39 protein-coding genes are annotated in these 46,133 nt (G+C 71.0%); 9 read left to right on the top strand and 30 right to left on the bottom strand.

Annotated elements, in window-relative coordinates; all coding sequences use genetic code 11:
• Positions 1 to 97: 97 nt before the first annotated feature.
• The gene (locus ACWGQ1_RS12120) at positions 98 to 499 is read right to left on the bottom strand and encodes a VOC family protein (protein ID WP_136031025.1); all 402 of its coding nucleotides are present in this window, start codon (positions 497 to 499) and stop codon (positions 98 to 100) included.
• Between the two features lie 75 nt (positions 500 to 574).
• On the opposite strand from ACWGQ1_RS12120, the gene ACWGQ1_RS12115 reads away from it, so the two are divergent.
• A complete protein-coding gene (locus ACWGQ1_RS12115) occupies positions 575 to 1,153 on the top strand; it encodes a TetR family transcriptional regulator (protein WP_452313036.1) in 579 nt (192 codons plus the stop codon).
• Positions 1,154 to 1,280: 127 nt separating this feature from the next.
• On the opposite strand, the gene sucD is transcribed toward ACWGQ1_RS12115, so the two are convergent.
• Positions 1,281 to 2,183, bottom strand: coding sequence for a succinate--CoA ligase subunit alpha (gene sucD, locus ACWGQ1_RS12110; protein WP_136036215.1), 903 nt, complete (start codon positions 2,181 to 2,183; stop codon positions 1,281 to 1,283).
• 18 nt (positions 2,184 to 2,201) lie between these two features.
• On the bottom strand, positions 2,202 to 3,368 hold the full coding sequence (gene sucC, locus ACWGQ1_RS12105) for an ADP-forming succinate--CoA ligase subunit beta (RefSeq protein WP_136031181.1): 1,167 nt from the start codon (positions 3,366 to 3,368) through the stop codon (positions 2,202 to 2,204).
• 157 nt (positions 3,369 to 3,525) lie between these two features.
• On the opposite strand from sucC, the gene ACWGQ1_RS12100 reads away from it, so the two are divergent.
• Positions 3,526 to 4,188, top strand: coding sequence for a TetR/AcrR family transcriptional regulator (locus ACWGQ1_RS12100; protein ID WP_136031183.1), 663 nt, complete (start codon positions 3,526 to 3,528; stop codon positions 4,186 to 4,188).
• Positions 4,189 to 4,261: 73 nt separating this feature from the next.
• Entirely contained in the window at positions 4,262 to 5,497 is a 1,236-nt protein-coding gene (locus tag ACWGQ1_RS12095; RefSeq protein ID WP_136036214.1) for an acyl-CoA dehydrogenase family protein, read from the top strand.
• A gap of 30 nt (positions 5,498 to 5,527) precedes the next feature.
• Here ACWGQ1_RS12095 and ACWGQ1_RS12090 read toward each other — a convergent pair whose 3' ends face one another.
• Positions 5,528 to 6,013: a hypothetical protein gene (locus ACWGQ1_RS12090; RefSeq protein ID WP_136031186.1), complete on the bottom strand. Its 486-nt coding sequence runs from the start codon at positions 6,011 to 6,013 to the stop codon at positions 5,528 to 5,530.
• A 64-nt stretch (positions 6,014 to 6,077) separates the two neighbouring features.
• On the opposite strand from ACWGQ1_RS12090, the gene ACWGQ1_RS12085 reads away from it, so the two are divergent.
• Together ACWGQ1_RS12085 and ACWGQ1_RS12080 are read left to right on the top strand one after the other, a co-directional pair.
• Positions 6,078 to 7,532, top strand: a complete 1,455-nt coding sequence (locus ACWGQ1_RS12085; RefSeq protein ID WP_136036213.1) for a phytoene desaturase family protein — start codon at positions 6,078 to 6,080, stop codon at positions 7,530 to 7,532.
• Positions 7,533 to 7,578: 46 nt separating this feature from the next.
• On the top strand, positions 7,579 to 8,622 hold the full coding sequence (locus ACWGQ1_RS12080; protein ID WP_136036212.1) for an ATP-dependent DNA ligase: 1,044 nt from the start codon (positions 7,579 to 7,581) through the stop codon (positions 8,620 to 8,622).
• A 6-nt stretch (positions 8,623 to 8,628) separates the two neighbouring features.
• Here ACWGQ1_RS12080 and ligD read toward each other — a convergent pair whose 3' ends face one another.
• The 4 genes from ligD to ACWGQ1_RS12060 all read right to left on the bottom strand — a co-directional run bounded on the left by ligD (position 8,629) and on the right by ACWGQ1_RS12060 (position 16,755).
• Positions 8,629 to 9,699 (bottom strand): non-homologous end-joining DNA ligase, encoded by a 1,071-nt coding sequence (gene ligD, locus ACWGQ1_RS12075; protein ID WP_136036211.1) that lies wholly within the window; start codon positions 9,697 to 9,699, stop codon positions 8,629 to 8,631.
• A gap of 64 nt (positions 9,700 to 9,763) precedes the next feature.
• A complete protein-coding gene (locus tag ACWGQ1_RS12070) occupies positions 9,764 to 11,026 on the bottom strand; it encodes an SseB family protein (protein WP_452313035.1) in 1,263 nt (420 codons plus the stop codon).
• Positions 11,027 to 11,071: 45 nt separating this feature from the next.
• On the bottom strand, positions 11,072 to 13,540 hold the full coding sequence (locus ACWGQ1_RS12065; RefSeq protein ID WP_136035931.1) for an ATP-dependent helicase: 2,469 nt from the start codon (positions 13,538 to 13,540) through the stop codon (positions 11,072 to 11,074).
• Between the two features lie 101 nt (positions 13,541 to 13,641).
• Positions 13,642 to 16,755 carry a lamin tail domain-containing protein gene (locus tag ACWGQ1_RS12060; RefSeq protein ID WP_452313034.1) on the bottom strand — a complete coding sequence of 1,038 codons (3,114 nt, stop codon included), beginning with the start codon at positions 16,753 to 16,755 and terminating at the stop codon, positions 13,642 to 13,644.
• Positions 16,756 to 17,335: 580 nt separating this feature from the next.
• On the opposite strand from ACWGQ1_RS12060, the gene ACWGQ1_RS12055 reads away from it, so the two are divergent.
• Complete coding sequence (locus tag ACWGQ1_RS12055) at positions 17,336 to 18,067, top strand: hypothetical protein (protein ID WP_168443104.1); 732 nt, start codon at positions 17,336 to 17,338, stop codon at positions 18,065 to 18,067.
• Positions 18,068 to 18,079: 12 nt separating this feature from the next.
• On the opposite strand, the gene ACWGQ1_RS12050 is transcribed toward ACWGQ1_RS12055, so the two are convergent.
• On the bottom strand, positions 18,080 to 19,099 hold the full coding sequence (locus ACWGQ1_RS12050; protein ID WP_136036396.1) for an ABC transporter permease: 1,020 nt from the start codon (positions 19,097 to 19,099) through the stop codon (positions 18,080 to 18,082).
• Positions 19,096 to 20,112 (bottom strand): ABC transporter ATP-binding protein, encoded by a 1,017-nt coding sequence (locus ACWGQ1_RS12045; RefSeq protein WP_136033545.1) that lies wholly within the window; start codon positions 20,110 to 20,112, stop codon positions 19,096 to 19,098. Before ACWGQ1_RS12045 ends, ACWGQ1_RS12050 begins: the two co-directional genes overlap by 4 nt.
• 89 nt (positions 20,113 to 20,201) lie before the next feature.
• Between ACWGQ1_RS12045 and ACWGQ1_RS12040 the strand changes: the two genes are divergently transcribed.
• Positions 20,202 to 20,600, top strand: a complete 399-nt coding sequence (locus ACWGQ1_RS12040) for a YccF domain-containing protein (RefSeq protein ID WP_136033547.1) — start codon at positions 20,202 to 20,204, stop codon at positions 20,598 to 20,600.
• Between the two features lie 10 nt (positions 20,601 to 20,610).
• Here ACWGQ1_RS12040 and ACWGQ1_RS12035 read toward each other — a convergent pair whose 3' ends face one another.
• Positions 20,611 to 21,597 (bottom strand): glycerophosphodiester phosphodiesterase family protein, encoded by a 987-nt coding sequence (locus ACWGQ1_RS12035; RefSeq protein WP_452313033.1) that lies wholly within the window; start codon positions 21,595 to 21,597, stop codon positions 20,611 to 20,613.
• A gap of 90 nt (positions 21,598 to 21,687) precedes the next feature.
• Between ACWGQ1_RS12035 and ACWGQ1_RS12030 the strand changes: the two genes are divergently transcribed.
• A complete protein-coding gene (locus ACWGQ1_RS12030) occupies positions 21,688 to 22,614 on the top strand; it encodes a Bax inhibitor-1/YccA family protein (RefSeq protein ID WP_136033551.1) in 927 nt (308 codons plus the stop codon).
• Positions 22,615 to 22,773: 159 nt separating this feature from the next.
• The gene (locus ACWGQ1_RS12025) at positions 22,774 to 23,046 is read left to right on the top strand and encodes a GlsB/YeaQ/YmgE family stress response membrane protein (RefSeq protein WP_136033553.1); all 273 of its coding nucleotides are present in this window, start codon (positions 22,774 to 22,776) and stop codon (positions 23,044 to 23,046) included.
• Between the two features lie 134 nt (positions 23,047 to 23,180).
• Here ACWGQ1_RS12025 and ACWGQ1_RS12020 read toward each other — a convergent pair whose 3' ends face one another.
• The 19 genes from ACWGQ1_RS12020 to ACWGQ1_RS11930 form a co-directional block, all read right to left on the bottom strand.
• Entirely contained in the window at positions 23,181 to 24,452 is a 1,272-nt protein-coding gene (locus ACWGQ1_RS12020) for an RNA polymerase sigma factor (RefSeq protein ID WP_378803469.1), read from the bottom strand.
• A 25-nt stretch (positions 24,453 to 24,477) separates the two neighbouring features.
• On the bottom strand, positions 24,478 to 24,906 hold the full coding sequence (locus ACWGQ1_RS12015) for a YciI family protein (protein WP_136033557.1): 429 nt from the start codon (positions 24,904 to 24,906) through the stop codon (positions 24,478 to 24,480).
• Positions 24,907 to 25,024: 118 nt separating this feature from the next.
• A complete protein-coding gene (locus ACWGQ1_RS12010) occupies positions 25,025 to 26,413 on the bottom strand; it encodes a glycosyltransferase (protein ID WP_378822563.1) in 1,389 nt (462 codons plus the stop codon).
• 48 nt (positions 26,414 to 26,461) lie between these two features.
• Positions 26,462 to 28,048 carry a glutamine-hydrolyzing GMP synthase gene (gene guaA / locus ACWGQ1_RS12005; protein WP_136033560.1) on the bottom strand — a complete coding sequence of 529 codons (1,587 nt, stop codon included), beginning with the start codon at positions 28,046 to 28,048 and terminating at the stop codon, positions 26,462 to 26,464.
• A complete protein-coding gene (locus ACWGQ1_RS12000) occupies positions 28,045 to 28,557 on the bottom strand; it encodes a DUF3817 domain-containing protein (protein ID WP_136033563.1) in 513 nt (170 codons plus the stop codon). Before ACWGQ1_RS12000 ends, guaA begins: the two co-directional genes overlap by 4 nt.
• A gap of 73 nt (positions 28,558 to 28,630) precedes the next feature.
• Positions 28,631 to 29,905: a HipA domain-containing protein gene (locus ACWGQ1_RS11995; protein WP_136046021.1), complete on the bottom strand. Its 1,275-nt coding sequence runs from the start codon at positions 29,903 to 29,905 to the stop codon at positions 28,631 to 28,633.
• Positions 29,902 to 30,183 carry a helix-turn-helix domain-containing protein gene (locus tag ACWGQ1_RS11990; protein WP_136046022.1) on the bottom strand — a complete coding sequence of 94 codons (282 nt, stop codon included), beginning with the start codon at positions 30,181 to 30,183 and terminating at the stop codon, positions 29,902 to 29,904. Before ACWGQ1_RS11990 ends, ACWGQ1_RS11995 begins: the two co-directional genes overlap by 4 nt.
• 174 nt (positions 30,184 to 30,357) lie before the next feature.
• On the bottom strand, positions 30,358 to 34,989 hold the full coding sequence (locus tag ACWGQ1_RS11985) for an ExeM/NucH family extracellular endonuclease (RefSeq protein WP_452313032.1): 4,632 nt from the start codon (positions 34,987 to 34,989) through the stop codon (positions 30,358 to 30,360).
• Between the two features lie 240 nt (positions 34,990 to 35,229).
• Complete coding sequence (locus ACWGQ1_RS11980; RefSeq protein ID WP_136036415.1) at positions 35,230 to 35,988, bottom strand: SURF1 family protein; 759 nt, start codon at positions 35,986 to 35,988, stop codon at positions 35,230 to 35,232.
• A 59-nt stretch (positions 35,989 to 36,047) separates the two neighbouring features.
• A complete protein-coding gene (locus tag ACWGQ1_RS11975) occupies positions 36,048 to 37,163 on the bottom strand; it encodes a GuaB3 family IMP dehydrogenase-related protein (RefSeq protein WP_136033579.1) in 1,116 nt (371 codons plus the stop codon).
• Positions 37,164 to 37,212: 49 nt separating this feature from the next.
• Complete coding sequence (locus ACWGQ1_RS11970) at positions 37,213 to 38,901, bottom strand: ABC-F family ATP-binding cassette domain-containing protein (protein ID WP_206251653.1); 1,689 nt, start codon at positions 38,899 to 38,901, stop codon at positions 37,213 to 37,215.
• A gap of 76 nt (positions 38,902 to 38,977) precedes the next feature.
• Complete coding sequence (locus tag ACWGQ1_RS11965) at positions 38,978 to 40,792, bottom strand: sensor histidine kinase (protein WP_136046025.1); 1,815 nt, start codon at positions 40,790 to 40,792, stop codon at positions 38,978 to 38,980.
• On the bottom strand, positions 40,789 to 41,136 hold the full coding sequence (locus ACWGQ1_RS11960; RefSeq protein ID WP_136033572.1) for a response regulator: 348 nt from the start codon (positions 41,134 to 41,136) through the stop codon (positions 40,789 to 40,791). The genes ACWGQ1_RS11965 and ACWGQ1_RS11960 overlap by 4 nt, the downstream gene beginning before the upstream one ends.
• Positions 41,133 to 41,276, bottom strand: coding sequence for a hypothetical protein (locus ACWGQ1_RS11955; RefSeq protein WP_247981335.1), 144 nt, complete (start codon positions 41,274 to 41,276; stop codon positions 41,133 to 41,135). The genes ACWGQ1_RS11960 and ACWGQ1_RS11955 overlap by 4 nt, the downstream gene beginning before the upstream one ends.
• Positions 41,273 to 42,760 carry a glycosyltransferase family 2 protein gene (locus ACWGQ1_RS11950; protein ID WP_136036406.1) on the bottom strand — a complete coding sequence of 496 codons (1,488 nt, stop codon included), beginning with the start codon at positions 42,758 to 42,760 and terminating at the stop codon, positions 41,273 to 41,275. The genes ACWGQ1_RS11955 and ACWGQ1_RS11950 overlap by 4 nt, the downstream gene beginning before the upstream one ends.
• On the bottom strand, positions 42,760 to 43,476 hold the full coding sequence (locus ACWGQ1_RS11945; protein WP_206251656.1) for a PHP domain-containing protein: 717 nt from the start codon (positions 43,474 to 43,476) through the stop codon (positions 42,760 to 42,762). The genes ACWGQ1_RS11950 and ACWGQ1_RS11945 overlap by 1 nt, the downstream gene beginning before the upstream one ends.
• Positions 43,473 to 44,462 (bottom strand): ATP-grasp domain-containing protein, encoded by a 990-nt coding sequence (locus tag ACWGQ1_RS11940; protein ID WP_136036408.1) that lies wholly within the window; start codon positions 44,460 to 44,462, stop codon positions 43,473 to 43,475. Before ACWGQ1_RS11940 ends, ACWGQ1_RS11945 begins: the two co-directional genes overlap by 4 nt.
• Positions 44,463 to 45,509, bottom strand: coding sequence for a response regulator (locus ACWGQ1_RS11935; RefSeq protein ID WP_136036409.1), 1,047 nt, complete (start codon positions 45,507 to 45,509; stop codon positions 44,463 to 44,465).
• 141 nt (positions 45,510 to 45,650) lie between these two features.
• Complete coding sequence (locus tag ACWGQ1_RS11930; RefSeq protein ID WP_136035184.1) at positions 45,651 to 45,965, bottom strand: DUF2277 domain-containing protein; 315 nt, start codon at positions 45,963 to 45,965, stop codon at positions 45,651 to 45,653.
• Positions 45,966 to 46,133: the final 168 nt, after the last annotated feature.

Raw genomic sequence — 46,133 nt, 5'->3', positions numbered from 1 at the left:
GGACCCGGGGGGTGGTTGTTGGGGGGGGGGGTGGGAAGGGGGGCCCAGGGGGGGGGGGGGTCCCCCCCCCCCCCCCCCTCCGTGGTTTCCCTGGGCCTCAGGCGTAGGCGGCGGCGAACTCGGCGGACGGCTCGATCGGCTCGATCACGTCGATCAGCACCCCGCCGGGAGCCTCGACGATGAAGTGCCGCTGACCGAAGTCCTCATCGCGCAGGGCCAGCCGTTCGGTCAGTCCGCGCTCCCCCACCAGCCGGGCGTGCTCGGCGGCGGCGTCTGGCACCTCGACGTTCAGCAGCAGTCCGGTGACCGGTGCGCGGAAGCCCTCCGGGATGGTCTCGTGCGTACGGTCGAGGATCGCGAGCTCTCCCCCGTCGAAGCGCAGGCTCACGTACCAGTCGGCCTCGAACGTCGTGTCGAATCCGAGCTCCTCGCGGTAGAACCGCGCTGCCGCGGACACGTCGTCCACCATCAGCACCGGGTAGAAGCTGGTGATCTCCATCGTCACTCCTTTACATACTGCGTGTTTGTATTCGTCCGGCTAGAATACATACAACACGTACGTAAAGGAACCCGCATGCCCCGCGCCTCCGCCGCCGACGCCGCCGCCACGGCCCGCCGCATCCTCGACACCGCCACCGCGCACTTCGCCGAACACGGATACGCGGCGGCTTCGGTCGACGACATCGCCCGGGCCGCGGGCGTGACACGCGGCGCCGTGTACCACCACTACGACTCGAAGCCCGGACTGTTCGCGGCCGTCGCCGCCGCCGCGCAGGAGCGGGTCGCCGCCGCCATCGCGACCGCCACGCGCGACACCCCCGGCCCCGCCGCGCTCCGCGACGGCAGTCACGCCTTCCTCGACGCCATCACCGCGGGAACCGCCGCGCGCGTGCTGCTCGTCGACGGCCCCGCCGTGCTCGGCTGGGAGCAGTGGCGTCGGCTCGACGCCGAGGGGCCGGAGCAGGAGCTGCGTGCGGGACTGCGCGAGGCCGGGGTCCCGTCCGCACAGGTCGACGCCCTCACCGCCGCGCTGTCCGGCGCCATGAACGAGCTCGCCCTGTGGCTCGCCGCCCGCCCCGACGACACCGCGGCGCGACGGCAGGCACACCGGGCACTCGACCGCCTGCTCGACGCCGTGACGTCGGCGCACTGAGCCCGGACGCGACGAGGACCTGGGCACGACGATGCCCCGGACACGACGAAGGCCTGGGCACGACGATGCCCCGGACACGACGAAGGCCCCGGGGTGGAGCCCGGGGCCTTCGCTACGAGTGTACGCCTTACAGCGCCTCGATGATCTCGCGCATCAGCGCGGCGGTCTCGGACGGCGTCTTGCCGACCTTCACGCCCGCGGCCTCGAGGGCCTCCTTCTTCGCCTGCGCGGTACCGGCAGAGCCGGAGACGATCGCACCGGCGTGACCCATGGTCTTGCCCTCGGGAGCCGTGAAGCCCGCGACGTAGCCGACGACCGGCTTCGTGACGTTCGCCTTGATGTACTCCGCCGCGCGCTCCTCGGCGTCGCCGCCGATCTCGCCGATCATCACGATCGCCTTGGTCTCGGGGTCGGCCTCGAACGCGGCCAGCGCGTCGATGTGCGTGGTGCCGATGACCGGGTCGCCGCCGATGCCGATGGCGGTGGAGAAGCCCAGGTCGCGCAGTTCGAACATCATCTGGTAGGTCAGGGTGCCCGACTTCGACACGAGGCCGATCGGGCCCTTGCCGGTGATGTTCGCGGGCGTGATGCCGACGAGCGCCTCACCGGGGGTGATGATGCCGGGGCAGTTCGGGCCGATGATGCGGGTCTTGTTGCCCTTGCTCTGCGCGTAGGCCCAGGCCTCGGCCGAGTCGCCCACGGGGACGCCCTCGGTGATGACGACGAGCAGCGGGATCTCGGCGTCGATGGCCTCGATCATCGCGTCCTTCGTGAAGGCGCCGGGGACGAAGGCGATCGACACGTCGGCGCCGGTCTCCTTCATGGCCTCGGCGACCGAGCCGAAGACGGGGAGCTCGACGGCGTTGCCGTCCTTGTCCGTGTGCGAGACCGTGGTGCCGGCCTTGCGCGCGTTCACGCCACCGACGACCTGGGTGCCGGCCTTGAGCATGAGCGCGGTGTGCTTGGTGCCCTCGCCGCCGGTGATGCCCTGGACGATGACCTTGGAGTCCTTGTTGAGGTAGATCGACATTTCTCTCGTCCTTCAGTCTCAGGCGTTGGCGAGCTCGGCGGCCTTGTCGGCGCCCTCGTCCATGGTTGCGGCCAGGGTCACGAGCGGGTGCGCGTACTCCGCGAGGATCGCGCGACCCTCCTCGACGCGGTTGCCGTCGAGACGGACGACGAGCGGCTTCGAGGCCGTGTCGCCGAGGGTCTCCAGTGCCCCCTTGATGCCGTTGGCCACGGCGTCGCACGCCGTGATGCCACCGAACACGTTGACGAACACGCTCTTGACCTGCGGGTCGCCGAGGATGACGTCGAGGCCCGCCGCCATGACCTCGGCCGAGGCGCCGCCGCCGATGTCGAGGAAGTTGGCCGGCTTGACGCCGTTGTGGTTCTCACCCGCGTAGGCCACGACGTCGAGCGTGGACATGACCAGACCCGCGCCGTTGCCGATGATGCCGACCTCGCCGTCGAGCTTGACGTAGTTCAGGCCGCTCTGCTTGGCCTTGGCCTCGAGCGGGTCGGCGGCGTCCTTGTCCTCGAGCGCCTCGTGCTCGGGGTGGCGGATCTCCGACGCGTTGTCGTCGAGCGTGACCTTGCCGTCGAGGGCGATGATGTCGCCCTCCTCGGTGCGGACGAGCGGGTTGACCTCGACCAGCGTCGCGTCCTCGCCCTTGTAGACGTCGTAGAGCTTCACGAACACGTCGGCGACCTTCTCGACGAGGTCCTCCGGGAAGTTCGCGGCGCGGGCGATCTCGACCGCCTTGTCCTTGTCGATGCCCGTGAGCGGGTTGACCTCGACGCGGGCGAGGGCCTCGGGGCGCTCGACCGCGAGCTCCTCGATCTCCATGCCGCCCTCGACCGAGCAGAGGCTCAGGTAGGAGCGGTTCGCGCGGTCCAGCAGCACGGAGAAGTAGAACTCCTCGGCGATGCGAGCGCCCTGCGCGACCATGACGCGCTTGACGACGTGGCCCTTGATGTCGAGGCCGAGGATCGCCTTGGCGGCCTCGTACGCCTCATCGGGGGTCTTGGCGACCTTGACACCGCCGGCCTTGCCGCGGCCACCGGTCTTGACCTGGGCCTTGACGACCACCACACCGCCGATCTTCTCGGCGGCCGCCTTCACCTCCTCGGGGGTGTCGGCGACGATGCCGGCGAGGACCGGCACTCCGTACTTCTCGAAAACGTCTCGTGCCTGGTACTCGTACAGATCCACTGTGGTTCCTTCACTGGGCTGCTGTTGGTCTGGTGATTCTCTCGATGTCGAGACATCGACCAGTCCCCCAGCCTACTACCTCGGCCTGACCGCTCCGGAGCGCGGGGCGGGCGGCGATGACCGCGGCGGCCGGTCGACGAGGACCTAGGATTTCGTCATGCGAGACTTCCCCGAATCGCGCGACGCCGTCGTCGCCGCCGCCCTCGAGCTCTTCCGGACCCAGGGCTTCGACCAGACCTCCGTCGAGCAGATCGCGAAGGCCGCGGGGGTGTCCCGCTCGACCTTCTTCCGACAGTTCGGCGGCAAGGAGGATGTGGTCTTCGCCGACCACGAGGTCCTGCTGGATCAGCTCAGGGAGTTCCTCGCCGAGGGGCACGACGACCCGTGGGCGGCGGTATGCGCGGCGTCGGAATCGGTGTTCGCGCACTTCTCCAGCGACCCGGAGATGGCACGTCGCCGCTACCAGATCGTGCGCCAGGTGCCGGTGCTGCGCGAGCGGGAGATCATCACGGTGTTCCGCTACGAGCGACTGTTCGACGAGTACCTGCGCGGCGCCCTCCCCGGCGTCGATCCGCTCGACGCGGTCGGGTTCGCGGCGCTCGTCACCGCGGTGCACAATCACGTGCTGCGACAGCTGCTGCGTGGCCGCAGGAAGGTGCCGCTGTCGACCCTGCAGTCGGCGCTCGCGGATGTGCGGCGGCGCTACGGCGTCGCGGACGGGTCCGCCGCGGATGCCCCGGACGACGTGGTGGTGGCGGTGTTCCCGCGGGCGATGCCGGTCGCCGAGGTCACGCGGCGGCTGCGCTCCCGGCTCGACTGATACCGCGGCGGGCTCGGGGCTCGTGGGACCCAGTATCGAGGAGTACGATACTCAGGTCCACGAAGGAGCACCCATGAGCATCGAAGCCTCCCCGTTCCCCGGCGAGCGCGTCTCGTCGTACGACGTCACCGGCCGGCAGGACAGCGACTACTACGCCGTGTTCACCGACATCCCCGCGGCCGACCGCGAGGCCTGGGACCGCGCCAAGGCGTACGTCGACGAGGTCGCCCCGCAGATGGCCGAGGCCTGGGACCGCGCCGAGTACCCCCTCGACGCCGCCCGCCGCATGGGCGAGCTGGACCTCGTGGTCGACGGCATCGACCACCCGTCGCTCACGCGCCTCTCCCCCCTCGCCGCCGGGCTGGTCAACATGGAGATCTCCCGCGGCGACGGCTCCCTCGGCACGATCCTCGCGGTGCAGGGCGGCCTGGCCCTTCGAACCCTCGCGCTGTTCGGCTCCCCCGCCCAGCAGGAACGGTGGCTCACCGCGCTGGCGGACGGCTCCGTGCTCGGCTCGTTCGCACTGACCGAGCCCGACCACGGGTCCGACTCCGTCTCCCTGGAGACCACCGCGCGCCGCGACGGCGACTCCTGGGTGCTCCGCGGCACCAAGAAGTGGATCGGCAACGGCGCCTCGGGCGGCATCACGTTCGTCTGGGCCAGGGTCGACGACGAGTCGGCCGCGGAGCACGGCGCCGTGCGCTGCTTCCTCGTCGAGCAGGACACCCCGGGCTACACCGGCACCGTGATCCGCGGCAAGGCTTCGCTGCGCGCGATCCACCAGGCCCACATCCGCCTCGACAACGTGCGCGTGCCCCTCGACGCCGTGCTCCCGGGGACGACGAGCTTCAAGGATGCGTCGACCGTGCTGTACGCCACGCGCTCGGGTGTCGCGTGGTCGGCCCTCGGCCACGCGACCGCCTGCTACGAGGCCGCGCTGGCCTACGCGAAGGAGCGCGTGCAGTTCGGCAAGCCGCTCGCCAAGTTCCAGATGGTGCAGGAGCGGCTGACGCACATGCTGGAGGACCTCACGGCGATGCAGCTGTACTGCCGCCGGATGGCCGACCTGGAGCAGGCGGGGCAGCTGCGGCCGACCCAGGCCTCGCTTGCGAAGTTCCACAACACCCGCGCCGCCCGCCGCATCGCCGCGACCGCCCGCGACCTGCTCGGCGGCAACGGCATCCTGCTGGAGAACGGCGTGATGCAGCACCTCGCCGACATCGAGGCCATCCACACCTACGAGGGCACGGAGTCGGTGCAGGCGCTGCTGCTCGGCCGCGACATCACGGGGATGAGTGCCTTCGCCTGACGCTGGGCGCCTGCATCACACGGTCGCGGGTCAGTCGCAGCCGCAGCCGCCCGCGGGCGTCTTCACCATGAAGCACACGTCGCACACGCCGTAGTCGCGCTCGACGGGCTTGGGCGCCGCGGGCGTGCGCGGGGCCGCGGGAGTGCGCGGCGCGGAGGAGCGCTTGGCCCGCACGGCGGTCGGCGGCGCGAACTCGCTCGGGTGCGTGACGTAGAAGTACGGTGCGCGCCCCTCGCTCGGCTGCAGGCGCAGGCGGGTCGAGCCCACCGTGACCACCTCGTCCTCCGTGAATCCGTTGGTGTAGGTGCGGCCGATGTGCAGCGCCGCGCCGTCGCCCCGGCGGATGGCCTCGATGTAGCGACCGCGGTCGATCAGGGAGGTCACCCCGATCTGGTCCACGATCTCGCCGATGAAGGCGTGGTTCACCGGATCGATGCGGTGGGCGCGGAGCGCCTCCGGCAGCGAGCGGTACGGACGGGAGGTGCCGGCGGGGGTCGGGCCCTGGACTTCATTCATCCCTTCCAGGATCGCATGGCGCAACCCCCTCGGCCGACCGTCTGCCGCGTGCGAGACTGGCGCCATGCCCCTCGCGACGATCATCGGCTCCGGACCGAACGGCCTCTCGGCGGGCGTCGCGCTGGCCAGAGCCGGATACCGGGTACGCGTGCTCGAAGCGGCGGACACCGCGGGCGGTGGCCTGCGCACGACCGAGGGGACCACGCTCCCGGGGTTCCGGCACGATGTGTGCTCCGCCGTGCACCCCGCCGCCCTCGCCTCGCCGTTCTTCCGGGCCTTCGGCCTCGACGAGCGCGTCACGTGGATCCGGCCCGACATCTCCTTCGCCCACCCGCTCGACGACGGGCGAGCGGCCATCGCGTGGCGCGACCTCGAACGCACCGCGGCCGACCTCGGGCCCGACCGCGACGCCTGGCTGCGACGACTGCGGCCGCTCACCACGCACATCGACGGCGTGACCGACTTCACCGGCAACCAGCTCCTGCGCATCCCGCGCGACCCCGTCACCGCGGCGCGCTACGCGGTGCGGATGCTGGATCAGGGCACTCCCCTCGCCCGCGCCGCCTTCCGCACCGACGAGGCCGCCGCCCTGATGGCGGGGGTCGTGGCGCACGCGAACTCGCCGCAGCCGACGCTCGCGGGCGCGGCGGCGGGGCTGCTGCTGGCCGCGCTCGCGCACGCCGGAGGGTGGCCGTACCCGCGCGGGGGATCCCAGACCATCGCGGACGCCCTGATCGCCGATCTCGAGGCGCACGGCGGCACCGTCGAGACCGGGGTGCACGTCGGCGACCTCGCCAGCCTCGACGGGGGCGACCCCGCGCGCGGCGACGTGCTGCTGCTGAACACCTCGCCGCGGCTCGCCCTCACGCACCCCGACATCCCCGCCCGCTATGCCAGGGCCGTGCGTACCTACCGCTACGGTGCGGCCGCCGCCAAGGTCGACTTCGCCCTGGACGGCCCCGTGCCGTGGGCCAACCCGCACGTGCGGAACGCCCCGACCGTGCACGTGGCCGGAGACCGCGACGAGGTGTGGAACAGCGAGAACGCGGTGGCGATCGGGCGCGTGAGCGACCGGCCCTACGTGCTCGCGGTGCAGCCCTCGGTGTTCGACCCGACGCGGGCTCCGGAGGGCAAGGCCGTGCTGTGGGCCTACATCCACGTCCCCGGCGGCAGCGACCTCGACCCCACCGAGCTCATCACGGCACAGGTCGAGCGGTTCGCTCCGGGGTTCCGCGACCGCATCCTCGCCCACCACGCGGTGCCGGCGTCCTCCCGCGAGGCCCTCAACCCGGCCGAGATCGGCGGCGACATCTCCGGGGGCGTGTTCGACATGCGGCAGGCGCTGCGGCGTCCCGTGCTCTCCCCCGCACCCTGGCGCACCCCGATGCCCGGCGTGTACCTCGCCTCGGCCTCGACCCCGCCCGGCCCCGCGGTCAACGGCATGGCCGGCTGGCACGCGGCGCACACCGTGCTGCGCGACGCGGGCACGCCGGCGGAGCTGGGCGACCTGTTCGGCTGACCGCAACCCCTTCCTCCCCGCGACGCCCGCGGTCCAGGATGGGTGCATGCGCTACGAGATCCCCGCCCCCATGCTCGCCAAGGCGACCGCCACGGTGCCCGACCCCGTGAAGCATCCCGGCGGACTGCTCTTCGAGCCGAAGTGGGACGGCTTCCGCGGGCTGATCGCCTGGGACGGCGAGACCGTCGAGATCGGATCCCGCGGCGCGAAGCCCCTCACGCGCTACTTCCCCGAGCTCGTCGACGCGATCCCGGAGCTGCTCCCCGGCCCGTGCCTGCTCGACGGGGAGATCGTGGTGGCGACCGGGCCGCAGGGAGCGCAGCGGCTGGACTGGGAAGCCCTCAGCCAGCGCATCCACCCTGCCGCCTCGCGCATCGCGAAGCTCGCCGCGGAGACCCCTGCCATGTTCGTGGCCTTCGACCTGCTCGCGTACGGCGAGGACGACCTGCAGACGCAGAGCTTCGAGACGAGGCGCGCCCGGCTGGAGAGCGTGATGGAGGCGGTCGAGCATCCCCTGCACCTCACCCGCACCACGCGCGACCGCGACGCCGCCGTCCGCTGGCTCGAGGAGTTCGAGGGTGCCGGGCTCGACGGCGTCGTGGCGAAGCCGCTCGACCAGCCCTACGCGCCGGGCAAGCGCACCCTGCTCAAGATCAAGCATGCCCGCACCGCCGACGTGGTCGCGCTCGGCTACCGCATCCACAAGTCCGGCTCCGGGGTGGGCTCGCTGCTGGTCGGGCTGTACGACGCCGACGGGACACTGCGCCAGGTCGGCGGTGTCGCGGCCTGGAGCGACGCGCGGCGCCAGCAGCTGGTGGAGGAGCTCGCGCCGCTCGTGGAGCGAGACGCCTCCGGAGCGGCCGTGACGGGCGAGGGTGAGCGTTCGCGGTTCAGCGGGTCGAAGGACGTGTCGTTCGTGCGCCTCCGCCCCGAGCGCGTGCTGGAGGTGCGGTACGACCAGCTGGAGGGTGCGCGCTTCCGCCACACGGTGCAGTTCGAGCGGTGGCGACCCGACCGCGACGCGCGCTCCTGCACGTACGACCAGCTCGACACGGTCGCGGGTTACGACCTCGCCGACGTGCTCAGCTGAGCCGGGTCAGTCCTCGACGGGGTTGCCGTTCTCGTCCCAGTTCGCGGCGTTCTTCTTGCTGGGCTGCACGCGCGGCGGCTCGCCGGGCATCTTGGGGAACTCGGGCGGGAACGGCAGCTCGCCCAGCCCCGCCGCCAGGTCTCGCTCCCACCATTCCAGGAGGGTGTCGATGCGTCCCGGCGTCGCCTGCATGTCGGCCCACGGGTCGCCGATGTCGTCGAGTCGCTGCGGGATGCTGCGCACCGTGAACGAGCGCGGATCGACGTCGTCGAGCTCGTCCCAGTGCACCGGCGTCGAGACGGTCGCTCCCGGGAGCGCACGGGGGCTGTAGGCGCCGGCCATGGTGCGGTCGCGGTTGGCCTGGTTGAAGTCCACGAACAGCCGCTCGCCGCGCTCCTCCTTCCACCAGTTCGTCGTGACCCGGTCGGGCATGCGTCGTTCCAGCTCGCGCCCTGCCGCGATCACCGCGTGCCGCACGTCGAGGAACTCGTGCGTCGGCTCGATCGGCGCGAACACGTGCAGGCCGCGGTTGCCGCTCGTCTTCGCGAACGCCTCCAGACCGGCCTCGCGCAGCACCTCCCGCAGCGCGTGGGCCGCGGGCACGGCCTCGGCGAAGCCGGTGCCGGGCTGGGGGTCGAGGTCGATGCGCAGCTCCACCGGGTTGTCGGAGTTCTCCGCCAGCGACGCCCACGGGTGGAACACGATCGTGTTCATCTGCACCGCCCACACGATCGCGCTGGGCCGGGTGAGCACGATCTGCGGGTGTCGGCGGCCGCTGTTGTACGTCACGGTCACGGCATCGACGAAGTCGGGGGTGCCCTTGGGCGGGTTCTTCGAGAAGAAGCCCTCCGCCCTCGGCTCCCCGCTCGCGCCGACGCCGTCGCGGAACCGTTCGAGCGACACGGGGCGATGGCCGTTGGCCGACAGGAACGGCTGCGCGACCTGCTGCACGTACTCCGCCAGCTCGGCCTTGGTGATGCCGAGGTCGGGCCACACCACCCGGTTCGGGCTGGAGAGGGAGACCTCGCGCTCCCCGTCGGGGTCGGAGACGGTTAGGGTCACGCGTTCGGAGGCCATGATCCGACCCTAGGGCGCACCCCCGACGGGCGGAACCCCCGGCGGCCGGGGGAACACGCTCGGCTCAGTCGTCGATCTGCACGGCGCGGACGAGCACCGGTGCGAGGGCGTCGCGCTCCACCACGATCGACGGACCGGCGGAGTCCACGATCACGCCCGCCATCTCGGCGTGACTCGTGAGCACCTTCGCCAGCTGCTCCGGCTCGAACGGCAGCGGCCGGTCCCCACGCCCCAGGGCGATGACCTCCAGCGGGTGCGAGAAGAGCTGCAGGAACCGGCGGCCGTCGGCGGTCTGGGCCTCGGCGATGCCGACCTGACCGGTTCCGGATCCGTCGTTCACGGCCACCCACATGCGCGTCGTCGCGAGGGCCTCCCCCACTTTCGCCGGGGTGTCCTGCGCGCGCGGGCCAGCGATCAGGGACTTGACCGTCATCTCGGTGTCGGCCTGCTCGAGCGTCTTCTCCAGCAGCTCCGTGGGGAACACCACGCGGTGCGGCGCCGAGGCGTTGTCGATGATGAGTCCGGCGAACTCCCCCGCGACCACGTGCTGCATGACCGAGGTGGACGGCTGCGCGACCGCCGACGTCGCGGAGGGGTCACCCTCGAGCTGCACGGAGTCGCGCACCGCGGCCGCCGAGCTGAACGCGAGCATGAACTGACGATCGCCGTCGCGCACGACCGCGACCGCGAGCGGCTTGCCCTCGCTGATCTGCTCCCTGGCGTCGCCGTTCACGCGGATGAACAGGTGACTCTGCAGCGCCTGCCGCAGCACCCCGAGCAGTTGCTCGTTCGACGCTCCGGCCTCGATCTGGGCCAGGGCCTCGCGCAGCAGGACGTTGTCCTTCATGCCGGGGACGCTCTCCGTCTGCTCCGGCGGGAGGGCCGGGGCCAGCGGCAGCTTCCGCTCCTGCGGCGTCGCGGGCTGCCCGGTCGGGCGCGCGGCGGGGGCGGTCGCGGAGGGTGCGGAAGCGGGGGCGGTGGAGGCGGGGGCGGTGGCGGGAGAGGTGACGGTGGGGGCGCTGGGGTCCGGCTCGGCAGCGGGGGGCGCGACCTCGGGGCCGGCCTCGGCGCCGACGCCGCGGAACGCCTGCACGGAGATGCCCACGGTCGGCGTCGCGGCGGCCTCGGGCGCAGGATCCGTACCCTCGGTCGCCGGCGCTCCGGTCGCGGAGGCGGTTCCCTCGGGCGCGCTCGCCTCGGACGCGGTTCCCTCGGGCGCGGTCGTCTCGAGTGCGGTCGTCTCAGGAGACTCGACCGGGGTGGACTCGACCTCGGGGGAAGCGACAGCGTCGTCGCCGGACTTCTTGCGGCGGGAGAAGAGGGCCATATGAGCCAGCCTAACCGTCTGCGTGTTCCGGCCCCGCGAGCGGCGCTACAGCTTCTCGATCGGCGCGACCTTGATGAGCAGCTTCTTCTGCCCCGCCGTGTCGAACCGCACGTGGGCGATCCGCTTCGCCCCCTCGCCCGTGACCGCGTCCACGCGGCCCTCGCCGAAGTCGACGTGCCGGATGCGGTCGCCCGCCGCGAGCTCCAGGTCGCCGTTGTCGCGCATCTTGGCCGTCACCCGGTTGGGGATCTTGTCCATCGCGGTCGACAGGGGCTTGAGCGACTCCCGCGGCAGCGGCTTGACGCCGAACCGGTCGCCGGAGCCCGAACCGCCGAAGCCACCAGAGCGCCGCGCGTTGAGGGCCCTCGACTGCATGCCGCCGCGCGAGTTCACGTCGCCGGGCGACTGCCGCCAATCGATCAGCGCCGCGGGGATCTCCTGCAGGAACCGGCTCGGCATCGCCACCGACACCTCGCCGAACTGAGCCCGCGTCATCGCGAGCGACAGGTGCAGGCGCTTGCGGGCGCGGGTGATGCCGACGTAGAACAGTCGACGCTCCTCCTGCGGCCCCCCGGGCTCCCCCGCAGAGATGCGGTGCGGGATGAGGTCTTCCTCCACACCCGTCACGAACACCGCGTCGTACTCCAGGCCCTTGGCGGTGTGCATCGTCATGAGCGACACCGACCCCGACTCGTCGTCGAGGTCGTCGGCGTCGGACACCAGGGCGACCTCGGTGAGGAAGTCGGTGATCGTGCCCTCGGGGTTGTTGCGCGCGAAGTCGCGGGTCACGGCGACGAACTCGTCGAGGTTCTCCACGCGCGCCTCGTCCTGCGGGTCGCGGCTGGCGCGCAGCGCGTCGAGGTAGCCGCTCTTGGACAGCAGCAGGCTCAGACCGTCGGCCACCGACGTGGGCGGCGGCACCTCGCCCGTGGCGGGCAGCATGATCGCGGTCGCCTCCGCGAGCACGGCGTCGAGCTGCGCGATCGCGGCCTGGATCTTGGGCCCGACACCGAGCTGACCGGGCATCGACAGCGCCTCCCGGAACGTGATGCCGTGCTCGTCGGCGAACCGGGCGATCGCGGTCTCGGTCACATCGCCGATGCCGCGCCGCGGCTTGTTGAGGATGCGGCGCACCGCCATCTCATCGGCTGGGTTCGCGACGGCGACCAGGTAGGCCAGCGCGTCCTTGATCTCGGCGCGCTCGTAGAACTTGGTGCCGCCCATGATCTTGTAGGGCACGGCCGAGCGGATGAAGATCTCCTCCAGCGCGCGCGACTGCGAGTTCGTGCGATAGAACACGGCCATCTCGGAGTACGGCATGCCGGCGCGGTGCAGCGCCTCGACCTCGTCGGCGACGAACTGCGCCTCGTCGTGCTGCGAGTAGCCGGTGAACCCGATGATCTTGTCGCCGTCGCCCCGGTCGCTCCAGAGCTTCTTGTCCTTGCGGTCGAAGTTGTTGCCGATCACGGCGTTCGCCGCGGAGAGGATGTTCTGCGTGGAGCGGTAGTTCTGCTCCAGCAACACGACCTTCGCGCCGGGGAAGTCGCGCTCGAACTCGCTGATGTTGCGGATGTCGGCGCCGCGGAACGCGTAGATCGACTGGTCGGAGTCGCCGACCACCGTGAGCGAGGCTCCCGGTTCGCCCGCGCCCGCGGAGGGCACGGGGTCGGGCTCGAAGATCATCATGCCGTTCGAGGCATACGGATCGGGCGCCGATCCGACACCCGACACCGGACGCGTGAGCTCGTGGATGAGCGCGTACTGGGCGTGGTTGGTGTCCTGGTACTCGTCGACCAGGATGTGCCGGAACCGCCGCCGATACGTGTCCGCGACCTGCGGGAACGCCCGGAACAGGTACACGGTCTGCCCGATCAGGTCGTCGAAGTCGAACGCGTTCGCGCGCTGCAGCTGCCGCTGGTAGTCGGCGAACACCTCGACGAACACGCGCTCCGCCGGATCGGTCATGTTCGCCTGGCGCGCGTAGGACTCGGCGTCGGACAGCTCGTTCTTGAGCTTGGAGATGCGCCCCTGCACCGAGGCGGGGGTGAGGCCGTACGCGTCGGCCTCGTGCTCCTTCACCAGGCGCTTGATGAGCGCGCGCGAGTCGCCGGAGTCGTAGATCGTGAAGTTCTTCGTGAAGCCGAACTGCTGCGCCTCGCGGCGGAGGATGCGCACGCAGGCCGAGTGGAAGGTGGAGATCCACATGCCCCGCGCGGCGTCGCCGATGATGCCCTCGACACGCTCGCGCATCTCGCCGGCGGCCTTGTTCGTGAAGGTGATGGCGAGGATCTGGCTCGGCCACGCCTCGCGGTTGCGGAGCAGCGAGGCGATGCGGCGCGTGAGCACGCTGGTCTTGCCCGACCCCGCCCCCGCGACGATCAGGAGTGCGGGGCCGCGGTAGGTGACGGCCTCGAGCTGCTGCGGGTTCAGGCCGGCGAGGAGGTCGTCCTGTGCGGGGGCGCCGGAGGACTGGGGGCCGACGGATCCGGGGACGATGAGAGGGGCTTCGGTCATGACCTTACGAGTCTAGGCGGCGGCACCGACATCGCGGTCGCGGGAGTCGTGCGCACGCCGAGAGGGGCGCGCGAGCCTCGCCCGCGCGCCCCTCCGCCCGATCAGTGCGCGCGACGGCGGCGTCCGACCGCCACCGCACCGGACGTGAGCAGCACGAGCGCCAGCACCGCCGCCGCGACCGGAAGCTCTGCGCCCGTGGCAGCGAGGCCGCCCGCGGCGCCCGTGCCCTCCGCGATGCGCAGATCAGCCCAGCCCAGCAGGGCTCCGTCCGCCGCGTAGACCGCGATGCGGTGCGCGCCGAGGGCCGCGTCCGCCGGGACCGTGACCGTGAGGGCACCCGTCGCCGAGAGGGTCCCCGTGGCGAGGCGCACCGGGTCGGAGTACAGCCACACCTCGGCGGCGGTGCCGGCGGCGGCGGAGCCGACCGAGACCGTGACCCGCTGACCCCGGCTCGCGACCGCCGGGTCGACCGTCACGCCGTGACGGTTGCCGTCGACGAGGTCGGTCCCCGGCAGCGGCGGAGTGCCGGTGCCCGGGTTCTCGCCGCCCGGGTTCTCGCCGTCCACGCCGCCTGGCAGCGTGCCCATGCGCAGCGCCTGCGCGGCGAAGCCGTCGGCGAACCACCACACCGGGCGCTGTCCGTCGACAGACAGCGAGGCCGGCGCGGTCGCGAAGCCCTCGTTGTTGATGTCGGGCATGCCCGCCGGTCGCGCATAGTGGGCGATGCCCGGCTGTGCGGTGCCGTTGAGGGTGACCTCGGCCGAACGACCCTGGCAGCCGTCGTCGCAGACCGCCCACAGCGTGTTCCGCACCGTGTCCCAGTCGAGGGCCATGACGCCGGCGAGACCCGGCGCGAGCTCCGACACCAGGGTCGCGGTGCCGTCCGCGGCGAGCGCGAAAGCGTAGACGTGCCCGTTGTCCTCCACCGCGACCAGGAACAGGCCGCTGCCGTGACCGGCGTGGTCGGCGGGGTCGTAGGCGGCGCCCGTGGTGTCGTCGAAGAGCTTCCCGGCGAGCGCCGCGTCCGGCACCCACTGCACGGCCTCCACGCCGAGGTTCGCGCCGACCGCGGGAAGCAGTGCCGTCAGGTCCCACTCCTGCAGGGCGACCAGGTCTCCGGCGTTCGCCTCGGGGTCGACCTTCAGCACGACGTTCCGGTTCACGCCCTTCGCGCTGTTGTCGCGCTCGGAGGCGACGTAGACGAAGCCGTCGCCGTCGACCGTGATGCCCTCGGTGTCGGGGCCGGCGGCGCCGGGGTCCTGCGCATCCTTCTGGAAGCGGACGCGCTTGCCCTCGTCCCAGCCGTCGGCCTTCTCGACCGAGCCGTCGGCGTGCGCATCGAGCTTCCAGATGCGCCCCTCGCCGTTGTCCACGGCCCACAGCACCGCACCGTCGGCCGTCTCCTGCACGTCGAGGCCGGAGCTGTCCTCCAGGAACGTCGGGGTCTCGTCGACCACGCGCACCTCCGCGGAGCCGGGCCACACGCCCACCGGCACCTCGCCGGCGCACACGTTCGCTGCACCCTTGGTCGACTCCGCAGTGACCGCGAAGGCGCCCGTCAGATCGGGGCAGCGGCCCCAGGTGACGGCCGCGTGCCCCTCACCCCAGCTGGTCTCGTCGACGAGCAGATCGCCGTCGAACACCCGCACCGCGTCGCCTCCGCCGAGGCCGAACCCGAGCTGCGCGCGCTCGATCACGAGGTAGCCGCCCGCGGCGATCGAGGTGCCGGCGGGGATCGCGTAGGCGTGCGCGTCGTCGTCGTCCTTCACGACGATGCCCGACACGTCGAGGGCCACCGTCGTCGGGTTCACGAGCTCGACCCAGTCGTCGGGCGAGCCGCCGTCAGACTCCACCTCGTTGATGCGCACCGGGTTGCCGCAGGCGTTGCGCGCTCCCTTGGTGGCGGCTGGTGCATCTATGAACTCGCCCGAGCCGTCGGCGCAGCGCGCCCACACACCCTCGGCGTGTGCGGGGTACACGTGCTGATCGACCGCGGTGCCGTTCGCGTCGCGGATCGTCACGGTGTCGCCGTTGCCGAGCCCGAAGACGAAATCCTCGGGCTGGTCGAACACCAGGTAACCGCCGGGCGCCAGCACGGTGCCGGCGGGAAGCGGCGTGGTCTCGGCGGCGTGCCCGACCGGGTCGTTGTCCATCACGGTCCACCCCGACAGGTCGACCGGCGTGCTGCCGGTGTTGATGACCTCGACCCAGTCGGTGGCGTCGCCGTTCGACTCGATCTCGTTGATCGCGACCGACGGCAGGACGCAGGAGTTCGCCGCTCCCGGGGTCGCGTAGGCGAGCACGAACGCGCCGACCCCGTCGGGGCAGCGGGCCAGGGTGGCAGCGGCGGCGTCCCCGTCGATCGCGGCATGACCCTGCCAGGGCAGCGTGTCGTCGATCATCGCTCCCGACGCGTCGAAGAGACGGATGCGGTCGGCGCTGCCGATGCCGATCGGGTCGCGGAACGCGGTCTCGACGCCGTCGACCAGGCCGATCGTGCCCTCCTCCACCACGAGGAACTGTCCCGCCGCGATCTGCGTGCCCGGCAGGAACGTCCAGCGGTGGTCGTCGGAGTTGTCGCGGATCTCGTATCCGGAGAGGTCGAGCGCCTCGGTGCCCGGGTTGTGGAACTCCACCCAGTCGGCGGGCTGCGAGTCGACCTCGTTGATGCGGATCGAGCCGTCGACGGGCGCAACGCTGCAGTCGTTGGGCGCTCCCGGCGTCACCGCGGTCGCCGGCGCCCAGGCCCCCGTGCCGTCGGGGCAACGCGCCCATACCGACAGCGGGGCCGTGTTGTCGTACGCGTAGGAGTCGACCTCGACGCCGCTGGGGTCGACGAGCACGACCTCGTCGCCCTTGCCGAGCCCGAACGGGAAGTCCACGTCCTTCACGAGCACGAGGAACTCGCCGGGCGCCAGCACCGTGCCCTCCGGTGCTCGACCGACGCTGTCGCGCTTCTCGTCCGCGATGGTCCAGCCCGCGAGGTCCACGGGGGTGTCGCCCGCGTTGTACAGCTCGACCTGGTCGGCGAGCCCGGTGGGCGCGTCGTCGTAGACGATCTCGTTCAGTACGAGCCCCGACGGGTCGGCGACCGGCGCGGTCTCTTCGGTCGGACGGACGCCGGTGGCGGCGACCGCGGCGGGGGCGGCGAGCAGGGCGGCGGCGCTCAGTGCGCACACCGCCGCGACCGCCGCTGCGGACTGCAAGCGGGGCATGGAGTCTCCTGGAGGGATCGCCCGGACGGGCTCAGACGGGTATGAGCCCAGACCACCGACCCCCGGTGGACGCCGTCGGTCCGCCCGGTGCACGGAGGGTGAACGGCGGGTGGCGATCCCGCGGCCTCCGTCGCTGTTTCATCCCGATATCCCAAAACCCCTGCGTCCGCGTACCCGCGACTTCGACTTACCGTGGCCCGCACGAGGCCCGGATTCCGACCGGTCCTGATGCCCGGGTCCACCAGTTTCGAGGGAGTAGCAACGTGCAAACGACAGTCAATTCCGGGCGGGGATCCCGATTCTCCGCCGCCATTTTGACGGCCCTGTTGGCCTTCATGCTGACCATCGGGACAGCAGAGCAGGCTAGCGCGGCGATGCATTGGCGTCCATGGCAAAGCGGTTTCAAATCGATCAGCACCTGCGAAGCTCGCTGGAAGCATCTGAAGTCGTCTGGCCTCGCGGCCAAGTACGGCCTCTATGATCACCAGTGCCGTCGCGACACGAAGGCACCCGGTTACCCATGGCCGCCTTATAAATACGCGCTCTGGGTCCTGGAAGACAACCCCTACGACCCCTGCGGATGCTGATGCCCCCTATCGAACCCCTTACAGCATTCCTCGGCGTGGGCTCGACGGTGACATGCACGGGCGCTCTTCGACGAGAGGGCGATTCCCAGCTTGAGATCGAGCGCCCCTCCGAACCACCGCTTCCAGGAGCGCGACTGCGTCTCACCGATCCGAGCGCCGAACTTCTGGCCGCTCAGGACGGCGGCCTCGTGCAGATCCAGGCAACGGTGACGGAGCGTGCGCTCCGGGTGATCTCGGCGCGTCCAGCGTTAACGCGCGAACCGCCGGCGAGATTCCGCGGGATCGAGGAGCATGTTCCCGCGCCGTTCGACGCGCCGTTCGCCGAGGACGTAGCGAACCTGCTGTTCTCCGACGATCCGCCCCTCGCGGCCGAGTGGGTTCCGTTGTGCCAGGAGCGTCACGGGTCACGCCACTACCTTCACTACGTGGTGGCGTACGACGTCGACACGGTGCGGGATCGACTACGCCCGTTCTTCGGCGACGATCTCCGCGTCGTAGCCTCCGCCCACACGCTCGCGCAGGTGCGCGATGCACACGCTCGAATCGTCCGCGCCGATCCGCTCAACCTCGAAGCCGTGGGAAGTCGTCTCGATGCGGAGGGCCATCCTGTGCTCACCGTTCAGACCCTGTTCCCCGACGACGACCTTCGCGTGTTGGCGGCGTCGGACGTCAGAGCACTCGTCGAGTACTCGAGCTGGGTCAGAGAATCCGAGCACAGGGCGTGACCTCCCGTACCGTCAGGCGATCCGCGTGCCGGGTGGCAGGCGTCGCGCGGGCGTGCGGGTGCGCGCCCAGGCCCCGGCGAACAGCGATCCGGCGATCACGACCTGCACCCCGAGCCCCACGAACCAGCTGGGCACCGACGACTCGATGACCTCCTGCGGTGTGCGGTAGTTCCCGTCCGTGTCGCACTCGTCCCACCGCTGCTCCAGCGGTGACTGCTGGGCGCTGCGCAGGCCGTACTTGATCTGGCCGAACAGGTCGACGGGGTACCCGTCCCTGGAGAACTCGGTGGGCGTGGCGTCCGCGAGCACCACGAACGGGTTCGCGGCGAGCGCCCACCACACCAGGTCGAAGCGCGGCGCCTCGTAGGTCGTCGACACCTCCCACCGGTCGCACTCGACGTTGCCGTTCGCGTCGTACGGACGGCTGTAGCTGGTGGCCTCGCTGCGGATCGCCATGCCGCCCAGCGCGAAGACGATCAGCGTGCCGACCACGAGCCCCGAGACGACGAGGTAGGTGGCCGCGACGGAGAACAGGGGGCGCGCGATGAGCCCGCTGAGCCCGACCCCGATCGCGGCCACCACCACGATCTCGGCCGCGAGCACGAGCAGCGACACCAGGAGCACGAGCGGATCGGCGCCGCCACCGAGCAACGACAGCGCCAGGAACGGCACGGCGACGAGCAGGAACGCCCCGCCGGTCGCGATGGCGGCGAGGAGCTTGCCCAGCATGATGTCGCCGGTCGACGCGGCCGTGACCTGGATCGCACCGAGGGTGGCGGCATCGCGGTCGCCGTTGATCGCGTTGCCGCTGAGCGTCGGCGAGACGAGCACCACGAGCAGCAGCACGATGTTGACGACGATGGAGTACACCCCGGCGCCGACCGCGTCGCCCCAGGAGTACACGGCGAACGCGAGCCCGGTGATGCCCAGCAGCACGAGGGCGAAGACGCCGAGGAGCACGTACCAGCCGACGCTCCGCAGCCGCTGCGTGAGTTCGAGCCGGGCGATGATGCCGATGTTCGCGAGACTCATGCGCCGGCCTCCGTTCCTTCGGTGGTCGCGGGCGATGTGGCCGCGGGCGGGGCGGGCGGTGGCGGGGTCGGCGCGGTCGCCGGCTGTGCGGGCGCGGGGTGCTGCAGGTGCAGGAACGTGTGCTCGAGGTCGCTCTGCGCCGGTGCGAACTCCGCCACGGGTAGTCCCGCCTCCACGAGCCGCCGCAGCGACTGGGCGGCTGCGTCCTCCCCGGCGAACCCCACGAGCACGGCGCCGCGGTCGACGGCGAGCGACTCGGGCGCGAGGCCGAGCTGCGATGCGACCTGCCAGGTGTCGGCGCTCAGGCGCTCCGGGGTGACGCCCGCCAGGCGGATGCGCCACGCGCGCACGCTGCTCTGCGCGGGGGCGGCGTCGACCACCGATCCGGCGACGAGGAACACGGCGTCGTCGACGACCTCCTCGAGCTCCGACAGGATGTGGCTGGAGATGAGGATCGTGCGACCCTCGGCCGCGAACCGGCGCAGCAGCACCCGCAGCTGCACGCGCGCTTCGGGGTCGAGTCCGGAGGCCGGCTCGTCGAGGAGCAGCACCTGGGGGTCGTGCACGAGGGCGCGGGCGAGGCCGAGCTTCTGCTTCTGTCCGCGCGAGAGCACCTTGGCCGGCGAGTCGGCGAGCTCGCCCAGGCCGACGAGGGCGAGCAGCTGCTGGGCGCGGACGGCGGCATCCGCGGCGGTGATGCCGTAGAGCCGGGCGGTCGTGACGATGGTCTCGCGGGCGGTGAGCGAGGGCCAGGCGCCGAGGGCGTCGGGCATCCAGCCGAGCAGTCGCCGGGCCGCGAGCGGATCTTCGGCCGGGTCGACGCCGCCGATGCGGATCGTGCCGGTGTCGGGTGCCAGGAGCGACGCGAGCATGAGCAGCAGCGTGGTCTTGCCCGCACCGTTGGGCCCGACCAGTCCGGTCACCTTGCCCGGTTCCGCGCGGAGGGTGGCCGAGCGTACGGCCTGCACCGTCCCGAAGGCCCTGCTGACGTCCTGCACCAATATTCCGGTCATGCGGTCAGTCTGGCATCGGTTCGCGCGCCCACCCGGGACCTCCGGGCGGATCCCCAGCCGCGCCCGCGACCGGATGACACAATCGCAGAATGCGCACGATCCTCAACATCATCTGGGTCATCCTCGCCGGCTGGGCCCTCTTCCTCGGCTATCTGCTCGCCGGAGTGCTGCTGTGCATCCCGATCGTCACCATCCCCTGGGCGATCGCCTCGTTCCGCATCGCCCGCTACGCCATCTGGCCCTTCGGCCGCGAGGTCGTCAGCAAGCCGACCGCCGGCGTCGGCTCGTTCCTCGGCAACGTGCTCTGGGTCATCCTCGCGGGCTGGTGGCTCGCGATCGGGCACATCGTCTCCGGCCTCGCCCTGTGCGTCACCATCATCGGCATCCCGATGGGCATCGCCGACTTCAAGATGATCCCGGTCTCCCTCATGCCCCTCGGCAAGGAGATCGTCTCCACCCGCCGCGGCGCCTTCGACCGCACGCTCTGACCCGCGGACGTCAGCCCCGGAAGAACGCGACACCCAGGTCGGGGTGGTCGACGAACACGCCGTCCACGCCCTGCCGCGCGATCACGTCCCACTCGGCCTCGTAGTCGCCGAACGCCCCGCGCCCGCCGTCGCCGCGGAACCGCGGGGCGAGGAACGCGTTCTCGGGGCGGCAGGTCCACGTGAACACCGACAGGCCGCGGGCGTGGGTATCCGCGACGATCGTGTTCCCCTCGGCCAGCAGCATCTTCTTGTCGACGCTGATGCCGTCCACCTCACCCACCAGCGCGTCGAGCCCCGCGGGCGTCACCGTCTCGGGGTACGTGCGCGCCCGCTTCCCCTGCGCGACGGCCAGGTCGTACGGACGCCCCTTCGCCTCGATCAGATATACGTACGACGCCGGCACCCCGAGCGCGCGCAGCTGCCGCAGCACGGTCGACTCGAAGCTCTCGATCACCAGCGGCAGCGCGCCGTCCGCCCATCCGGCCTCGCGCAGTTCCGCGGCGATGAGCGGCGCCAGGTCGAGACCGACACTCGCGAAGTAGGTGGCGTGCTTCACCTCCAGCACCACGCCGATCTCCCTGCCGTGCTCCACCGACCCCTCGCGCACGAGGTCGAGCACCTCACGCAGCCGCAGGATCGCCTGGCCCCCGTCGAAGCTCGCGCTCGACACCCGCACCTCGGGCAGCCGCTCGCGGGTGCGCAGCGTGGCGAGCTCGTCCCACGTGAAGTCCTCGGTGAACCAGCCGGTCAGCGTCGCGCCGTCCACGCGCTTGGTCGTCCGGCGATCGGCGAACTCGGGGTGTTCCGCGACGTCGGTCGTGCCCGAGATCTCGTTCTCGTGGCGCACGATCAGCACCCCGTCCTTCGTCGCCACCACGTCGGGCTCGACCGCGTCCACGCCCATCGCCAGCGCGAGCTCATAGGAGGAGCGGCTGTGCTCCGGGCGATAGCCGGGGGCTCCGCGATGCCCGATCACGAGCGGGTTTTTCCTGGGCACGCTCACAGCGTAGAACACCCCGCGCGTGTCGCCGCCCGGGTATCGTGGAGGAAAGCGACCTACTACCCCCCTTTGGAGTGAGGCCCACCAATGAGCAACTTCGCTTTCAACAATCCTGCGTTCCAGCAGCAGGACCCGCGCAACGTCGCGACGTATCCCGGCGCTCCGCAGGCTGCTCAGGGTGCGCAGAACGCCTCGTTCACGCACGCCTCCGTCGACGCCGCCACCAACGCGCAGCTCGAGGGCATGTACGCGGCGCCGCCCGCCGGCGCCATCGAGACCGACCGCATGTCGGTCGAGGACACGGTGTGGAAGACCGCTGGACTGTTCGCGATCCTCCTCGTCACCGCCGCGGTCGGCTGGGTGTGGACCCTCGGCGGCATCTCGGCCCCGCGCTTCGACCCGTACGGCGGCAACACCGTCAACATGCTGCCGTGGATCATCGGTGCGCTCGGCGGCTTCGTGCTCGCGATGGTCATCACCTTCACCTCGCGCAAGACGGTCCGCCCCGCGCTGATCTTCGCCTACGCGGCGTTCGAGGGCCTGTTCATCGGCGGCATCTCCGCGTTCTTCGAGGTCCGCTGGCCGGGCATCGTGTTGCAGGCGACGCTCGCCACGATCGCTGTGGTCGGCGTCACCCTGGCACTGTTCGCGAGCGGCAAGATCCGTGCCTCCAAGAAGGCCACCAAGATCTTCCTCGTAGCCATGATCGGCTATCTGGTCTTCTCGCTGCTGAACCTCGTGCTGATGTGGACGAACGTCCTGCCCGCTGAGCAAGCCTTCGGTCTGTACAGCGCGAAGATCATGGGTATCCCGCTCGGTCTGATCATCGGCGTGCTCGTGGTCATCATGGCCGCGTATTCGCTGGTGCTCGACTTCGACCAGATCCAGCAGGGTGTGCGCAACGGCGCTCCCCGCAAGTACGGCTGGCTCGGCGCCTTCGGCATCATGGTCACCGTCGTCTGGCTGTACGTGGAGATCCTGCGGATCATCGCGATCGCCCGCGGCAACAACTGACGCCCGTCGCGACAGAGGCCCGTCTCCCCTCGGGGAGGCGGGCCTCTTGCCATATCCGGGGAGTGCGGCGCAAGGGGTTGGCACGCGACTGCCGATCGCGGCACTGTGGATATCACGAAGCCCCGGCCCCCCGGGGCTCCCGACATCAAGGAGCTGACCATGAGCTTTCTCGGCTTTCTTCTCCTCGGCCTCATCGCCGGAGCCATCGCCAAGCTGATCCTGCCCGGTAAGCAGGGAGGCGGGTGGTTCGTTACGCTGCTGCTCGGCGTCGTCGGCGCCCTGCTCGGAGGATGGCTCGGCAGCCTGATCCTCAACCGTCCTCTCACGGAGTTCTGGGACCTCGGAACCTGGCTCCTCGCCATCGGCGGCTCGATCATCGTGCTGCTGATCTACGGCCTCATCGTCGGCCGTGGCCAGAAGGTCAACGACTGACGCGCGACCCCACTCGACGCGCCCCCGCGTCATCACGCCCGTCCCCCACGGCTGCGACAGCATCCGTGAGGGGCGGGTCTTTTCGTTTCCCCCGGACCCGTCCTCGCGGGGATGGCCCGGCCCTACGGCGGGGCTCAGCTCACCGCCCCGCGGGCCTTGCGCTCCAGCAGCGCACGCTCGCGGTCGTTGCCCGCGATGCCCGCGGCGACCGCGAACTCGCTGCGGGCCTCGTCTTCCCGCCCGAGACGCCGCAGCAGCTCGCCACGCGTCGCCGGGAGCAGGTGATAGCCGCGCAGCGCGCCCGACGCCGCGAGCTGGTCGACGATGCGCAGCGCCGACGCGGGGCCCGTGGCCATCGCCACCGCCGCGGCGCGGTTCAGCTCCACGACCGGGGACGGGGCCAGGCGACCGAGCGCCTCGTACAGCAGCACGATCCGATCCCAGTCGGTGTCGTCGACCGAGGCCGCGATGGCATGGCACTCCGCGATCGCCGCCTGCAGGCCGTACACCCCGCGACCGCGTCCCAGCCCGTCCGCCGTCGCCAGCGCGGCGCGACCCCGGACGATGCGACTGCGATCCCAGCGGCCACGATCCTGATCCGCGAGCAGCACCGGCTCGCCGTTCGCGTCGCGGCGGGCCGGGAACCGGGCGGCGGTGAGCTCCATCAGCGCGAGCAGACCGTGCACCTCCGGCTCGCGCGGCATCAGCGCCGCCAGCACGCGCGCGAGACGGATCGCCTCCTCGCTCAGCTCCGGACGCATCCACTCCGGGCCGCTGCTCGCCGCGTGCGCCTCGTTGAACACCAGATACAGCACGCCCAGGACCGCCCCGAGCCGCTGCGCATGCTCGTCGCGCGGCGGCACCTCGAACGGCGCATGGGCCGCTGCGAGCGTCTTCTTGGCCCGCACGATGCGCTGCTGGACGGTCGCGGTCGGCACCAGGAACGCCCGGGCGATCTCCTCGCTCGACAACCCGCCGACCACGCGGAGGGTCAGCGCGACCTGCGCCTCCCTCGACAGCACGGGGTGGCACGCGATGAAGATGAGCCGCAGCACGTCGTCGTCGACCTCATCGGGGTCCCACGGATCCCGCACCTCGGCCTGCTCGCGCTCCAGGTCGTGCGCGATCAGGGCCAGACGGTCGTCCAGCCGCTCCCGACGCCGCCACGCGTCCACCGCCTTGCGCTTGGCGACCGCGGTGAGCCACGCGGCCGCATTGCGCGGCACCCCGTCGACGGGCCACTGGCGCAGTGCGTCGACCAGCGCCTCCTGCGCCAGATCCTCGGCGAGCCCGAAGTCGCCGACCATGCGGGTGAGCGTGCCCACGATGCGTGCGGACTCGATGCGCCACACCGCGGCGACGGCCCGCTCCGCCGACCCCTCTGCGGGGGCGGAGCGTGCCGTCATGTCGTGCGCGTCCATCGGCCGGCGGTCACTGCTGCTCGGCGCGGCGGGCCTGCTCCTCGCGCCAGCCCGCCTCCTTCTCGATCCACTCGTTGTCGGCGGGGAAGTCCTCCGGGCCGGTCACGCGGCGCACCTCGAGGTACGACCCGGGTCCGAGCGGCGCACGGCTCGCCCACTCCGCAGCCTCCTCGCGCGACGACACCTCCACGATCCAGAAGCCGTTGAACAGCTCCTTCGTCTCCCCGTAGGGGCCATCGGTGATCAGCGGCTTGTCGGCGCTGAAGTCCACCACGAAGCCCTCCGCGGCATCCGTCAGGCCCTCGCCGGCGACCAGCACGCCCGCCTTCATCATCGACTCGTTGTACCGCCCCATGGCCTCGATGACCTGCTCGAAGGGCATCTCCTGGTACGCCGCCACCGCGTCGTCGGTCGCGCGCATGATGAGCATGAACTTCATGATGTTCTCCTTGTCGGATGGGGCCGTCTCTCGACCCTCTCACTGAAGACGTCGAACGGGAACGGCCCGGATCGACATCGACGGAGAACTTTTCCTCCGACGTCCGCGCCGCCGCGGATCAGGCGCGTCGAGAGGGGCGGGCGGAGACCTCGGCGACCACGCCCGTGAGGGCGGCGAGGGAGCGCTCGGGGCTCCAGGCCGCCGCGACCGACGGCGCCTCAGCGCGCAGCACGGCCAGACGATCGGCGTCGGTCAGCAGATCGCGGAGCGCGGTCGCCAGTGCGCCCTCGTCGCCCGCGGGCACCAGCACGCCGCCACCCGCCCCGAGCACATCGCGGATGCCATAGCGGACGTCGTAGGACACGACCGGTGTGCCGTGCAGCAGCGCCTCCACGACCCCGAGCGGCTGCCCCTCGAACGCGGTCGACGTGAGCAGCAGCGACGCCCGGTCGAGCACCGTGGCCGGGTCGTCGGCATACCCGGCGAGCACCACGCGGTCGCCCGCGTCGAGCTGGGCGATCAGCGCCGCCAGCCGCTCCTGCTCCGGCCCCGTGCCCCAGATCTCCAGTCGCGTGCCGGCGACATCGGCGGCGAGGAACGCACGGATCGCGTGGTCGATGCGCTTGCCGGGCGCGAGACGTCCCAGCACCACCACGAGACCATCCTCGCGCAGGTCGGCGCGGGCCGTGACCGGCGCGATCGGGTTGGGCACCACGACGTGATTCGCGGACGCCCCGAAACGCGCGACCACGTCGTCACGCTGCGTCGCGGTCGGCCAGACCACCGCGTCGAAGCGGTCGGCCAGGCGGAACCACCGCGTCCACAGCGTGTTCATGGTCGCGTCCGGCGTGTACGGCGCCTCCACGTGCATCGTGTGGATCGTGTGGACGATGCGCACGCGCGGGTCGTCCCAGTCAGCGATGAGCTCGCCCAGCTGCCGCGACTCGCAGATCACGACGACGCGACGGTCGCCCGAGGCGGCCACGACGTGGTCGAGCCACGCCCGGTACAGGCCGCGGAAGCCGTGCAGGGCGCCGGCCACTACTCCCGCGGCGTCGTACACCAGCACCGGCTCGTCGGTCAGGTGCCAGTCCGGGTTGCCCGGGATCACCGGGAGCGCGGCGAACGGGCGGCCCTCGACGTCGCGCAGCACCCGGTACTCGACGTCGGGGTCGGCGACGACGGCGGCATCGGCGGTCTCCCGCAGCCACGCAGCCGCCCCGCCCTCCGGTGCGATGGCCTCATCGAAGAGGTTGCGCATCCGCCCCGGGTCGGACAGCGCGCCGCGCTCCGTGAACACCCGTCGATGCTCCGCGTGGTCGGCGGCGGTACCCGGATCGAACGTCAGCAGTTCCGGTCCGGCGCCGTCGCCGACGCCCGCCGCGGCCAGCATCCGGGCGCGGGCGAGGGTCGCGATCGTGTATCCGCCGTCGAGCCCCGGGATGAGGCGGCTGGACAGCACCAGGTAGTCCGCGTCCGGAAGCACGGGTGGGGACTCCTCGGTCATCGTCTCGCACCTCCTCGGCGGACGCGGGAGCCGATCACTCGGCCCCCGTCACTCCCACTCGATCGTCCCCGGGGGCTTCGACGTGACATCGAGCACGACCCGGTTCACGTCGCGCACCCCGTTCGTGATGCGGTTCGAGATCTTCGACAGCACGTCGTACGGCAGGCGCGTCCAGTCGGCGGTCATGGCGTCTTCGCTCGACACCGGACGCAGCACGATCGGGTGGCCGTACGTGCGGCCGTCGCCCTGCACGCCCACCGAGCGCACGTCGGCCAGCAGCACCACGGGGCACTGCCAGATCTCCTGGTCGAGACCCGCCTTCGTCAGCTCTTCGCGGGCGATGGCGTCGGCCTCACGCAGAATCTCGAGACGGTCAGCGGTGACCTCACCGATGATCCGGATGCCGAGGCCGGGCCCCGGAAACGGCTGCCGTCCGACGATCGCCTCGGGGATGCCCAGCTCACGGCCGATCGCACGCACCTCGTCTTTGAACAGGGCCCGCAGCGGCTCGATCAGCTCGAAGTCGAGGTCGTCGGGCAGACCACCCACGTTGTGATGCGACTTGATGTTCGCGGTGCCCGCGCCTCCGCCGGACTCCACCACGTCGGGGTAGAGCGTGCCCTGCACGAGGAACTTCACCGGGGCGCCGCCGTCGGCCTTCGCCTCTTCCACGAGGTCGAGCTGCACCTTCTCGAACGCGCGGATGAACTCGCGGCCGATGATCTTGCGCTTCTCCTCCGGGTCGGTCACACCCTTCAGGTGTCCGAGGAAGGTCTCGGCCGCGTCGACCGTGATGAGCCGCACGCCGGTCGACTCGACGTAGTCCTTCTCGACCTGCTCACGCTCGCCCTTGCGGAGCAGCCCGTGGTCGACGAACACCGCGGTGAGCTGGTCGCCGATGGCCTTGTGCACGAGGGCGGTCGAGACCGCGGAGTCGACGCCTCCGGACAGCGCGGAGATGACGCGGGCGTCGCCGACCTGCTCGCGGATGCGCTCGACCTGCTCGGCGATCACGTTGTCGGGGTTCCAGTCGGACGCGAGCCCCGCGCCCTTGTGGAGGAAGTTCTCCAGCACGCGCTGGCCGTGGTCGGAGTGCTTGACCTCGGGGTGCCACTGCACGCCGTAGAAACGGCGCTCCTCGTTCGCGAACGCCGCGACCTTGGTCGCCTCGGTCGTGGCGAGGACCTCGAAGCCCTCCGGCGCTTTCGCGACCTGGTCGCCGTGACTCATCCACACGTTCTGCTCCGCGGGCTGCCCGCCCAGCAGGACGCCGCCGTCGCCGGAGATCACGGCATCGGTCGCGCCGTACTCGCGCAGCCCGGTGTTCGCGACCTCGCCGCCGAGGGTCTGCGCCATGTACTGGAAGCCGTAGCAGATGCCCAGCGTGGGCACGTCGAGATCGAACACGGCGGGGTCGAGCTTCGGCGCCCCCTCCTCGTACACCGACGACGGGCCGCCGGACAGGATGATCGCCACCGGGTTCTTGGCGGCGATCTCCGCGGCCGTGGCCGTGTGCGGCACGATCTCGCTGTAGACGCCGGCCTCCCGCACACGACGGGCGATCAGCTGCGCGTACTGCGCGCCGAAGTCGACGACGAGCGCGGGGCGCTGCTGGGTCTCGGACTGTTCGGTCAACGGACACCTTCCGGGGCGGTCGCGGAGGCCTCCTCGGCCTCCCGGGTGGCGAGATAGGACTTCACTTCACGGGCGACGATGGCCTCCATGAAGAACGACAGCAGCGGCACGACACCGCCGAGGGCGAGCAGGATGAACCGCGGGAACGGCCAGCGCATCAGGCTCCACATGCGGAAGCATGCGAACAGGTAGACCACGTAGAACCAGCCGTGGGCCACCAGGATGAACAGCGACAGGTTGAAGCCGTCGCCCAGCGACGTCATCTCGCAGGAGTTCGTCATCGGGGCGAACAGCGACCACCACTGGCAGTCGGGGCCCGCGATCACGCCCGCGAACCAGAGCGGTCCGCCGGAGCCTCCCGCGAAGAGCTCGAGGTGGATCGGCGTGTACTTGAGCACCATCTCGGTCAACAGCAGGAGCAGCATGACTCCCGTGATGATCGACGCGATCTGGTAGAACTTCAGCGCACCGCGGATCGCCGGAAAGCTGGCGACTTTCGGTTCGGGCATGGGTCCAGTCTAGTCGGGGCGGAATGCCGTCGACTCCGCCCCGCACGGGCGGCCACCGCCTGACCGGACGAGTTCACCACCCATGATGGTGGGCGCGCTCCCCGACCGCCTCGACGAGTCGATCCGCGTACGTCAGGCCGTCCTCGTCCGCCAACAGGTCGGCACGTGCGGCCACGAACGCCTCGGTGACTCCACCTCGGATACGTTCGACGGCATCCCGCGCCGTCTGCGCATCGACTCCGAGTGTTCTGGCCGCCTTCAACCAGTGCGTCATCCCGATACGGGCCATCACGCGCTCGCCACCGATGGACACGGCGGAGGGCATCGGTTGATCTCCTCTGTAGAGCGCGTTACTTCCGAGGTCGTACAGGGGTGCCAACCGCATCTGCGTTCCCGAGTGGATGACCGAGTAGTTCTTGGCATGGGCGTCAGTGTTCGCCGCAGCACACGTGAAGACGAGCGCTTCGAAGAGCTCGTTCGCCGCGCGGCGCTGCTCGGACGGCGCGAACGCCCGCACCACGCGAGCGAACTTCTCCAGCCCGGGGCCGCCGTCGGATTGGTACTTGAGTGCGGGGTCGACGCTGAGCGCCTGCGCGAAATCCTCCTGATGGAGCCGGTGGAGTCGGCCACCGGTCCGGACACGGTCATAGCGCTCCGCCACGAAGACGAAGTCACCGCGGTCCGTGACCAGGAGCCCGTGGTCAGCGACACGAAGCCCCAGATGACGCCCGGCTCGCATGGTCAGGAACTCGTTGACATCGTGACGGCCACCGCGCGCCGCAGGCTTGAGGATGTGAGTGGTCGGCGTCGAATCGCGCGGAACGCCCCACTGGCCGTCGTCTGAGCGGTACAGCGCGAGTTTGGGCTGGGCACCGGCGAGGCTCCACCGGAACTCGTCGTACCGCTCGGACCAATCCCCCGCCGAATCGACCACCGACGCGACGAGCTCGCCGAGATCGTCGATGAAACGGACGTCGCCCGTGCGCGCTTCCGCATCGTCGGACGCTTCGCCTGGGGGCAGCAGCTGGAGCGCACCGGCCGTGTCGCGTCCGACATGCCGGAGGAGCGCCATCGGGTTCCGGGGACTCGTGTGGTGCGCAGCAGCGATGGCTTCCAGCGTCGCAGGGTTGTCACTCAACAGCCCTTGAAGGAAAGGCCGCGCGACCCGGTTGCCGTACTCGGCACCGGGCACGAGGGGCATGGAGATCGAGAGCGGCGTCGCCCAGGGCGACAGGCCGTCGTCGTATGTGAAGCTGATCGCGCCATGCGCGTTCTGAGAGAACAGACCCGTGCGCTGACCGTCGATGAACGCGACGAGATCGGCCTGGGCAGAAGAGGTGGCTTTCATCGCTCGTCGTCCTCCTCGCCCCACAACGTGTTCAAGTCGAACGCAGAGTTGCCTCGTACGGGCTCTTGAACACTCAACTGCAGTCCGAGAGACTCGACGACCTGCAGCACGCGTCGAAGCGTCGGGTTGTCGAGGTGCCCGGTCTCCAACTTCACCAACCAGGGCCTGTCGACGGCCGCTCGCTCAGCAAGCTCCGTCTGACTCCAGCCCCGGCGTAGACGCGCGGCCCTCATGACGGCGCCGAGCTGTCGCGCCGAGTGGAATGGCTGACTCTCCATGACACCTCCGCGTTGTGCGTTTAAACACACTACCGCTTTTGTGTCATAAAAGTAACACTTCCTCTTGTGTGTTTAAACACACCTCGCGACATGTGCGCTGGAACACACAACGGGCACGACGGAGGCCGCCGGGATCGCTCCCGACGGCCTCCGCTGCGATCATCCGCTCCGGGCTCAGAACCAGCCGGAGATGAGGTCCCACAGCCAGTCGATGATCGCGCCGACGATGCCGCCCGCACGGTTCACCGTGACGGTCGCGGTCGCCGCGTCACCGTCGGCCTGAGCCGCCGAGACCGTGTACTTGCCCGGCTGTGCGCTCTTCGGCACGGTCACCTGCGTGGTGAACGTCCCGTCCGCACCGACCTGCACCGTGCCGACCTGCACCGCCGCGCCCTTCTTGGGCTGCAGCGCGATCGTCACCGTCTCGCCCGGCACATACCCCTCGCCCGTGACCGTGAGCTTCTTGCCCGCGGCCACCTTGGAGGAGCCGAGCTCGATCGTGCCGGCGAACTCCTCCTGGCCGGCGATCGTGAGGGGCACCTGCACCGTCGTGCCCGTCGCGGGGACGTTCACCGTCAGCACCTGGTCGCCGAACACCCCGGACGGCACCGCGAACGTGAGCGCCGCACGGCCGCCCTCGTCCGTGGTGTCGACCACGGCCGGGTCGACCGTGCCCGAGGCGAGCGCCGTGTCGCCGAGCGACAGCGTCACCTCGCCCGGTGCGGCCTCTCCCCCGCTGAACGCGAGCGACGAGAGCGACACCGTCACCTGGTCGCCGGCGCTGTACCCGTCGGCATCGGCCGGGCTGAGCGTCACGCCGACCGCGCGCTGGGCGAGATCGGGCGTCGCGGTCTTGTTCGCGTCGAACCAGTCCACCATCGACTGCAGGTCGATCTTGCCGGTGTCCCGCTTGCCCGCGCCCTCCTTGAAGGTGGCGAAGTTGTCGCCACCCGCCGCGAGGAACGAGTTCGCCGCCACCGTGTACTGCGCGTCCGGGTCGACCGGGGCGCCGTTCAGCGTGATCGACGTGATGCGCGAGCCCTGCGCCGCGGTCGGGTCGTACGTGTAGACGAGCCCCTTCGAGACGCCGAGCTTGAGGAACGGACGTGCCGACCCCGCCGGCTGCCACTGCTCCTCGAGCACGCCCTTGAGCTGCGTGCCGGTGAGAGTCAGGGTGACCAGCGTGTTGGCGAAGGGCTGGACCGTGGCCGCCTCGCGGTAGGTGACGTTGCCGTTCGGATCGCTCGCGGACGACGACGCGTACGTGAGGTTCGCGCGGATGCCTCCCGGGTTCATGAGCGCCAGGTCGGCGCCCGTGGACCACTGCTGCACGTCGGCCACGAAGTTGCCGATCGTGGACTCGCCGCCGCGGTTCTCCGAGCCGTTCGTCTGCCGCGCCCGGTTGAAGTCGGCGGTGATGTCGCCCACCTTCACGGCGCCCAGCACGTCGGCCTCGGCCTTGGCGGCGTCGACGATCGCCTGCACCTCCGGCACCGCCGGGTACAGCGGCTTGCCGGCGGCCGTGAGCGGCTTGATCTCGTTGGTGATCGAGAGCAGCTCCTTCGTGGTCGGGTCGACCTGCAGGTTCATCAGCCCGAGGTTCTCGCCGTACTGCCCGGCGGAGACCACGGGGCGACCGTCGATCACGTGGTTGTACGCGAGGTGCGTGTGCGCCGACACGATCGCGTCCACGTCGTCGTCCACCCCGTAGACGATCTCACCCAGCGGGGAGTCCTCCGTGATGGCCGACAGCGCGGTGCTCTCGGCCCCCTCGTGCACGAGCAGGATCACGACATCCGCCTCGCCGTTGGACGCGTCACCGTCGCGCAGGTCGTCGGCCACCGCGTTGACGGAGTCGACGATGCTGCGCACCTCGAGATCGGCGATGCCCTCCGGGGACACCAGCGAGTCGAGGTCTTCCGTGACGGCGCCGACGAACCCGACGCGCACGCCGTCGACCTCCTTCACCCAGGCCGGGGCGAGCGCGGGCTCACCGGTCTCGGTGACGAACACGTTCGACGAGATGTACTCCCAGTCCGCACGGTCCTGCACGCGATCGCGCAGGTCCTCCCAGCCCTGGTCGAACTCGTGGTTGCCCGCGGCGCTCACATCGAGGCCCGCCGCGTTGAGCGCGTCGATCGTGGGGTTGTCGTCGTTGATGAAGGAGGTGAACGTCGACGCGCCGATCAGGTCGCCGGCTCCCGCGAAGATCAGGTTCGGGTTCGCGTCACGGAACTGCTGCACCGCACCGGCGAGCACCGCGGCACCGGCCGCGGCCCCGTCGGCCTCGATGCGGCCGTGGAAGTCGTTCACCGTGACCACGTCGATGCTCACCGGCGGGATCTCCGCGGAGACGCCGACGATGATCGGGTCGTGGTCGCTGGAGCGGTACGGGGTGCCCTCCTCGGTGGCGCCGAACGCGTAGCCGCGGTCGCTCCACTCCGGCGAGTTGATGCCCCAGACGCCCGCGCCGGTGATCGACGAGACGAGCGACGGCGACGCAATCACGTGGTCGAGCGAGCCGAGCTCGCCGTCGAACGTGTACGTGTACTGCCCGTCGGTCTTGTCGGCGACCAGGTCGCTCCACCCCTGCGAGGCGAAGACGTCGATCGGGTCTTCCTTGCCGTAGGCGTTGAAGTCGCCGATCAGGAGCATGTCGCTGCTGCCGGTCGTCTCTTCCAGCTCCGCCGTGAAGGCGAGGATCGCGTTCGCCTGCGCCACGCGGTCGGCGTTGAAGAAGCCCTGGCCGTCGGCCGGCTCCGCCCCCGCACCCTCGGGCGGCGACTTCGACTTCAGGTGGTTCGCGACCACGGTGACCACGCGGCCGTCGATGTCGAACGCCTGTGCGATCGGCTCGCGCGCGTTGCCCCACACCGACTCGTCGGTCGTCGTGAGACTGTCACCGACCCGCTTCACGGCGTCCTTCTTGTAGATGATCGCGTTGGTGATGTAGTCGGTCGTCGCCGCATCGTTCAGCGCCTCGGGCGTGGGCACGTAGCCCCACACGTCGCTGCCGGCGTCGGCGTTCAGGCCGGCGACCAGATCCTTCAGCGCCGTGTCGACCGGCTTGCCGAGCTTGACCGAGTTCTCGATCTCCATGAGCGAGACGATCTCGGCGTCGAGGCCGTTGATCGCCGCGACGATCTTGGACTTCTGGATCGCGAACTGCGCGGCGTTCGCGGCGCCCCGCGCGTTGGAGTTCTCGCTCTTCAGCGTCGTGAAGTAGTTGTAGACGTTGAACGACGCCACCTGCACGTCGCCGCCCACCTCGGGCGCCTCCGTCGGACGCGGGTTCGTCGCCGCGAAGCCGACCTTCAGCTCGGCGGGCGAGGAGTCGTCGATCGGCACGACCGGCTGCAGACGCCAGTCATCGAAGCCCCACTGCAGCACGTAGCCGTTGTCACCGAAGTCGACCGTGTCGCCGTTGCGGACGACCTGGTCCTTCGTGAAGTAGGGCTGCTGACCCGGGTGGCCGCTGTTGGTCACCTGGATCGACCAGCCGTCGTCGAGCAGGATGCGGTTGGCGCGGTTGGCCGCGGCGATCGCGGCGGCGTCGGCACCGGGACGCGTGGTCTCGGTGCTCTTCACGGACAGGGCATCACCCGCGTTCAGCCACAGCGTGCCGTAGTTGTACAGCTGGTGGCTCGACGCCAGGCGGTAGGTGCCCTCGGGCGCGACGAGCATGTTCTCGTACTGCTCCCGGTCGGCGCCCTGCACCGTGGCGGGCAGCGGAGTGACCGCGGGCACGCCGACGCCCGGCGTGACCACCGTCACGTCCGCCGCGGCGGCCGGGTTCACCTGCGTCTGGCCGTAGTACTCGCTCACGGTGCCGGTGACCGAGACCAGGTCGCCGATCGCGAGCGTGGGGGCCAGCGCGTTCAGGAAGACGAAGACGCCGTCGGAGGCGCCGGGGGTCGCGTCGGTCGCGCCGCCCGAGCCCTGGGTCTGGATGACGATGCCCTTGTAGCCGCCCGTGCGGTAGTCGGCGGTGACGACGCCCTCGACCTGCACGCGCGTGCCGTTCAGTGGCGAGACGTCGGTGGTGCCCTGCACCTCGGCGATGGTCGCCTTCTGCGGCTCCGTGCCGGGGTCGGTGCCCGGGTCGGTGCCGGGGTCGGTGCCACCGGAGTTCTGCGGGGTGATGGTGGCGGACAGCGAGAAGTCGACGCTGTTGTCGTCGGTGTCCGCGCCGTTCGTGCGGTTCAGCGACCGCACATCGGTGTTGCCCGACGGCGCCGTGGCCGCCTTCGTCTCGAACGTGTTGGAGGTGCCGTAGCCGAGCAGGTCGACGACGCCGTCGGCTCCCGCCGCGGACCCGGGGGCGAGCGTGATAGCCGTGGTGCCCTCGACCAGGGCGATGGTGCCGTTCGTCCCGCTCGGGGTGAGACCGGTGACCGCGTCGGGCGTGGGCAGCGCGGCGCCGTTCGTGCCGTTGCTGTTGCCCTGCACCAGGAAGTAGCCGCCGGCGGGGATGCTGCCGGTGAGCGGCGCGATCCCGGTGAACGCCGCCGAGCCGGTCGCCGAGCGGTACTGCAGGGACATGCCGTCGAGCGACACCGCCTCGGACGTGGGGTTGTACAGCTCCACGAACTTGTTCGTGTACGCCGCACCGGCACTGCCTCCGGAGAGATACGCCTCATTGATCACCACCCCGGTCCCGGTCGGATCGGCGACGGCGGGCGTCGCGACCAGCGAGCCGAGGCCCAGGGTGGCGACGCAGGTCACGGCGAGAGCGCCGATGCGCCCCCTGGTTCTGCGGTGCGAGACGGGGGTCATGGGCTCCCCGTGCTCTGAAGCGGACATCATCGGTGCTGTCTCCTCGATCGTGTATCGACCCTGCTCAGGACGCTGTCACCGCACGCATCGGGAACTCCCAGCGTGCGCACATGGAGCGAGCATACGAAGCGGGTCGGACATCCTCAACGGAGTTTTCACGATGGTCACCGACTGCTCACCGAAGGGCCGCGCGCACCCCTGACGAAGGTTCACATCGGGGCACGGCCGCGCGCAGAAGCGCACCGGAGGTCGCGCGGATGCGCACGCCGTTCAGACGCTCTCGGCCGCCGCCGCGTCCTCGAACTCCTCGACCTCGCGCTCCCACGCGTCCTTCGCCAGGCGGTACCAGAGGTAGAACGCGAAGCCCGCGAAGATCGCCCACTCCACCGCGTAGAACACGTTGAGCCAGTTCACCGGCGACTGCTCATCGGGTGCCGGCGAGGAGATGTCCTCGAGGCCCGCCGTCGCGGTGGTCGAGGCGAGGTACGGGCGGTACACGTCGAGCTGCTCCGTGTCGTGCCAGCGGCTGAGCAGCGCGGCGGGCGACATGCGGTCGAGACGCTCCGGGTCGCTGCGCGGCGGCACCGACGGCCCCTCGTCCGAGATGATGCGCCCCGCGACCTCGACCGGGCGACCGTCGGCCTCCGCGGCCAGGCGCTCCACCGCGGCATCGGCGGCCGCGCGGTCGGGAGCCCAGCCGATCGCCACGGCGATCGACACACGCTCGTCCACCCGCAGCTGTCCGGTGACCCAGAACCCCTCGACGCCGTCGTTGAAGCGGCTCGACACCACCAGGAAGTCGTCCGGGATCCACGTCCCGCTCGTCTCGACCCGCTGCCCCACGAGGGGTTCGGCGAGGTACTGCCCCGGCTCGACCACGTCGGACAGCGGCCGCACCTGCTCGGTCACGCCGGGCGGCGGCGGGTCGGTCTCGATCGCGCGCTCCAGCTGCCACTGCCCGAGCCACGCGAACACCCCGGCGACCACGAGGCACAGCAGCAGCATGCCGATCCAGCGTCCGCGCAGCATGACCTCACGGAGGGTCGGCGGGAACGGGGCGGGGGCGGTCACGGTGCGGCGGCGGCGGCTCAGGCCTCGTACGGGGCGAGCACGACCTCGACCCGCTGGAACTCCTTGAGGTCGGAGTATCCGGTGGTCGCCATCGACTTGCGCAGCGCGCCGATGAGGTTCGCGGTGCCGTCGGCCACGGGCGCAGGGCCGTACAGGATCTCCTCGAGCGTGCCGATGCCGCCCACCTCGACCCGGCGGCCGCGCGGGAGCTTGGGGTGGTGCGCCTCGGGGCCCCAGTGGAAACCCTGCCCCGGCGCGTCGGTCGCGCGGGCGAGGGCCACGCCGAGCATGACCGCGTCGGCGCCCATCGCGAGAGCCTTCACGATGTCGCCCGAGGTGCCGACGCCGCCGTCGGCGATCACGTGCACGTAGCGCCCGCCCGACTCGTCGAGGTAGTCGCGGCGCGCAGCGGCGACGTCGGAGACAGCGGTGGCCATCGGGGCGTGGATGCCGAGGGTGGCGCGCGTGGTGGACGCCGCTCCCCCGCCGAAGCCGACCAGCACGCCGGCCGCGCCCGTGCGCATCAGGTGCAGCGCCGCGGTGTAGGTGGCCGCGCCGCCCACGATGACCGGGACGTCCAGGTCGTAGATGAACTTCTTGAGGTTGAGCGGCTCGGCCACGCTCGACACGTGCTCCGCCGAGACGGTGGTGCCGCGGATGACGAACAGGTCGACACCCGCCGCGGCCACGGTGTCGTAGAACTCCTGGGTGCGCTGCGGCGTGAGGGAACCGGCGACGGTGACACCGGCCTCGCGGATCTCGGCCAGGCGCCGCGTGATGAGCTCGGGCTTGATCGGCTCGGCGTACAGCTCCTGCATGCGCACGGTCGCCCGGTCGTCGGCGAGACCCGCGATCTCCGCGAGCAGCGGCTCCGGGTCCTCGTACCGGGTCCACAGACCCTCGAGGTCGAGCACGCCCAGGCCGCCCAGCTGGCCGAGCATGATGGCGGTGCGCGGGCTCACGACGGAGTCCATCGGCGCGCCGAGCACCGGGATCTCGAAGCCGAAGGCGTCGATCGTCCAGGCGGTCGACACGTCCTCCGGGTTGCGCGTGCGCCGCGAGGGCACCACCGCGATGTCGTCGAACGTGTACGCGCGACGGGCGCGCTTTCCTCGGCCGAGCTCGATCTCCATGGTCACCCGTCCAGCCTACCGGGCACCCCGAGGGGGCGCGTGCCCGCGGTCACCGGGCCCGTGCCACGCGGCGCTCGTCCCACACCGGCTCGTCCGACTCGTACACCTCGCCGTCGGAGCCGAACACGAGGAACCGGTCGAACGACCGCGCGAACCAGCGGTCGTGCGTGACCGCGAGCACCGTCCCCTCGAACCGCGCCAGCGCCTGCTCCAACGCCTCCGCCGACTCCAGGTCGAGGTTGTCGGTCGGCTCATCGAGCAGCAGCAGGGTCGCGCCGGACAACTCCAGCAGCAGCACCTGGAACCGCGCCTGCTGCCCACCGGACAGCGACTCGAACGTCTGCAGCGCCTGCCGCACCAGCCCGTAGCGGTCGAGCGCCGAGCTCGCGGCGTCCCGGGGCATCCCCGCCCGGCGGTCGTCGCCGCGGTGCAGGATCTCCAGCAGCGTGCGTCCGACGAACTCCGGGTGCGTGTGGGTCTGCGCGAACAAACCCGGCACCACGCGCGCCCCCAGCACCGCGCGACCGGTGTGCGCGACGGGACTCAGGTCTTCCGCGGCGGAGGAGACGTGACCCAGGGTCGGGTCGGGGTCGCTGCCGCCGCGCGCGAGCAGTCGCAGGAAGTGCGACTTGCCCGAGCCGTTCGAGCCCAGCACGGCCACGCGGTCGCCGAACCACACCTCCGCGTCGAAGGGACGCATGAGCCCGGTGAGCTCGAGCCGCTCGGCCACCACGGCGCGCTTGCCCGTGCGCGAGCCCCGCAGGCGCATGTCGAACTCCTGCGCGGGCGGACGCTCCTCGGGCGGCCCCGCCTCCTCGAACTTGCGCAGTCGCGTCTGCGCCGCCTGGTAGCGGGAGGCGAAGCCGTCGTTCGCCGAGGCCTTCACCTTGAGGTTCGCGACCAGCACGCGCAGCTTCTCGTGCTGCTCGTCCCACCGACGGCGCAGCTCGTCGAGCCGCTCCATGCGGTCGATGCGCGCCTGCGGGTAGGTCGCGAAGCCGCCGCCGTGAACCCACGCCGTCGAACCGGCCGCCCCTGGTTCGAGCGTGATGAGCCGGTCGGCCGCGCGCGCGAGCAGCTCGCGGTCGTGCGACACGAGCAGCACGGTCTTCGCGGTCTGCCGCAGCTGTTCCTCCAGCCACCGCTTGGTCGGGACGTCGAGGTAGTTGTCCGGCTCGTCGAGCAGGAGCACCGCGTCGGGTCCGCGCAGCAGGGCTTCGAGCGCCAGGCGCTTCTGCTCGCCGCCGGACAGCGACGTGAGCTCGCGGTACCGCGCCCGCTCGAACGGCACGCCGAGCGCCGCCATCGTGCACTGGTCCCATACGGTCTCGTGCTCGTAGCCGCCGGCGTCGGCGTACTCCGCGATGGCTGCGGCGTACGCCATCTGCGTGTCGTGCTCATCACGGTCGATCAGGGCGTTCTCCGCCGCGTCGAGGGCTTCGGCGGCGGCGCGGATGCGGGCGGGGGCGACGCGCACGAGGAGCTCATGCACGGTCTGCCCCGGCTCGCCGTGCCCGACGAACTGATCCATCACGCCGAGTCCGCCGTCGATGGTGACGACGCCGTCGTCGGCCGCCTGGTCGCCGCGGATGATCCGCAGGAGCGTGGTCTTGCCCGCGCCGTTCGGCCCGATGAGCGCGCTCGTCGAGCCGGCGCCGACCCGGAACGAGACCTCGTCGAGCAGCGGTCTTCCGTCGGGAAGCGTCAGCGAGATGCCTGATGCGTCGATGTACCCCACAGTGCGTGGCCGTCCTTCCGCCCGCGCACAGCGAGCCGACCAGACTATCAGGATGCTGCGGCCGAGGAGGTCCGGGTCAGTCCGCGCGGCTCAGGGTCTGCAGCACCTCGGTCTTGGGCGCAGCCGGCAGGACGAAGCGGAACTCGGTCCCCACGCCCTCCTGACTCGTCACGTCCATCGAACCGCCGTGCGCCAGCACGATCGCGCGGGTGATCGTGAGGCCGAGCCCCACGCCTGGCACGGCATTCCGCGTGGCCGTCGAGGCCCGGAAGAACCGCGTGAAGAGCATGCCCTGCTCGTCCTCCGGGATGCCGACGCCGGTGTCCGCGACCGAGATCTGCACGCCGCCGTCCACGCGCCGCACGGCCGCCGTGACCCGGCCGCCGCTCGGCGTGAACTTGATCGCGTTCGACAGGAGATTGTCGACGGCCTGCCCGATCCGCCCCGGATCCACGAGCAGCCGGATCGGCTCGTCGCCCGCGTCCGCCACCAGCTCGATGTCCTCCCGCTGCGCGTGCGGACCCGCGGATGCGACCGCCGACCGCACGAGCTCCGCGACATCGGCCTCCACGCGCTCCAACGGGAAACGACCAGACTCCACCTGAGCGGTGAACAGCAGGTCGCCCACCAGGTTGAGCAGGCGCTTCGCGTTGCGCTCGATGATCCCGACGAACTCCTGCTGATCCTCGGTCAGCGGCTGGCCCGGATCGTTCTGCAGCAGGTCGAGGAAGCCGATGATCGCGCTGAGCGGCGTGCGCAGCTCGTGCGAGATCATGCCCACGAACTCGTCCTTCATGCGGGCCACCTCCACCGCCCGCGTCTCATCGGTCAGCACGAACAGGTAGCCCTGCTGGGCACCGGAGCCGTCCTTATGCGGACTCACCGTCACCCGCGCGGGAACGGTCGTGCCGCCCGCCGTGGTGACCTCCACGTCGCCGTCGACCGTGACCCCCTCGTCGGCCTGCGCGAACAGCGCCCGGATGCCCTCGGGCGCCGGCCCCGCACTCGCCCCCGCGACGGACGCCTCTCCCGACGCCTCCCGTCGCGCTGCCGTGTCCTCCGCGAGCATCGACAGCACCGTTCGGGAGAAGAACCGGTCGATGCGAACGTCGTCGAGCGCCTCGTCGGCCGTGAGTCCGAGCAGCCGCACGGCCCCGGGATTCCACGCCGTGATGCGCCCCGCGCGGTCGGTGGCGATCACGGCCTGCGCGGTGATCGAGGACCACAGGCTCTCGAAGGAGTCCAGCAGCACGCGGTACTCGTGCTCCTTCTGCCGCAGCTGCACGATCATCGCCACGTTCTCCGACAGCGCCCTCGTGCGCTCGGTCACCAGATCCTCGGCCTGCTCCACCCGCATCCGCTGCTGCCGCGACAGCTCGTTCACCACGGCGGCGACGGCCGCGAACACGAGCGGCCCCACCACACCCCGCAGCCACACGACGGCGTTCGACGGCGGGTCGGTGATGTACGGCATGAGCAGGGCGAGCGACGACAGCGCGCCGACCACGAACACCCACCGGATGCCGGGGGCGGCCGCGATCCAGATGATCGGCAGCAGCACGAGCGAGCTGAACAGCGACGCCGCCCCGCCCGTCCCCGCACGGAAGAGGCCGAGCCCCACGATGTCGAGCATGGGGACCGCCAGCACGATCCAGCCCTCGCGCACGTGCAGGGCGCTGAGCACCCCGGCCTGCAGCGTGGCCAGCAGCACGATGCCGATGCCGATCAGCGCCGCGCCGAGGTGCGTGAACGGCAGGCCGGGGATGGCCCACGTCATGCTGCCCGCGATCACCGTCGCGACCAGCGTGGGCGCCTGCTTGACGATCGGACTCGGGTTGTCGAACACCCGGTACCAGCGGCTCTCGGCGCGCTCGAGCGGCGTGGCCCTCATCGCGGCACCCCCTCGACCACGCGGTGCAGGTCGGCCCCCGTGACGGGTTTCGGCAGCGCCGCGTCGGCCGGCGGGTAGTCCGCGACATCGAGCACGGAGCTGACCACGAGGTAGCAGTCGGGGAAGCGCTCGTGGATGAGACGCGAGCAGGCGTGACCGGAGATGCCGGGGAGCAGCAGATCGAGCACGGCGACAACCGGATGGATGTCGGGGAAGGCGGCGATCGCGGACTCGGCATCGGGCGCGATGAAGACGTCGAAGCCCTCCCGGTCGAGATACCGCCCCAGGAGCGTCGCCTGATCGGCCGCGTCCTCGACCACGAGCGCCAGCGGCCTCCCGGTCATCGGAGGAGCAGCTCTCGCACGACCACGATCACGATCACGATGCCGAGGGAGATCAGGGCCTGCGGGATGAGCCGCTTCTCGCGCCGGGCGTCCTCGGCGATCTCCTCGACCTCGGCGTCATGCGAAGGTGCGTCCGTCATGAGTCCACCCGTCCGACCTTCTCGGTCTTGATCCACGAGGCGTCGGCGCGGCGCCACTCCTTGAGGTACGAGTCCACCGTGATCGCGCACAGCAGGGAGCCATAGCCGCACACGTAGAGGAGCAGCCCGGCGAAGAAGCGCCCTCCGGGCAGGGGCTCGACGGCGCGCGCCAGCCAGATGCCGAGCATCGACACGGGGCCCCACAGGTAGAAGAACAGCAGCCACCCGAATCGCGCCTGATCCGTCGCCTCTTCGCCGAAGAGGTTCAGCAGACCGTCGAGCGTCCACGGGAACAGCGCGATGAACATCAGGATCAGCGCGCCGAGGCCGGGGAACATGATCGCCTCGCGCCACGACTGCCGGCCGATCCGCGGGTCGAGCTGCACGGAGTACAGCATCGAGAAGATGTAGATGCATGCGGCGGCGATCCACATGAAGCGGAACACGAACTCGGCGATGTCGCTGTGCAGCAGCAGGAGCGCGATCAGGCCGGCGGCGGCGAGCAGCATGAACGCCGGCAGCAGCAGGATCGTGAACCAGGCCAGGCCGAAGCCGACGCTGCCGAGGTTGTGATCGCGGCTCGGGCGGAACCACAGCTTCTTGTAGATGGACGTCAGCTGCACGTTGCCGCGAGCCCACCGCAGCCGCTGCTTCCACAGGCTGTCGATCGTGCGCGGCTCCTCCGCGAGCACCACGGCGTGCGGCTCGAACACCATCCGGCGTCCGTGGAGCTGGCTCTCGAACGTGGTCATCGTGTCCTCGGCGAGGGTCCCGGTCGGGATGCGACCGCCGATGGCCTCCAGGTTCGCGCGGGAGTGCAGCTGGGCGCCGCCCGCGAGGCACGCGATGGCGCCGCCGACGTTCTGCACGCGGCGGGCCGAGAGCTGTCCGATCACGTACTCGATCGCGATGAAGCGCGTCAGGTAGTTCCGGTCGCGGCTGCCCTCCGCGATGTACGCCGTGACCGCGCCGACCTTCTCGTCGGCGAGGTGACGCGTGAGCTTGCGCAGCGAGTCGCGCGCGAAGATCACGTCGGCGTCCATGATGAGCACGGCCTCGGTCCAGTCGTCCGCGAGCACCACGTCCAGCCCGTGGTTGAGCGTGTGCGCCTTGCCCTGGCCGCCCTGCTCGCGCCGCAGATGCACGACCCGTCCGGGGTATGCCGCGGCCTTCTGCGCCACGATCTCGGGGGTGTCGTCGGTGGAGGCGTCGTCGACCACGAACACGCGCAGCCGCTCCGCCGGGTACTCCAGCTGCAGCAGCCTCTCGATCGCGGGGCCGATCACCATGCCCTCGTTCCACGCCGGGATCACCACCGCGACGTTCGGGTGGTACGGGGCGGCCTTCGGGTAGTGGTTCCGGAACGCGTGCAGCGGGAGCGCCAAGAACTGCAGGCCCGTGTTGATGACGGGCAGCGTGCCCACGAGCACGCACAGCAGCAGGACGACCACGATCACGGTCTCGTACCAGGCGAGGTCGGGCATCAGCCGGTCACCTCCACGCCGTCGAGCAGCGGAAGGATGCGGGAGTAGCGGCCGACGTCGGTGGCCACGTGACTGTCGGTCGACGCCACGACCTCGGCGCCCGCGTCACGCAGGGCGGCCAGTGCGTCGGGCCCGGGGCACGCCCACTTCTCGTTCACCTCGACGAGCGTGCCGGTGGCCGCGGCGGCACGTGCCCACTCGCGCAGCCGTTCGGCGCCCAGCTGCTCCTCGGACAGGCCGATCTTGGGCAGGATCGAGAAGCAGTGCGCGAGCTGGTTGCCGGGGTGGCGGTGCATGGTCGCCACGACGGCCCCCACGAACTGGTCGAGCACGTCGTCGGCCGCCCAGCCCGCGGCGATGCGTTCGCGGACGGCGGTGGGGCCGAGCGGCCCGTCCTCGCCCGGGAACTGGTGGTCGGCGATCAGGATGCGGTCGATCCCGGCGGGGAGCGCGGGGATGTCGAGCGCTCCGGACGCGTCGAGGATCTTGGCCTCCACGCCCGTCAGCACCGTGAGCCCGTCCGGCGCTCGCAGGGCGCGGACGGCGGCGAGGTACTCCGGCACCCAGGTCGTGCTCTGGCGCACGTGATCCACCAGGCGCACGGTGTCGAGCCCCGCGGCGACCGCGGCCGCCACGTTCTCCTCGAGTGTGGAGACCGCGTCGTCGGAGAAGGTGGAGTGCACGTGATGGTCCCCCCGGAGCACCGCGTGACTCATACGTCCTCCTGATGACCGGCGTGCTCCGAGACGAGCACGTCGTCGACCTCGACGATCACGTCTTCCAGGAACCGCACCGACGCGACCTCGCGGAACGGCACCTGCACGGGCAGCTCGCGGCCCAGGAACAGGTCGGCGACCAGCGACGGGATGTCCACGCCGGCGGCGATCGTCAGCGGGAGCGCGCCGGGGAAGCGCGGGTTGACCTCGAGCAGCACGGCACGGCCGTCGCGGTCGCGGCGCAGCTGCACGTTGGCGACGCCCACCAGCCCGATCGCCCGGGCGATCGCGGACGCGGTCTCCTCCAGCTCCGGGTCGCGCAGGGTGCGTCCGGCGATCGCGACGCCCGAGTCGACCCTGGCCCTGGTGCGCGGCACCGCGGCGACGACCGCACCGGAGGCGTCGGAGATCACGTCGACCGAGTACTCCTCGCCGGGCAGGAAGTCCTGCACGATGAGGCCCTCGTCGGTCGGCAGCGCGTCGAGCGCGGCGCGGTCGGGCACGAGGCGGATGCCCCGGCTCCCCGCCCCCTGGCGCGGCTTGGCGAACACCGGGAACTCCCAGTCGACCGCGGCGGCGTCGGGACCGGCCAGCACGGTGCGCGGGGTGCGTCCGGTCGGGGCGCAGCGCTCCGCGAGGGCGAGCTTGTCGAGGGCCGTGTGCAGCGTGTCCGACGAGGGCGCGGCCAGCACCGCAGGAGCCAGCTCGTCCCGGCGGTCTGCGAGCGCGATGAGCTCCACGTCGACGGTGGAGATCACGAGGTCGAGGTCGTCCTGGGCTACGAGTCGCGCGATCGCGGGCACGAAGTCGTCGTCGCGTCCCGGCGGCACCAGGCGACGCTGCTCCGGCGGCACCAGGTAGATCCCGCTCGCCCAGCCGTCCATGTCGGCGGCGAACACCGTCAGGTCGGAGCGACGGAGCAGGGAGCGGATCACCGCCACCCCGGCCGGTCCGCCCGCCCCGGTCACCAGCACGCGCTGCGTCATTCAGCTCTCCCGTCGTGTGAGTTCGTGTGCGCCGACGAACTCCGCCGTCTCGCGCACCACTTCCAGCGGCTCCACCGCGTCGCCCCCGCCGAATCGCGACCAGTACCGCGCGGTCGCGGTGACGAACTCGGGGGCGAGGTAGTCACGGCTCGCGGCGGCCTGCGACTGGAAGCACTCCAGCAGACGCAGCTTCTCGTCGAGGAAGCGGTCGATGCGCACGAAGCGCGTCGGTCGGTAGTCGATCGTCGAGGAGGGGCTCTGGTAGCACGCGACGGTGCCGACACGACGGGTCGCGACGATCGTGGCCTCGCTCACGGCGCGATGGTCCTGGTGCCGATCGTGCGGGGAGTGCGTGTAGACGATGGTCGGCTGGATCTCGCGCACGACCTCTTCGATCAGTCGCACGGTGGAGCCGCCGCCGGAGATCTCCGTGTCGACGAGGTCTTTCAGGAACAGGCGGGCGCCGATCCGCTCGGCCGCGGCGAGCGACTCGTTCTGGCGGCTGTCGGCGTCTCCGCCCCTGGCTCCGCGGGACAGGGTGAGGATCGTGATCGCGTCGCCGGCGGCGGCGTGGGCCGCGAGGATGCCGCCGACCCCGATCTCGACGTCGTCGGGGTGGGCGCCGATCGCGAGCACCACCTCGGTCGTCCTCGCCTCCTCGCGTCGCCGTCGGCCCTCCTCCACCAGGCGGGTCACGGCTTCCACGAGCCGGGCGTTGTCGAGCGGCTTGGTGAGGAACTCGTCGGCCTGCGCGCGCAAGGCGGACACGGCGTATTCGACCGAGACGTGCGCGGTCATCACGATCACCGGCACGGTGGGGATCGTGCGGCGCAGCTCGGCGAGCAGCTCGAGGCCGCTGAGACCCGGCATCTCGATGTCGGTGACCACCACGTCGGGCCGCACTGCGGCGACACGGTCGATCGCGGAGCGCCCGTCTTCCGCGAGGTCGACGATGCAGCCGGCACGGCGCTCCAGCACGGTCTTCACCAGCAGGGCGACATCGTGGTCGTCGTCGACGACGAGAATGCGGGGGGCGTCCTCAGACATGTACGGCTCTCCTTGGGGAGCTTCCCTGCCGGTGGGGGCCGGCGTCGCGATCCCGGTGCCTTCATCACCGGAACCGCGGGGAAAGTCGAGCGGGGTACGTCGATTCTGGCACAGGCGGGCAGACCCGGCCGCGCAGCGGCGTCAGGTCGCCGCCCGCGCCGCCCGCTTCTCCTGCTGGTACACCCGGATGGCCTCGTATCGCTCGGCCGAGCGGGCCTGGCGCTTGGCCGCCTCCGCCTCCCGGTTCTTGGGCGGCGCGGTCGTCACGAGGTCGTCCAGCAGCCGTCGCGTGGCCGCAGCGATCTCCTCGACGGCGCGATCGAACACGTCCCTGTTGACGCGCGAGGGCGCCGTCGCCCCGGAGATCTTGCGGACGAACTGGAGCGCCGCGTCGTGGCACTCCTCATCGGTCGCCGCGGGGGCCAGGTTGTTCAGGGGCACGATGTTCCGGCACATACCCGCACGCTACGCCCCGCCCCTCCCCCGCGGAAGCCCACGCACCCGGCCGCGAGCGGGGTGGTGCGTCACCCGCGGCATCGCTACGCTTCGGTGACCGGAGCGGCCGATGAACGCAGCGCGGACCGCACGCTCAACCGAGGAGAGACCATGACGAACCCCCCGCCC

The organism is Microbacterium sp. NPDC055599, from assembly GCF_053618975.1.
The sequence above is the reverse complement of the archived record's forward strand: the minus strand, read 5'-3'. Positions and strand labels throughout refer to the sequence as shown.

Bases quoted from the DNA above. Each gene is read 5' to 3' on its own strand.
- ACWGQ1_RS11985 (WP_452313032.1), bottom strand. From the start codon at position 34,989: ATGATGTCCGCTTCAGAGCACGGGGAGCCCATGACCCCCGTCTCGCAC.
- ACWGQ1_RS11995 (WP_136046021.1), bottom strand. From the start codon at position 29,905: ATGAAAGCCACCTCTTCTGCCCAGGCCGATCTCGTCGCGTTCATCGAC.
- ACWGQ1_RS12120 (WP_136031025.1), bottom strand. From the start codon at position 499: ATGGAGATCACCAGCTTCTACCCGGTGCTGATGGTGGACGACGTGTCC.
- ACWGQ1_RS12055 (WP_168443104.1), top strand. From the start codon at position 17,336: ATGCTGATGCCCCCTATCGAACCCCTTACAGCATTCCTCGGCGTGGGC.
- ACWGQ1_RS11965 (WP_136046025.1), bottom strand. From the start codon at position 40,792: ATGAGGGCCACGCCGCTCGAGCGCGCCGAGAGCCGCTGGTACCGGGTG.
- ACWGQ1_RS11950 (WP_136036406.1), bottom strand. From the start codon at position 42,760: ATGCCCGACCTCGCCTGGTACGAGACCGTGATCGTGGTCGTCCTGCTG.
- ACWGQ1_RS12050 (WP_136036396.1), bottom strand. From the start codon at position 19,099: ATGAGTCTCGCGAACATCGGCATCATCGCCCGGCTCGAACTCACGCAG.
- ACWGQ1_RS12000 (WP_136033563.1), bottom strand. From the start codon at position 28,557: ATGCCCGAACCGAAAGTCGCCAGCTTTCCGGCGATCCGCGGTGCGCTG.
- ligD (WP_136036211.1), bottom strand. From the start codon at position 9,699: ATGGCCTCCGAACGCGTGACCCTAACCGTCTCCGACCCCGACGGGGAG.
- ACWGQ1_RS12090 (WP_136031186.1), bottom strand. From the start codon at position 6,013: ATGAATGAAGTCCAGGGCCCGACCCCCGCCGGCACCTCCCGTCCGTAC.
- sucD (WP_136036215.1), bottom strand. From the start codon at position 2,183: ATGTCGATCTACCTCAACAAGGACTCCAAGGTCATCGTCCAGGGCATC.
- ACWGQ1_RS12060 (WP_452313034.1), bottom strand. From the start codon at position 16,755: ATGCCCCGCTTGCAGTCCGCAGCGGCGGTCGCGGCGGTGTGCGCACTG.
- ACWGQ1_RS12020 (WP_378803469.1), bottom strand. From the start codon at position 24,452: ATGACGGCACGCTCCGCCCCCGCAGAGGGGTCGGCGGAGCGGGCCGTC.
- ACWGQ1_RS12085 (WP_136036213.1), top strand. From the start codon at position 6,078: ATGCCCCTCGCGACGATCATCGGCTCCGGACCGAACGGCCTCTCGGCG.
- ACWGQ1_RS11945 (WP_206251656.1), bottom strand. From the start codon at position 43,476: ATGAGTCACGCGGTGCTCCGGGGGGACCATCACGTGCACTCCACCTTC.
- ACWGQ1_RS12030 (WP_136033551.1), top strand. From the start codon at position 21,688: ATGAGCAACTTCGCTTTCAACAATCCTGCGTTCCAGCAGCAGGACCCG.
- ACWGQ1_RS11955 (WP_247981335.1), bottom strand. From the start codon at position 41,276: ATGACGGACGCACCTTCGCATGACGCCGAGGTCGAGGAGATCGCCGAG.
- ACWGQ1_RS11940 (WP_136036408.1), bottom strand. From the start codon at position 44,462: ATGACGCAGCGCGTGCTGGTGACCGGGGCGGGCGGACCGGCCGGGGTG.
- ACWGQ1_RS11975 (WP_136033579.1), bottom strand. From the start codon at position 37,163: ATGGAGATCGAGCTCGGCCGAGGAAAGCGCGCCCGTCGCGCGTACACG.
- ACWGQ1_RS12040 (WP_136033547.1), top strand. From the start codon at position 20,202: ATGCGCACGATCCTCAACATCATCTGGGTCATCCTCGCCGGCTGGGCC.
- ACWGQ1_RS12025 (WP_136033553.1), top strand. From the start codon at position 22,774: ATGAGCTTTCTCGGCTTTCTTCTCCTCGGCCTCATCGCCGGAGCCATC.
- ACWGQ1_RS11930 (WP_136035184.1), bottom strand. From the start codon at position 45,965: ATGTGCCGGAACATCGTGCCCCTGAACAACCTGGCCCCCGCGGCGACC.
- ACWGQ1_RS11980 (WP_136036415.1), bottom strand. From the start codon at position 35,988: ATGCTGCGCGGACGCTGGATCGGCATGCTGCTGCTGTGCCTCGTGGTC.
- ACWGQ1_RS12045 (WP_136033545.1), bottom strand. From the start codon at position 20,112: ATGACCGGAATATTGGTGCAGGACGTCAGCAGGGCCTTCGGGACGGTG.
- ACWGQ1_RS12070 (WP_452313035.1), bottom strand. From the start codon at position 11,026: ATGGCCCTCTTCTCCCGCCGCAAGAAGTCCGGCGACGACGCTGTCGCT.
- ACWGQ1_RS12115 (WP_452313036.1), top strand. From the start codon at position 575: ATGCCCCGCGCCTCCGCCGCCGACGCCGCCGCCACGGCCCGCCGCATC.
- ACWGQ1_RS12095 (WP_136036214.1), top strand. From the start codon at position 4,262: ATGAGCATCGAAGCCTCCCCGTTCCCCGGCGAGCGCGTCTCGTCGTAC.
- ACWGQ1_RS12100 (WP_136031183.1), top strand. From the start codon at position 3,526: ATGCGAGACTTCCCCGAATCGCGCGACGCCGTCGTCGCCGCCGCCCTC.
- ACWGQ1_RS11960 (WP_136033572.1), bottom strand. From the start codon at position 41,136: ATGACCGGGAGGCCGCTGGCGCTCGTGGTCGAGGACGCGGCCGATCAG.
- ACWGQ1_RS12010 (WP_378822563.1), bottom strand. From the start codon at position 26,413: ATGACCGAGGAGTCCCCACCCGTGCTTCCGGACGCGGACTACCTGGTG.
- ACWGQ1_RS11990 (WP_136046022.1), bottom strand. From the start codon at position 30,183: ATGGAGAGTCAGCCATTCCACTCGGCGCGACAGCTCGGCGCCGTCATG.
- ACWGQ1_RS12080 (WP_136036212.1), top strand. From the start codon at position 7,579: ATGCGCTACGAGATCCCCGCCCCCATGCTCGCCAAGGCGACCGCCACG.
- ACWGQ1_RS11935 (WP_136036409.1), bottom strand. From the start codon at position 45,509: ATGTCTGAGGACGCCCCCCGCATTCTCGTCGTCGACGACGACCACGAT.
- ACWGQ1_RS12065 (WP_136035931.1), bottom strand. From the start codon at position 13,540: ATGACCGAAGCCCCTCTCATCGTCCCCGGATCCGTCGGCCCCCAGTCC.
- ACWGQ1_RS12015 (WP_136033557.1), bottom strand. From the start codon at position 24,906: ATGAAGTTCATGCTCATCATGCGCGCGACCGACGACGCGGTGGCGGCG.